The sequence below is a fragment of the Rhizobium cauense genome (assembly GCF_019511525.1).
In the GTDB taxonomy this organism is placed as follows: domain Bacteria; phylum Pseudomonadota; class Alphaproteobacteria; order Rhizobiales; family Rhizobiaceae; genus Rhizobium; species Rhizobium cauense.
Genome location: NZ_JAEUAT010000005.1, coordinates 339880 through 396925 on the forward strand (window position 1 = coordinate 339880; position 57046 = coordinate 396925).

52 protein-coding genes and 1 tRNA gene (1 of these 53 cut by a window edge) are annotated in these 57046 nt (G+C 60.7%); 32 read left to right on the forward strand and 21 right to left on the reverse strand.

What is annotated here, in order from left to right; genetic code table 11:
• Positions 1-76: 76 nt before the first annotated feature.
• From JNB88_RS12285 to JNB88_RS12375, 19 genes are all read left to right on the forward strand, one after another.
• Positions 77-1024, forward strand: coding sequence for a GNAT family N-acetyltransferase (locus JNB88_RS12285; RefSeq protein ID WP_220355690.1), 948 nt, complete (start codon positions 77-79; stop codon positions 1022-1024).
• 21 nt (positions 1025-1045) lie between these two features.
• The gene (locus JNB88_RS12290; protein ID WP_220355691.1) at positions 1046-2182 is read left to right on the forward strand and encodes an AAA family ATPase; all 1137 of its coding nucleotides are present in this window, start codon (positions 1046-1048) and stop codon (positions 2180-2182) included.
• A 60-nt stretch (positions 2183-2242) separates the two neighbouring features.
• Entirely contained in the window at positions 2243-4459 is a 2217-nt protein-coding gene (locus JNB88_RS12295) for a primosomal protein N' (protein WP_220355692.1), read from the forward strand.
• Positions 4460-4539: 80 nt separating this feature from the next.
• A complete protein-coding gene (locus tag JNB88_RS12300; RefSeq protein ID WP_220355693.1) occupies positions 4540-4929 on the forward strand; it encodes an AGROH133_08824 family phage infection protein in 390 nt (129 codons plus the stop codon).
• Positions 4930-5189: 260 nt separating this feature from the next.
• The gene (locus JNB88_RS12305; protein WP_220355694.1) at positions 5190-5750 is read left to right on the forward strand and encodes a F0F1 ATP synthase subunit delta; all 561 of its coding nucleotides are present in this window, start codon (positions 5190-5192) and stop codon (positions 5748-5750) included.
• The gene (gene atpA, locus JNB88_RS12310; RefSeq protein WP_220355695.1) at positions 5750-7279 is read left to right on the forward strand and encodes a F0F1 ATP synthase subunit alpha; all 1530 of its coding nucleotides are present in this window, start codon (positions 5750-5752) and stop codon (positions 7277-7279) included. Before JNB88_RS12305 ends, atpA begins: the two co-directional genes overlap by 1 nt.
• A gap of 24 nt (positions 7280-7303) precedes the next feature.
• Positions 7304-8188, forward strand: coding sequence for a F0F1 ATP synthase subunit gamma (locus JNB88_RS12315; protein ID WP_016556567.1), 885 nt, complete (start codon positions 7304-7306; stop codon positions 8186-8188).
• Positions 8189-8211: 23 nt separating this feature from the next.
• The gene (gene atpD, locus JNB88_RS12320; protein WP_183863688.1) at positions 8212-9660 is read left to right on the forward strand and encodes a F0F1 ATP synthase subunit beta; all 1449 of its coding nucleotides are present in this window, start codon (positions 8212-8214) and stop codon (positions 9658-9660) included.
• Positions 9660-9896, forward strand: coding sequence for a hypothetical protein (locus tag JNB88_RS12325; protein WP_016556565.1), 237 nt, complete (start codon positions 9660-9662; stop codon positions 9894-9896). The genes atpD and JNB88_RS12325 overlap by 1 nt, the downstream gene beginning before the upstream one ends.
• The gene (locus tag JNB88_RS12330; RefSeq protein ID WP_037132178.1) at positions 9896-10303 is read left to right on the forward strand and encodes a F0F1 ATP synthase subunit epsilon; all 408 of its coding nucleotides are present in this window, start codon (positions 9896-9898) and stop codon (positions 10301-10303) included. The genes JNB88_RS12325 and JNB88_RS12330 overlap by 1 nt, the downstream gene beginning before the upstream one ends.
• A gap of 144 nt (positions 10304-10447) precedes the next feature.
• The gene (gene soxR, locus JNB88_RS12335; RefSeq protein ID WP_420832182.1) at positions 10448-10903 is read left to right on the forward strand and encodes a redox-sensitive transcriptional activator SoxR; all 456 of its coding nucleotides are present in this window, start codon (positions 10448-10450) and stop codon (positions 10901-10903) included.
• A gap of 64 nt (positions 10904-10967) precedes the next feature.
• Complete coding sequence (locus JNB88_RS12340) at positions 10968-11738, forward strand: SDR family NAD(P)-dependent oxidoreductase (RefSeq protein WP_037132182.1); 771 nt, start codon at positions 10968-10970, stop codon at positions 11736-11738.
• Positions 11739-11844: 106 nt separating this feature from the next.
• Positions 11845-12186, forward strand: coding sequence for an ArsR/SmtB family transcription factor (locus tag JNB88_RS12345; RefSeq protein WP_037132184.1), 342 nt, complete (start codon positions 11845-11847; stop codon positions 12184-12186).
• Between the two features lie 70 nt (positions 12187-12256).
• A complete protein-coding gene (locus JNB88_RS12350; protein ID WP_037132186.1) occupies positions 12257-13150 on the forward strand; it encodes a LysR family transcriptional regulator in 894 nt (297 codons plus the stop codon).
• A 170-nt stretch (positions 13151-13320) separates the two neighbouring features.
• Positions 13321-13800, forward strand: coding sequence for a formate dehydrogenase subunit gamma (locus tag JNB88_RS12355; protein ID WP_220355696.1), 480 nt, complete (start codon positions 13321-13323; stop codon positions 13798-13800).
• Positions 13797-15353 carry a formate dehydrogenase beta subunit gene (locus JNB88_RS12360; RefSeq protein ID WP_220355697.1) on the forward strand — a complete coding sequence of 519 codons (1557 nt, stop codon included), beginning with the start codon at positions 13797-13799 and terminating at the stop codon, positions 15351-15353. Before JNB88_RS12355 ends, JNB88_RS12360 begins: the two co-directional genes overlap by 4 nt.
• Positions 15354-15357: 4 nt before the next feature.
• Positions 15358-18237: a formate dehydrogenase subunit alpha gene (gene fdhF, locus JNB88_RS12365; protein ID WP_220355698.1), complete on the forward strand. Its 2880-nt coding sequence runs from the start codon at positions 15358-15360 to the stop codon at positions 18235-18237.
• Positions 18237-19064 (forward strand): formate dehydrogenase accessory sulfurtransferase FdhD, encoded by an 828-nt coding sequence (gene fdhD, locus JNB88_RS12370; RefSeq protein WP_220355699.1) that lies wholly within the window; start codon positions 18237-18239, stop codon positions 19062-19064. The genes fdhF and fdhD overlap by 1 nt, the downstream gene beginning before the upstream one ends.
• Positions 19054-19299, forward strand: coding sequence for a formate dehydrogenase subunit delta (locus JNB88_RS12375; RefSeq protein WP_037132201.1), 246 nt, complete (start codon positions 19054-19056; stop codon positions 19297-19299). Before fdhD ends, JNB88_RS12375 begins: the two co-directional genes overlap by 11 nt.
• Positions 19300-19374: 75 nt before the next feature.
• On the opposite strand, the gene JNB88_RS12380 is transcribed toward JNB88_RS12375, so the two are convergent.
• The 4 genes from JNB88_RS12380 to rocF all read right to left on the reverse strand — a co-directional run bounded on the left by JNB88_RS12380 (position 19375) and on the right by rocF (position 24281).
• Positions 19375-21129, reverse strand: coding sequence for a methyl-accepting chemotaxis protein (locus JNB88_RS12380; RefSeq protein ID WP_220355700.1), 1755 nt, complete (start codon positions 21127-21129; stop codon positions 19375-19377).
• A 315-nt stretch (positions 21130-21444) separates the two neighbouring features.
• Positions 21445-21921: a chemotaxis protein CheW gene (locus JNB88_RS12385; RefSeq protein ID WP_220355701.1), complete on the reverse strand. Its 477-nt coding sequence runs from the start codon at positions 21919-21921 to the stop codon at positions 21445-21447.
• Between the two features lie 213 nt (positions 21922-22134).
• Complete coding sequence (gene rocD, locus JNB88_RS12390; protein ID WP_220355702.1) at positions 22135-23334, reverse strand: ornithine--oxo-acid transaminase; 1200 nt, start codon at positions 23332-23334, stop codon at positions 22135-22137.
• A gap of 11 nt (positions 23335-23345) precedes the next feature.
• Entirely contained in the window at positions 23346-24281 is a 936-nt protein-coding gene (gene rocF / locus JNB88_RS12395) for an arginase (protein ID WP_037132208.1), read from the reverse strand.
• Positions 24282-24410: 129 nt separating this feature from the next.
• On the opposite strand from rocF, the gene JNB88_RS12400 reads away from it, so the two are divergent.
• A complete protein-coding gene (locus JNB88_RS12400) occupies positions 24411-24839 on the forward strand; it encodes an Lrp/AsnC family transcriptional regulator (protein WP_220355703.1) in 429 nt (142 codons plus the stop codon).
• On the opposite strand, the gene JNB88_RS12405 is transcribed toward JNB88_RS12400, so the two are convergent.
• The 3 genes from JNB88_RS12405 to JNB88_RS12415 form a co-directional block, all read right to left on the reverse strand.
• Complete coding sequence (locus JNB88_RS12405; protein ID WP_220355796.1) at positions 24836-30946, reverse strand: translocation/assembly module TamB domain-containing protein; 6111 nt, start codon at positions 30944-30946, stop codon at positions 24836-24838. The genes JNB88_RS12400 and JNB88_RS12405 overlap by 4 nt on opposite strands.
• Before the next feature lie 69 nt (positions 30947-31015).
• The gene (locus tag JNB88_RS12410) at positions 31016-32947 is read right to left on the reverse strand and encodes an autotransporter assembly complex protein TamA (protein WP_220355704.1); all 1932 of its coding nucleotides are present in this window, start codon (positions 32945-32947) and stop codon (positions 31016-31018) included.
• A 172-nt stretch (positions 32948-33119) separates the two neighbouring features.
• Positions 33120-33386: a YMGG-like glycine zipper-containing protein gene (locus JNB88_RS12415; RefSeq protein WP_197066634.1), complete on the reverse strand. Its 267-nt coding sequence runs from the start codon at positions 33384-33386 to the stop codon at positions 33120-33122.
• 266 nt (positions 33387-33652) lie between these two features.
• On the opposite strand from JNB88_RS12415, the gene JNB88_RS12420 reads away from it, so the two are divergent.
• From JNB88_RS12420 to hemA, 4 genes are all read left to right on the forward strand, one after another.
• Positions 33653-34144 (forward strand): (2Fe-2S)-binding protein, encoded by a 492-nt coding sequence (locus tag JNB88_RS12420; protein WP_037132215.1) that lies wholly within the window; start codon positions 33653-33655, stop codon positions 34142-34144.
• A gap of 81 nt (positions 34145-34225) precedes the next feature.
• On the forward strand, positions 34226-36571 hold the full coding sequence (locus tag JNB88_RS12425) for a xanthine dehydrogenase family protein molybdopterin-binding subunit (protein WP_220355705.1): 2346 nt from the start codon (positions 34226-34228) through the stop codon (positions 36569-36571).
• 12 nt (positions 36572-36583) lie between these two features.
• A complete protein-coding gene (locus tag JNB88_RS12430) occupies positions 36584-37381 on the forward strand; it encodes an FAD binding domain-containing protein (protein WP_220355706.1) in 798 nt (265 codons plus the stop codon).
• 192 nt (positions 37382-37573) lie between these two features.
• The gene (gene hemA / locus JNB88_RS12435; RefSeq protein ID WP_220355707.1) at positions 37574-38788 is read left to right on the forward strand and encodes a 5-aminolevulinate synthase; all 1215 of its coding nucleotides are present in this window, start codon (positions 37574-37576) and stop codon (positions 38786-38788) included.
• A gap of 32 nt (positions 38789-38820) precedes the next feature.
• Here hemA and dxr read toward each other — a convergent pair whose 3' ends face one another.
• On the reverse strand, positions 38821-40014 hold the full coding sequence (gene dxr, locus JNB88_RS12440) for a 1-deoxy-D-xylulose-5-phosphate reductoisomerase (RefSeq protein ID WP_220355708.1): 1194 nt from the start codon (positions 40012-40014) through the stop codon (positions 38821-38823).
• Between the two features lie 186 nt (positions 40015-40200).
• On the opposite strand from dxr, the gene JNB88_RS12445 reads away from it, so the two are divergent.
• Positions 40201-40467 (forward strand): BON domain-containing protein, encoded by a 267-nt coding sequence (locus tag JNB88_RS12445; protein WP_037132224.1) that lies wholly within the window; start codon positions 40201-40203, stop codon positions 40465-40467.
• 7 nt (positions 40468-40474) lie between these two features.
• Here JNB88_RS12445 and JNB88_RS12450 read toward each other — a convergent pair whose 3' ends face one another.
• Positions 40475-40621 (reverse strand): hypothetical protein, encoded by a 147-nt coding sequence (locus tag JNB88_RS12450; protein WP_197066635.1) that lies wholly within the window; start codon positions 40619-40621, stop codon positions 40475-40477.
• Positions 40622-40795: 174 nt separating this feature from the next.
• Here JNB88_RS12450 and JNB88_RS12455 point away from each other — a divergent pair, with 174 nt between their 5' ends.
• A complete protein-coding gene (locus JNB88_RS12455) occupies positions 40796-41440 on the forward strand; it encodes a ThuA domain-containing protein (protein WP_220355709.1) in 645 nt (214 codons plus the stop codon).
• Between the two features lie 16 nt (positions 41441-41456).
• On the opposite strand, the gene JNB88_RS12460 is transcribed toward JNB88_RS12455, so the two are convergent.
• From JNB88_RS12460 to JNB88_RS12480, 5 genes are all read right to left on the reverse strand, one after another.
• Positions 41457-41879, reverse strand: coding sequence for a hypothetical protein (locus JNB88_RS12460; protein WP_220355710.1), 423 nt, complete (start codon positions 41877-41879; stop codon positions 41457-41459).
• A gap of 16 nt (positions 41880-41895) precedes the next feature.
• Positions 41896-42210 carry a hypothetical protein gene (locus tag JNB88_RS12465; protein ID WP_220355711.1) on the reverse strand — a complete coding sequence of 105 codons (315 nt, stop codon included), beginning with the start codon at positions 42208-42210 and terminating at the stop codon, positions 41896-41898.
• A gap of 159 nt (positions 42211-42369) precedes the next feature.
• Positions 42370-42942, reverse strand: a complete 573-nt coding sequence (locus JNB88_RS12470; protein ID WP_220355712.1) for a BUD32 family EKC/KEOPS complex subunit — start codon at positions 42940-42942, stop codon at positions 42370-42372.
• A gap of 525 nt (positions 42943-43467) precedes the next feature.
• Positions 43468-43544: transfer RNA gene (locus JNB88_RS12475), tRNA-Arg, on the reverse strand.
• Between the two features lie 72 nt (positions 43545-43616).
• Positions 43617-44780 carry a M20 aminoacylase family protein gene (locus tag JNB88_RS12480; RefSeq protein ID WP_220355713.1) on the reverse strand — a complete coding sequence of 388 codons (1164 nt, stop codon included), beginning with the start codon at positions 44778-44780 and terminating at the stop codon, positions 43617-43619.
• Positions 44781-44937: 157 nt separating this feature from the next.
• Between JNB88_RS12480 and JNB88_RS12485 the strand changes: the two genes are divergently transcribed.
• Both JNB88_RS12485 and JNB88_RS12490 read left to right on the forward strand, forming a co-directional pair.
• On the forward strand, positions 44938-46065 hold the full coding sequence (locus JNB88_RS12485) for a D-alanyl-D-alanine carboxypeptidase family protein (RefSeq protein WP_220355714.1): 1128 nt from the start codon (positions 44938-44940) through the stop codon (positions 46063-46065).
• 12 nt (positions 46066-46077) lie between these two features.
• The gene (locus tag JNB88_RS12490; protein WP_220355715.1) at positions 46078-47229 is read left to right on the forward strand and encodes a CobW family GTP-binding protein; all 1152 of its coding nucleotides are present in this window, start codon (positions 46078-46080) and stop codon (positions 47227-47229) included.
• A gap of 34 nt (positions 47230-47263) precedes the next feature.
• Here JNB88_RS12490 and JNB88_RS12495 read toward each other — a convergent pair whose 3' ends face one another.
• From JNB88_RS12495 to JNB88_RS12520, 6 genes are all read right to left on the reverse strand, one after another.
• Complete coding sequence (locus JNB88_RS12495; protein ID WP_220355716.1) at positions 47264-49144, reverse strand: ABC transporter ATP-binding protein; 1881 nt, start codon at positions 49142-49144, stop codon at positions 47264-47266.
• Positions 49145-49266: 122 nt separating this feature from the next.
• Positions 49267-49491, reverse strand: a complete 225-nt coding sequence (locus JNB88_RS12500; protein ID WP_220355717.1) for a sulfurtransferase TusA family protein — start codon at positions 49489-49491, stop codon at positions 49267-49269.
• Between the two features lie 4 nt (positions 49492-49495).
• Positions 49496-50722: a L,D-transpeptidase family protein gene (locus JNB88_RS12505; RefSeq protein WP_220355718.1), complete on the reverse strand. Its 1227-nt coding sequence runs from the start codon at positions 50720-50722 to the stop codon at positions 49496-49498.
• Positions 50723-50912: 190 nt separating this feature from the next.
• Positions 50913-51866: an acetyl-CoA carboxylase carboxyltransferase subunit alpha gene (locus JNB88_RS12510; RefSeq protein WP_037132250.1), complete on the reverse strand. Its 954-nt coding sequence runs from the start codon at positions 51864-51866 to the stop codon at positions 50913-50915.
• A 62-nt stretch (positions 51867-51928) separates the two neighbouring features.
• The gene (gene xerD, locus JNB88_RS12515) at positions 51929-52885 is read right to left on the reverse strand and encodes a site-specific tyrosine recombinase XerD (RefSeq protein ID WP_220355719.1); all 957 of its coding nucleotides are present in this window, start codon (positions 52883-52885) and stop codon (positions 51929-51931) included.
• A gap of 4 nt (positions 52886-52889) precedes the next feature.
• Positions 52890-53066 (reverse strand): hypothetical protein, encoded by a 177-nt coding sequence (locus tag JNB88_RS12520; RefSeq protein ID WP_220355720.1) that lies wholly within the window; start codon positions 53064-53066, stop codon positions 52890-52892.
• Positions 53067-53212: 146 nt separating this feature from the next.
• Between JNB88_RS12520 and JNB88_RS12525 the strand changes: the two genes are divergently transcribed.
• The 4 genes from JNB88_RS12525 to JNB88_RS12540 all read left to right on the forward strand — a co-directional run bounded on the left by JNB88_RS12525 (position 53213) and on the right by JNB88_RS12540 (position 56784).
• Complete coding sequence (locus JNB88_RS12525; RefSeq protein ID WP_037132255.1) at positions 53213-53803, forward strand: shikimate kinase; 591 nt, start codon at positions 53213-53215, stop codon at positions 53801-53803.
• Positions 53800-54930, forward strand: coding sequence for a 3-dehydroquinate synthase (gene aroB, locus JNB88_RS12530; protein ID WP_220355721.1), 1131 nt, complete (start codon positions 53800-53802; stop codon positions 54928-54930). Before JNB88_RS12525 ends, aroB begins: the two co-directional genes overlap by 4 nt.
• Positions 54927-56237 carry an HlyC/CorC family transporter gene (locus tag JNB88_RS12535; protein WP_037132260.1) on the forward strand — a complete coding sequence of 437 codons (1311 nt, stop codon included), beginning with the start codon at positions 54927-54929 and terminating at the stop codon, positions 56235-56237. The genes aroB and JNB88_RS12535 overlap by 4 nt, the downstream gene beginning before the upstream one ends.
• A gap of 67 nt (positions 56238-56304) precedes the next feature.
• Positions 56305-56784 carry a DUF2938 domain-containing protein gene (locus JNB88_RS12540; protein ID WP_220355722.1) on the forward strand — a complete coding sequence of 160 codons (480 nt, stop codon included), beginning with the start codon at positions 56305-56307 and terminating at the stop codon, positions 56782-56784.
• A 62-nt stretch (positions 56785-56846) separates the two neighbouring features.
• Here the strand turns inward: JNB88_RS12540 and JNB88_RS12545 are convergent, their stop codons facing one another.
• Positions 56847-57046 carry the 3' portion of a BolA family protein gene (locus tag JNB88_RS12545; RefSeq protein WP_037081939.1) on the reverse strand. Its footprint extends 82 nt past the window's final position, so only the last 200 of its 282 coding nucleotides appear in the window; its start codon lies beyond the right edge, outside the window — the gene reads right to left on this strand; it ends in the stop codon at positions 56847-56849.

Genomic DNA, 57046 nt, shown 5'->3' on the forward strand with positions numbered 1-57046 from the left:
AATACCGGCCAAGTGGTTGTCATGCTTCCATCATATTGATCGACATAACTGGTTTCCCAACGACGCAGGATCTTGCATGCCACGGCGCCACCCCACGACCGCCTTAGGACAATTCGCGGAAGCGATTGCCCTGAATTCTCATGGCAAGCCGGGACATATCGTGGATACCCTGATCGCGGAGCGCGGACAGAGGATCGTGAAGCACCCGCTCTGGCCGGTCATGCGTCCCTTCCTTTACACGCTCTTGCGCTACAACAGGGCGGTCAGCTTCGCCAACGATGTTGCGAGCATGCCGGGTTTCCAGTGCTTCGAGTACATGAGCAACCTGTTGAAACTCGACATCAATGTCAGGCATGGCGAACGCATCCCTGACACCGGCGGCTTCATCCTCGTCAGCAACCATCCGACAGGTATTGCCGATGGCGTTGCCGTGTTCGACCTCCTGAAGCACAAACGGCCCGATATCATGGTGTTTGCAAACCGTGATGCGGTGCGCGTCAATCCGCGTTTTGCCGAGGTCATTATTCCCGTCGAATGGCGCGAGGAATACAAGAGCAAGCTCAAGACCCGCGAAACGCTGCAGATCACCCATCACGCCGTCAGGGAAGGCAAGGCCACCGTGCTTTTCCCCTCCGGACGCATCGCCTACTGGGCGAATGGGCGCTTGAATGAGCGTCCGTGGAAAACGTCTGCGGTCGGGCTTGCTCGCAAATACAATCTGCCGATCCTGCCGGTTCACATGACGGCGCGCAATTCGGGCCTTTTCTATTGGTTTGCGAAGTGGTCGACCGAGCTTCGGGATATGACGGTCTTTCACGAGCTTCTGAACAAGCGCGGCGACCGCTTTGACTTCGTAGTTGGCAATCTGATTCCGGTGGAACATCTCGACGGCGATATCAACGAGGTGACCAAGGCACTGGAGGATCATACCGTGCATGCTCTTGATGCGGATGGCGACGCGCGATTCCTGCCGCTCGTCCCGCCCGTCGAGCCGCGAATGGCCAGCGCCCATTCAATTCGCTGAGCCGATAGGGTAAAGCGAGGCATGCTGCTCCGCTCGATGTTTGCCCAGAACTACCGGTCCTTGCGATCGATCCGCATGGATCTTTCGGGGATCAATCTCTTCATCGGCGAGAACGGGGTTGGGAAATCCAACCTCTACCGCGCACTGCAGCTCATCCAGGCGGCGACGCGCGGGCGTCTGGCGCATGAGATCGCGGGTGAAGGCGGGATGTTTTCGGCGCTCTGGTCTGGGCCGCGCCGGGACGTCAACGGGCCTTTCCGGATCCGGCTGGAAACCGAACTTCTCGACGAGGAAAGAGCAATCACCTTCCGCTATCGTGTGGAAGCCGGCTTGCGACCACCGAAGGCGGCTGCAGGGTTCCCCTTCGAACCACAGATAAAAGCCGAAGAGCTTTCGATTGAGACCGGGACGCGACCGGTTACGATGATGAAGCGCGCAGGCCCCGCCATATCGGTCCGCGGGCCGAACGGTCGGATGCAGGACTACCCGGAACAGGCGCTGACCTCTGAAACGGCAATCGCGTTGCTTGGCGATGCCGGGCATTATCCCGAGATCGGGACGTTTCGGCGTGCGATCGACGGCTGGCGTTTCTTCCATGGCTTCCGGACGGATCGTCTTTCGCCGCTGCGCGCGCCCTGTCTTGCCGTCACGGCGCCGCTGCTGGATGAGGATGGCAGCAACATTGCCGCCGTCTTCGCGACGCTGGTGCATACGCGGGAAGATACCGTCGATCTCGATCGGGCCGTCGCAGCCGCCCTCGGCGGTGCGAAGCTCGTTGTGCCGCTGCCAGAGGAAACGGCGGAGTTCGGCCTTTCCTTTCCGGAGTTCCCGAACCGCGTGTTTCAGCCGCGCGAGCTGTCGGACGGCCAGATCCGCTTTCTCGGGCTTGCGGCCGCGCTGATGTCCTATCGGCTGCCGCCGCTGATCGCGCTCAACGAACCAGAGGCGAGCCTCCATCCCGACATGCTGCCGCCATTGGCGGACATGATTGCGGAGGCGGCACGCAGCAGCCAGATCTGGATTGTTACGCATTCCGAAGCGCTGGCGGCTGCGGTGCGTGAGAAATGCGGTGCCCGCGCCCGCCATGTGGTACGGCAGGACGGCGCCACATGGATTGAGGGAATGCGGCTGACTGGTGTGATGGATGACGACGAGTAAGCCGGTGCCAGCAGTCTTGCAGGTTTTCTTTTCGCGCCGATCCGGGCATGGTCTCGCCCGATGAGCACAGATTCGTCCGATCTCTTTGGAGCGTTGTTCGAGACGCCGCCGGCAACCCGCACGGTTCCGGTGCTCGTTCCCATGCCCGCGCCGAAGCCCTACTCCTATGCGGTGCCCGACGGCATGGCGGTTGAGCCGGGTTCGGTCGTACAGGTGCCGCTCGGTCCACGGCAGGTGATCGGCGTCGTCTGGGATGGGGGAGAGGATGGCGTCGATCCGAAAAAGTTAAGGCCGATCAGCCACGTCTTCGATTGCCCGCCGCTGACCAAGGAGATGCGCGATTTCATCGACTGGGTGGCGAGCTATACGCTGTCGCCGCCCGGGCTTGTTGCGCGGATGGCGCTGCGTGCGCCGAATGCCTTCGAGCCTGAGCCGATGGTCGAGGGTTTGCGTTTCGTCGGCGGCGCGCCGGAGCGGATGACGCCGGCGCGTGCTCGTGTGCTCGATATCGCCGGCGACGGTCTTTCGTGGACGCGAAGTGGGCTTGCCCATGCGGCTGGCGTCTCGACAAGCGTGGTCGACGGCCTGGTCAGCCAAGGGATTTTCGAGACCGTGTTTCTGCCGCCGCCGCCGGTGGTTGCCAAGCCCGATCCGGATTTCGTGGCAGCACGGCTCGAAGGCCCGCAACGGGATGCGGCAGACGAGATACTGGCTGAGGTCCGAACGGGCGAGTTTTCAGTCTCGCTGATCGATGGCGTCACCGGTTCGGGCAAGACGGAGGTCTATTTCGAGGCAATCGCGGAAACCCTCAAGCGCGGCAAGCAGGTGTTGATCCTGTTGCCGGAGATCGCGTTGACGGCGAGCTTTCTAGAGCGCTTCCATGATCGATTCGGCGCCAAGCCGGCGGAATGGCATTCCGATCTCGCACCGCGCACCCGCGAGAAGGTCTGGCGCCAGGCAGTCACCGGCGAGGTTCGCGTCGTCGCCGGCGCGCGTTCGGCGCTCTTCCTGCCGTTCGAGGATCTCGGCCTCATCATCGTCGATGAAGAGCATGATCCGGCCTACAAGCAGGAAGACCGCGTCTATTACAACGCGCGCGACATGGCGGTCGTCCGCGCTCGCATTGCTGATTTCCCGGTGGTTCTCGTTTCTGCGACGCCGTCGGTCGAGAGCCAGGTCAATGGCCAGAGCGGGCGGTATACCACCATTCACATGCCGACCCGCTTCGGTGACGCGGCGCTGCCGGATCTGCATCTGATCGACATGCGCCGCCATGCGCCCGAGCGGGGTGGGTTCCTCTCGCCCGTGCTGATCCGGGCAATCGGCAAGACGGTCGAGAAGCAGCAGCAGGCGCTCCTTTTCCTCAACCGACGCGGCTATGCACCGCTGACCCTTTGCCGTGTTTGCGGACATCGCTTCCAGTGCCCGCAGTGTTCCAGTTGGCTGGTCGAGCACCGGTTCAAGAGACAGCTGCAGTGCCATCAGTGTGGTCATGCCGAGCGCACGCCAGAAGCCTGCCCGGAATGCGGTACGCTCGATCATCTCGTCGCCTGCGGACCGGGCGTCGAGCGTATCGCGGAGGAGGTGGAGCGTCATTTTCCCGATGCGCGAACGATCGTGCTCTCGTCCGACATGATGGGCGGCGTCAAGCGGTTGCGTCTCGAGCTCGAGGCTATCGCAAAGGGAGAAGCCGATATCGTCATCGGCACGCAGCTCGTTGCCAAGGGCCATAACTTTCCGCTGATGACGCTAGTAGGCATCATCGACTCCGATCTCGGCCTTGCCAATGGCGATCCGCGCGCCGCCGAACGCACCTTCCAGCTGCTGTCGCAGGTGACCGGCCGCGCCGGTCGTACCGGCCTGAAGAGCCATGGCCTGCTGCAGACCTACCAGCCGCAGCACCCGGTCATGCAAGCGATTGTCTCAGGCGATGCCAGCGCCTTCTACGAGCGCGAGATTGCCGAGCGCGAGCGTGCCATTCTGCCGCCGTTCGGACGTCTGGCATCGATTATCGTCTCGGCGGAAACGCGCCATGATGCGGAAAATCATGCCCGCGGCATTCGAAACGCCGCACCCAATGTCTCCGGCATCTCAGTGCTTGGACCCGCAGAAGCGCCGCTTGCGCTGGTGCGCGGTCGACACCGCTTCAGGCTGCTCGTGCATGGGCGGCGAAACTCCGACATGCAGGCGTTTCTCAGGGCCATGCTGGCGCAGGCGCCGAAGGAGCGCGGATCGGTACACGTGCAGCTCGACGTCGACCCGCAAAGCTTCCTGTAGATCGCGGTTGCCACGGGCTTTTGCCGGGCGTGCCAATCATGCCATAAGGACTGCGAAGCAGGGGATTCGGGGTCGGTCGAATGGACTTTTACTTTCCAACTGAGCTTGGCGAACAGCTGGCTTTCGCAGCGGCAGCCTTTACGGCACTCGCGGGCTTTATCATCATGTTTGCTCCGGGCTACGCGATGCGGCTCTTCGGCGTAATGCCGCGCGAAGGGCGACGCGACGGTTTTGCCGAGCAACGCTCTGTCGGCGGCTTCTATCTCGGCTTCGGTCTCTCGGCCATCATGCTGGCACAGGACTGGATCTACATGGCGCTCGGAGCCTCTTTCGCCATGGCTGCTTTTGCGCGCATCATCTCGCTCCTTTCAGATAAGGGGAGCACGGTTCTCAACTATTTACTTCTGGTTGTGCAGATCGTACTGGCGGCGCTCCCGCTCGCATATGTTCTCGGTTTCTTTTCTGCTTGAGTTGAGCGGATATTTCTCGCGCTGAGCTCTGGGTCGGCAGGCTTTGAGCATTTTTGCGTTAGAAATCGATGGGAAAGCCGTATTCGGGCATTACGCGTGTTGCGAGTCCGAACATCCTATGTTAGACGGACCCCGAATTTCGGAAGAAGCAAGAGGCTTCTCTTGCGATTTCTGGGGGAAATCATAACGAATTCAAGATCATAGGTCAGGCGCCCGCCGGGGACCGGATTCTTGGGTTGAAATCAGGGAAATTTGGGCCAGTGGCAGACACATCCCAGCTTACTTCTGGTGTTGCAGAGCGCTATGCCTCGTCGCTGTTTGAGTTGGCGCTTGAGGAAGGCGCCGTCGAAAGCGTAAGCAAGGACCTTGACCGGTTCCAGACCATGCTCGACGAGAGTGACGACCTGAAGCGTTTCGTTTCTAGCCCTGTTTTCTCGGCTGAAGACCAGCTCAAGGCAATCGTCGCCATCAGCGAGAAGGCCGGCATCAGCGGATTCTTCGCAAACTTTCTGAAGGTCGTGGCGCGTAACCGCCGCCTGTTTGCCCTCCCGGGCATGATCAAGGCCTTCCGCATCATCGCTGCCAATCAGCGCGGCGAAATTGCTGCCGAGGTCACCTCGGCCCATGCGCTCACTGCAGCGCAGGAAACCGAATTGAAGGCGGCGCTGAAGGGCGTCACCGGCAAAGACGTGGCGATTGCCGTCACGGTTGATCCGTCAATTCTTGGTGGTCTGATCGTGAAGGTCGGGTCCCGTCAGATTGATACGTCTCTTCGTACAAAACTCTCTACCCTTAAGCTTGCATTGAAAGAGGTCGGCTGATGGATATCCGCGCTGCGGAAATTTCCGCAATTCTCAAAGACCAGATCAAAAACTTCGGTAAAGAGGCAGAAGTCTCGGAAGTCGGTCAGGTTCTCTCCGTCGGTGACGGTATCGCTCGCGTTTACGGTCTGGACAATGTTCAGGCAGGCGAAATGGTCGAATTCCCCGGTGGCATCCGTGGTATGGCGCTGAACCTGGAATCGGACAACGTCGGTGTTGTTATTTTCGGTTCGGACCGCGACATCAAGGAAGGCGACACCGTCAAGCGGACCGGCGCCATCGTTGACGTTCCGGTTGGTCCGGAACTGCTCGGCCGCGTTGTCGACGCTCTCGGCAACCCGATCGACGGCAAGGGCCCGATCAACGCGACCCGCCGTGCGCGCGTCGACGTCAAGGCTCCTGGCATCATTCCGCGCAAGTCGGTTCATGAGCCGATGTCGACCGGCCTCAAGGCTATCGACGCGCTCATCCCGGTCGGTCGTGGCCAGCGCGAGCTCGTCATCGGCGACCGCCAGACCGGCAAGACCGCGATCATTCTCGACACGATCCTGAACCAGAAGGCTATCCACGACAACGGCCCGGACGGCGACAAGCTGTACTGCGTCTACGTCGCTATCGGCCAGAAGCGTTCGACCGTTGCCCAGTTCGTCAAGGTTCTCGAAGAACGCGGCGCAATGAAGTACTCGATCGTCGTTGCTGCAACGGCTTCCGATCCGGCTCCGATGCAGTACCTGGCGCCGTTCGCCGGCTGCACGATGGGCGAATTCTTCCGCGACAACGGTCAGCACGCGCTGATCGGCTACGACGACCTGTCCAAGCAGGCTGTCGCTTATCGCCAGATGTCGCTGCTGCTGCGCCGCCCGCCGGGCCGCGAAGCTTATCCGGGCGACGTTTTCTACCTTCACTCCCGTCTCCTCGAGCGCGCTGCAAAGCTCTCCGACGAGAAGGGCGCTGGCTCTCTGACGGCTCTGCCTGTCATCGAAACCCAGGGCAACGACGTTTCGGCGTTCATTCCGACCAACGTGATCTCGATCACCGACGGCCAGATCTTCCTCGAAACCGACCTGTTCTACCAGGGTATTCGTCCGGCCGTTAACGTCGGTCTGTCGGTTTCGCGCGTTGGTTCCGCCGCTCAGGTCAAGGCCATGAAGCAGGTTGCCGGCTCGATCAAGGGCGAACTCGCCCAGTATCGCGAAATGGCCGCCTTCGCTCAGTTCGGTTCGGACCTCGATGCTTCGACGCAGCGCCTGCTCAACCGCGGCGCACGCCTGACCGAACTCCTGAAGCAGCCGCAGTTCTCGCCGCTGAAGACGGAAGAGCAGGTTGCGGTGATCTTCGCAGGTGTCAACGGCTACCTCGACAAGATCCCGGTCAACCAGGTCGGCAAGTTCGAACAGGGCCTGCTGTCGTACCTTCGCTCGGAAGGCTCGGCTATCCTCGACACGATCCGCACGGACAAGGCAATCAGCGACGATACGAAGGGCAAGCTCACGGCTGCCGTCGATAGCTTCGCGAAGTCCTTCGCCTAATCGGACCTAAAGGACGGATAACGGATGCCTTCACTTAAGGATCTGAAAAACCGGATCGCCTCCGTCAAGGCGACGCAGAAGATTACCAAGGCGATGAAAATGGTCGCCGCGGCGAAGCTTCGGCGTGCCCAGGAGGCGGCCGAGGCCGCCCGTCCGTACTCGCAGCGCATGGGTGCCGTTCTGGCAAACATCGCCGGTGCGATGACGGAAGCCGACGGTGCGCCTGCGCTGATGACCGGCACCGGCAAGGACCAGGTTCACTTGCTGGTCGTCTGCACTGCCGAACGCGGCCTGTGCGGCGGCTTCAACTCGCAGATCTCGCGTTTTGCGCGCGATCACGCTCGCAAGCTCATTGCTGAAGGCAAGACCGTCAAGTTCTTCACCGTCGGCAAGAAGGGTTACGACGTTCTGCGCCGTGAATTCGCCTCGCTGATCGCCGAGCGCAAGGAATTGCGCGACGTGAAGAAGGTCTCCTTCGAGAATGCGGATCAGATCGGCAAGCGCATCATCGAGATGTTCGAAGCCGGCGAGTTCGACGTCTGCACGTTGTTCTATTCCGAATTCAAGTCGGTCATTTCACAGGTTCCGACGGCACAGCAGCTCATCCCGGCATCGGCCCCCACGGCAGTTGTCCAGGATGCGGAGCATGCCGGCGCAGTCTACGAATACGAGCCGGATCCGGCATCGATCCTCGAGGATCTGATTCCGCGCAACATCTCGGTCCAGATTTTCCGCGCGCTCCTTGAGAACGTCGCCGGTGAAATGGGTGCCAAGATGAGCGCCATGGACAATGCAACGCGCAACGCTGGTGAAATGATCAACAAGCTGACGCTTTCCTACAACCGTCAGCGCCAGGCTCAGATCACCAAGGAACTCATTGAAATCATTTCGGGCGCGGAAGCGCTCTGAGGTTAGGGAAAGAGGGTAAGAAGATGGCTAAGGCAGCTACCCCCAAGAAGGCCGCGGCAGGCTCCGCCGGCAAGGTTACGCAGGTTATCGGCGCCGTCGTGGACGTTGCTTTCGAAGGCGAACTGCCGGCGATCTTGAACGCGCTCGAAACCACGAACGGCGGCAACCGCCTCGTGCTCGAAGTGGCGCAGCATCTTGGTGAAAACGAGGTCCGTACGATCGCCATGGACTCGACCGAAGGTCTGGTTCGCGGTCAGTCGGTTTCCGACACCGGTGGCCCGATCACCGTTCCGGTTGGTCCGGAAACGCTCGGCCGCATCATGAACGTCATCGGCGAGCCGGTTGACGAAGCTGGTCCGCTGGTCACATCCGGCAAGCGCGCCATCCACCAGGACGCGCCTGCATACGTCGACCAGTCGACGGAAGCACAGATCCTCGTAACCGGCATCAAGGTCGTCGACCTTCTCGCTCCTTACGCAAAGGGCGGCAAGATCGGCCTGTTCGGCGGCGCCGGCGTTGGCAAGACCGTTCTCATCATGGAACTGATCAACAACGTCGCCAAGGCGCACGGTGGTTACTCGGTCTTCGCAGGCGTGGGTGAACGTACCCGCGAAGGCAACGACCTTTACCACGAAATGATCGAGTCGGGCGTCAACAAGCATGGCGGTGGCGAAGGCTCGAAGGCAGCCCTCGTTTACGGCCAGATGAACGAACCGCCGGGCGCCCGCGCTCGCGTCGCTCTGACCGGTCTGACGATCGCTGAAGACTTCCGCGACAAGGGCCAGGACGTTCTGTTCTTCGTCGACAACATCTTCCGCTTCACCCAGGCAGGTTCCGAAGTGTCGGCTCTGCTCGGCCGTATTCCTTCGGCCGTTGGTTACCAGCCGACGCTCGCCACGGACATGGGCCAGATGCAGGAACGCATCACGACCACGACGACCGGCTCGATCACCTCGGTTCAGGCCATTTACGTTCCGGCCGACGACTTGACCGACCCTGCTCCGGCAACCTCGTTCGCCCACTTGGACGCAACGACCGTTCTGTCGCGCTCGATCGCTGAAAAGGGTATCTACCCGGCCGTTGACCCGCTCGACTCCACGTCGCGCATGCTCGACCCGATCGTTGTCGGCGAAGAGCACTACGAAGTGGCTCGTAAGGTTCAGTCGACGCTGCAGCGCTACAAGGCCCTGCAGGACATCATCGCGATCCTGGGCATGGACGAACTGTCCGAAGAGGACAAGCTCGCCGTTGCTCGCGCCCGCAAGATCGAGCGCTTCCTGTCGCAGCCGTTCTTCGTTGCTGAAGTCTTTACCGGTTCGCCGGGCAAGCTCGTAGCGCTCGAAGACACGATCAAGGGCTTCAAGGGCCTGGTCAACGGCGAATACGACCACCTGCCGGAAGCTGCCTTCTACATGGTCGGCTCGATGGAAGAAGCTATCGAGAAGGCCAAGAAGCTGTCCGCAGCTGCCTGATGAGCGACGCTCTCAACGAGATCTTCTGCTGCGACGCCCTTCGGGAAGTCGCAGCAGAGCTTCCCGCCCCAGCTGCCCCGACGATCTACAGATCGGACGACGGCAAGATGATGATGGTGGTGGGATTGATCCAGACCGAAGAGGGTCTTGGGTATCTTGACCAGGCGATAGTGCACTGCCCGTTCTGCGGGACCAATTTGCAAGATACAGAAGCTGCCGAGAAGGTAAGTCACTGATGGCTGACAATTTCAATTTTGAACTCGTATCTCCTGAGCGTCTGCTCCTTTCGGAGATGGTGACCGAAGTTGTCATTCCGGCAACCGACGGCGAGATGACCGTTATGGCGAACCACGCCCCGACGATGACGACCATCAAGCCAGGCATCGTCAGCGTTCGTTCGGCTAATGGTTCGAAGCAGGATTACGTGGTTTTCGGCGGTTTCGCCGACATCCTGCCGACTGGCTGCACGCTGCTGGCCGAGTCTGCCGTGATCGTTCAGGATCTGTCCAAGGACGAACTGACGCTTCGCATCGAAGCTGCGCAGAGGGAGATTGCCGACACCGTGCATCACGAGCACAAGTCGCGCCTGGAACACTACATCATGGAACTGACGCACCTGCAGGGTGTGATCGACCAGGATTGATCCACACGAACTTCAGCGTTTTTCAAAGCGGCCTTTCGGGCCGCTTTTTTGTTGCTGCTGCTCGCTGCGGCGGTAGCGAACGCCACGACGACTTCACGCGCGCCGGGCACTCGATTATAACCCTCAAGTAATCTTGAGGTTGCTATGATGGAGAATCCATTCCGGAAACTGTTGACTGTGGGTGAAGTCGCCGGACGCAGCGGCCTCGCTGTCTCGGCCCTCCATTTCTACGAGGCGAAAGGCCTTATCTCCAGCATCCGCTCAAGCGGCAATCAGCGCCGCTTCGGCCGCGATGTGCTGCGCCGGCTGGGCATCATCAAGGTTGCACAGCGTGTCGGCATTCCCCTGGCAGAAATCCAGGCGGCGTTCGATACGCTGCCACACGGCCGCACGCCCACCGCCGCCGACTGGGAGCGCCTCTCGGCACTTTGGAAGGACGATCTCGATGCGCGCATCAATCGCCTGACAGCTCTGCGCGACAGGTTGACGGATTGCATTGGCTGTGGTTGCCTCTCGGTTGAAAGCTGCCCGCTGCGCAATCCCTATGATCGGCTGGCAAACGATGGGCCGGGTCCGCGTCTGCTGGAAACCGACGACTAGGCAACGTTCCCCTCGCTGCAAAACAACGCAAGAGCGCTGCTCTATCGCGCCGTGGAGGACCTGGATGTTTCACCCCAAGCTGTTCGAGAATCGTAACGTCGTGGTCACCGGCGGGGGCAGGGGTATCGGCCTTGAGGTGGCCCGACAGTTTCTGGATTGCGGGGCAAGGGTCCTTGTGCATCTTGGCCGCGGTGCCGAACGCGATCTCCCCGACTTCCTATTGACGGCGGAAGAGGATCGCCGGGCGTTTCTCGTTACTGCCGACTTTTCGACACCGGGTGGCACCAGTGGATTTGCCGAGAAGGTTCTCGCAACGTTCGACCGCGTACATGTGCTCGTCAACAATGCCGGCACCATGGTTGGCCGCTTTCCAGCGGATGCCCTGACCGATGCCCAGTATGAAACGATTGTGCGGCTGAACCAGACATCGGTTGTCGAGGTGACGCGGGCGCTGTTGCCGGCAATGCGCGCCGCGCAGGAGGCTGCGATCGTCAACACGGTCTCCATTTCAGCACTAACAGGCGGCAGTCCGGGTTCCGCCGTCTACTCTGCCTCGAAGGCCTTCGTCGCGACTTATTCGAAGGCACTGGCAAGAGAGCTTGCGCCGAATGGTATTCGCGTCAATTGCGTGTCGCCGGGGACGATAGAGACCGACTTCCATCAGCGCTACTCTTCGCCTGAAAAGTTGGAGCAAACCCGCAAGGGTATTCCATTGCAACGACTGGGCACGTCGGAGGATTGCGCACCTGCCTACCTCTTCCTCTCTGCGCCCTCGCTGTCTGGCTACATCACCGGGCAGGTGCTCGAGATTAACGGCGGTCAGCTCATTTGCTGAGCTGCCGGGACTTTTTTTGGCATTTTGACAGATCCAAACAGCCGGCTGCTGCGAATATGTTAGTGTTCTGACTAATACATATCGTTTATGCAACCAGAGATACAGAATGCACTTGCCCACACCGAGATCTGGCATGGCCGATCGGGATCTGCAGAAGCTTTCTGCAAGAGCGCGAGAAGCGAGCGACTTTCTCAAAGCACTTTCTCACCACACGCGACTAATCATTCTATGCCTGCTCACAGAGGGTGAGAAGACCGTAGGGGAGCTGGAGGAGAGCCTCGGCATTCAGCAAGCGATGGTATCCCAGCAGTTGGCGCGTCTCAGGTTGGACGGCCTCGTCTCCAGCCGTCGCGAAGGGCGTCTCATCTATTACAGCGTCGCTCATCCCGACACGACCTCCCTCTTGCATTTCCTGTTCGCGATGTTTCCGGGAACGCAGGACAACTGACAGCCGGCCTTGCGAACTGCCTCCGTGGACATGAAGATGACCGTACGCCGCTGTTCGGCGCGGAGGCTGAATGATCGACAAGCTTGAATTCTTCATCGCGCTCGCCAATGAGAAGCATTTCGGCCGCGCCGCAGAAGAATGCGGCATCTCGCAGCCGACATTGTCCGCTGCCATCCGCCAGCTCGAGGACCAGCTTGGTGTCATGCTCGTGCAACGGGGTTCCCGCTTCCAGGGGTTGACGCCCGAGGGGCAGCGCGTGCTCGAATGGGCGCGGCGCATCGTCGGCGATGCCCGTACAATGCGCGAGGAGATGCGGGCGGCCCGCAAGGGCCTGTCCGGGCATATCAAGATCGCCGTGATCCCGACGGCGCTCGCCATGCTGCCGCGCATTACAACACCGTTTCAAGAGCGGCATCCGGATGTGACCTTCTCCATCATCTCACGCAACTCGTTGCAGGTACTGAGTTTGCTGGAGAACCTCGAGATTGATGCCGGCATCACCTATCTGGAAAACGAGCCACTCGGACGCGTGACCAGCGTGCCGCTCTATGCCGAACACTACAATCTGATCACCGCCGCCGGCAGTCCGCTGTCCGATCGCGATAGCGTTACCTGGAAGGAAGTCGGCAATCTTCGGCTTTGTCTATTGACGGCAGACATGCAGAACCGCCGTATCATCAACCAGCACTTGGCCGAGGCGGGCGTCACGGCTCACCCAACCCTCGAGTCCAACTCGATGATCGTGCTCTTCTCGCATGTCCGGACTGGGCGCTGGGCTAGCATCATGCCGCGCAACGTTGCGAAATCCTTCGGCTTTCCTGCTGAGATCCGAATGATTCCTATCGTTGAGCCACAAGCGCACCATCTTGTTGGTCTGGTCGCGACCCATCGTGAGCCGTTCACGCCGTTGGTCTCCGCTCTCCTCCACGAAGCACGAATCCTCGCAGAGGACCCGGAATTTTAATAGGAATCTTCTATCGTCTGACGAAACAGCATTATTGATCGCTTCGTCCATCCCTGAGAAAGTTCTATAATGAACACACGCGAGCGGTTCTGTCGGCCATAGGGTTCTGAGGAAAGCCCGCCCTGCCCAGCGTCGCAACGTGCAATTTGCAGGCCGTGGGAGGGCTGCTGATGAATATTCATGTCGCCAAAGGCGATATCGCAACGCGCACGATCGCGATCATCGACCATCTCAAGCATCTCGAAGGGCCGCTTCTGCCGATCCTGCATGAGATCCAGGATGAGTTCGGCTATGTCCCGCAAGAGGCGCTGCCTGTCATCGCGAAGGAGCTGAACCTTTCACGCGCGGAAGTGCATGGGGTTGTGACCTTCTATCATGACTATCGTGATCATCCTGCCGGGCGGCATGTGCTGAAGCTCTGTCGCGCCGAGTCCTGCCAATCGATGGGCGGCGATGCGCTGGCGGATCGCGTCAAGGCGTTGCTTGGGATCGACTGGCACGGAACGACGCCCGACGGAGCAATCACCCTCGAACCTGTCTTCTGTCTTGGGCTCTGTTCGTGCTCGCCGTCCGCGATGATGGACGGCGAGGTGCATGGCCGGGTGGACGCCTCCGATCTTGAGGCCCTGATTTCGGAGGCGCGTCGATGACCGTCCGGATCTATGTTCCCTGCGATGCCGCGGCCCAGTCATTGGGTGCGGAGCGTGTCGCAAAAGCGATCGCCGAGCAGATCGCTGCACGCGGCCTCGATGCCAAGATCGTACGCAACGGTTCTCGTGGCATGCACTGGTTGGAGCCGCTGGTCGAGATCGAAGTTTCCGGCAAGCGCATCGGCTACGGGCCGGTGAAGGCAAAGGACGTCGTTTCGCTGTTTGATGCCGGGATTGTCACCGGCGAGAATCATCCCCTCCGTCTTGGCGAAGTGGAGGAGCTGCCGTTCCTCAAGCGCCAGACGCGCCTGACCTTTGCCCGCTGTGGGATCACCGATCCGCTGTCGCTTGATGACTATGAGGCTCACGGCGGGCTCGCCGGCTTGCGTCGCGCGGTTTCGATGCTGCCCGCCGATGTCGTCAAGGAGGTTACAGATTCCGGTTTGCGCGGCCGCGGTGGCGCGGGCTTCCCGACGGGGATCAAGTGGAAGACCGTGCTCGACACGCCAGGCGAGCGTAAATACATCGTTTGCAATGCCGACGAAGGCGACAGCGGCACTTTTGCCGACCGGATGATCATGGAGGGTGATCCCTTCGTGCTGATCGAAGGCATGGCGATCGCGGGCCTTGCGACCGGGGCAACGAAGGGCTTCATCTACACGCGATCGGAATATCCGCATGCGATCGCGGCGATGAGCCGCGCGATCGATATTGCCCGCAGCGCCGGCATCCTCGGCACGTCGGTTCTGGGCTCGGGCAAGACCTTCGATATGGAAGTCCGCACCGGCGCGGGCGCTTATGTCTGTGGCGAGGAGACGGCGCTTCTGAACAGCCTTGAAGGCAAGCGCGGGATTGTGCGTGCCAAGCCGCCGCTGCCGGCTCACAAGGGCCTCTTCGACTGTCCTACCGTCATCAACAACGTCATTTCACTCGCTTCCGTGCCTGTGATCATGGACAAGGGAGCAGCCTATTATCGCGACTTCGGCCTTGGCCGGTCGCGCGGCACCATTCCGATCCAGATCGCCGGCAATGTGAAGCACGGCGGTCTGTTCGAAACGGCATTTGGCATTTCGCTTGGCGACCTGGTTGATGATATCGCTGGAGGAACGGCATCCGGGCGGCCGGTGAAGGCGGTTCAGGTCGGTGGCCCACTCGGCGCATACTTCCCGCGCTCCTTGTTCGACACGCCATTCGACTACGAGGCGTTCGCGGCCAAGGATGGCTTGATCGGCCATGCCGGCATCGTCGTCTTCGATGATACTGCCGATATGCTGAAGCAGGCGCGGTTCGCGATGGAGTTCTGCGCCGTCGAGAGCTGTGGCAAGTGCACGCCCTGTCGCATCGGCTCGACGCGCGGCGTCGAGACCGCGGACAAGATCGCGCGTGGTATCGAGCCGGAGAAAAACCGCGAGCTGCTTGCCGATCTCTGCAACACCATGAAATTCGGGTCGCTCTGCGCACTCGGGGGCTTCACACCCTATCCCGTCATGAGTGCCATGACGCATTTCCCCGAAGATTTTGTCCCCACACCTCTTATCGAAGCGGCGGAGTAAGACCATGCCTCTCGTCCACGAAACCGATTACGGCACGCCGGCCTCGACCTCCGAAACCATGGTGACGCTCACCATTGACGGCAACCAGGTGACGGTGCCCGAGGGCACATCGATCATGCGCGCGTCGATGGATGTGGGCATCGAGATCCCGAAGCTCTGCGCCACCGACATGATGGATGCCTTCGGCTCCTGCCGGCTCTGTCTCGTTGAAATTCAGGGGAGGGCGGGTCTGCCCGCGTCGTGCACGACGCCGGTTGCACCTGATATGGTGGTCTCGACGCAGACGAACCGCCTGAAGGATGTCCGCAAGGGCGTGATGGAGCTCTACATCTCCGACCATCCGCTCGACTGTCTGACCTGTGCCGCCAACGGCGATTGCGAATTGCAGGACATGGCAGGCGCCGTCGGTCTGCGCGACGTGCGTTACGGCTATGATGGCGACAACCACGTCAAGGCTCGCAACAATGGCGATCTCAATCTCAAATGGGCGCCGAAGGACGAGTCCAATCCCTATTTCACCTTCGATCCCGCCAAGTGCATCGTCTGTTCGCGCTGCGTGCGCGCCTGCGAGGAAGTGCAGGGCACATTCGCGCTGACGATCGAAGGCCGCGGCTTCGATTCGCGGGTTTCAGCCGGCATGCACGAGGACTTCGTCTCGTCCGAATGTGTTTCCTGCGGCGCCTGCGTGCAGGCCTGCCCGACGGCGACGCTGACGGAAAAGTCAGTGATCGAAATCGGCCAGCCGGAGCATTCGGTCGTCACGACCTGCGCCTATTGCGGCGTCGGCTGCTCCTTCAAGGCGGAGATGCGCGGCGAAGAACTGGTGCGCATGGTGCCCTGGAAGGATGGGCAGGCGAACCGCGGCCACTCCTGCGTCAAGGGCCGCTTCGCTTACGGTTATTCCAGCCACAAGGACCGCATCCTCAATCCGATGGTCCGAGAGAAGATCACTGATCCCTGGCGCGAAGTGAGCTGGGACGAGGCCTTCGCGCATGTGGCGTCGGAGTTTCGCCGCATCCAGTATCAGTATGGCCGCGATTCCGTGGGTGGCATCACGTCATCTCGCTGCACCAACGAGGAAACCTATCTGGTGCAGAAGCTGGTGCGCGCCGGCTTCCGCAACAACAACGTCGATACCTGCGCCCGCGTCTGCCATTCTCCAACAGGCTACGGGCTCGGCCAGGCCTTCGGTACGTCGGCCGGCACGCAAAATTTCGACAGCGTCGAGAAGAGCGATGTCGTTGTCATTATCGGCGCCAATCCCACCGACGGGCACCCGGTCTTCGCCTCGCGCCTGAAGAAGCGGCTGCGCCAGGGCGCAAAGCTGATCGTCATCGATCCACGACGCACCGATATCGTGCGCTCGCCGCATGTCGAGGCGTCCTATCATCTGCCGCTGAAGCCCGGTACGAACGTCGCGATCCTGACGTCGCTGGCGCACGTCATCGTCACCGAAGGCCTGTTCAACGAGGCCTTCATCCGCGAGCGTTGCGACTGGTCGGAATTCGAGGACTGGGCGAGTTTCGTCGCCGAGCCGCATCACAGCCCGGAAGCGTCAGAGAAGTTCACCGGCGTTCCTGCTGATCTCGTGCGCGGTGCCGCGCGTCTCTATGCCAAGGGCGGCAATGGCGCGATCTATTATGGTCTCGGCGTAACCGAACATAGCCAGGGCTCGACCACCGTGATGGCGATCGCCAACCTTGCCATGGTGACCGGCAATATCGGTCGCCCCGGGGTCGGCGTGAATCCGCTGCGCGGTCAGAACAACGTGCAGGGCTCGTGCGACATGGGATCCTTCCCGCATGAACTGCCCGGCTATCGCCATATCTCCGACGATGCGACGCGTGACATCTTCGAGAAGCTCTGGGGCGTCAAGATCAGTAATGAGCCGGGTCTGCGCATCCCCAACATGCTGGATGCGGCGGTCGATGGAACGTTCAAGGCGCTCTACGTCCAGGGTGAGGATATCCTGCAGTCCGATCCGGATACCAAGCATGTCGCCGCCGGTCTCGCCGCCATGGAATGTGTCGTCGTCCATGATCTCTTCCTGAACGAGACGGCGAACTACGCGCACGTTTTCCTGCCTGGCTCCAGCTTCCTCGAAAAGGACGGCACCTTCACCAATGCCGAGCGCCGCATCAACCGGGTCCGCAAGGTCATGAGCCCGCGCAATGGCTATGCCGACTGGGAGGTGACGCAGAAGATGGCGCAGGCTATGGGGCTTGGCTGGAACTACACGCATCCTTCCGAGATTATGGACGAGATTGCCGCGACGACGCCGAGCTTTGCGCTCGTCTCCTATGACTATCTCGACAAGATGGGCTCGGTGCAGTGGCCTTGCAATGAAGCGCACCCCGAGGGGTCGCCGATCATGCATGTCGACGGTTTCGTCCGCGGCAAGGGCAAGTTCATCCGCACCGAATATGTCGCGACCGACGAGCGGACAGGACCGCGCTTCCCGTTGCTGCTGACGACGGGCCGCATCCTCAGCCAGTACAATGTCGGCGCACAGACGCGTCGCACGGAAAACGTCGTCTGGCATCCCGAGGACCGCCTGGAGATTCACGCGCACGACGCCGAACAGCGTGGCATCCGCGATGGCGACTGGGTGAAGCTGGTAAGCCGCTCGGGCGATACGACGCTGCGTGCCCTCATTACCGACCGTGTTGCCCCGGGCGTCGTCTATACGACCTTCCACCATCCAGACACACAAGCGAATGTCATCACCACCGACTTCTCCGACTGGGCGACGAACTGCCCGGAATACAAGGTGACGGCGGTGCAGGTTTCGCCCTCCAACGGCCCGACCGACTGGCAGCGCGGCTATGACGAGCAGGCACGCCAGAGCCGCCGGATCGTCAGCAAGCTGGAGCCCGCGGAGTAATGACCGAGCGACCAACCCGCATTGCCGTCAAGCGCACCGCCCGCAGCGGCGGTGTCGTGATGCCCGGCGAACGGATCGTGCCGGAGGAGGTGCCGATCGCCTTTTCCTATGGCGGCAGCACACATGCCGTGATGATGGGAACGCCTGCGGATCTCGAGGATTTTGCGATTGGTTTCAGCCTTACCGAAGGGATCATTTCCGAAGTCGGCCAGATCGCGGGAGTCGAGATTATCGAGGGCGACAAGGGTATCGACGTGCAGATCTCGCTGGTTGACGAGGTCGCGGCTGCGCTGACTGCTCGCCGTCGCAGCATGGCCGGACCGGTCGGCTGCGGGCTCTGCGGTATCGAGTCGATCGAGCAAGCCGTGCGCAAGGTGCCCGACGTGTCTGCCGTGTCGCTCAATGTGAGCTACCGCGACATCATTGAGGCGGTTTCGTTGTTAAACGGGGCACAGCCGCTGCATCGCGAGACACACGCGGTACATGGCGCCGGCTTCTACCTGCCGGGCAAGGGCCAATTGTCGGTGCGCGAGGATGTCGGCCGTCACAATGCGCTCGACAAGCTTTGCGGCGCGGTGATCGCTCGGCAGCAATCCGGAGCACAGGGCATCGTTGCCGTCACCAGCCGTCTCTCCGTCGAGATGGTGCAGAAGGCGGCGATCCTCGGCAGTTCCATCCTTGTCGCCATCTCTGCACCGACAGCTCTTGCCATCCGTACGGCCGATGAAGCCGGTATGACGCTCGTTGCCTTGGTGCGTGGCGAGGATTTCGAGATCTTCACACGTCCGCACCGTATCCAGCCAGAAAGTATCTCCGATGTCGCATGATACGCATTCCAAACTGGTTTATATGGCAAACCAGATCGCGACCTTCTTCAAGAGCCAGCCGGAGAGCGAAGCCGCGCAGGGTGTCGCTACACATATCAACAAGTTCTGGGAGCCGCGCATGCGGCGTCAGCTGTTCGAGATTCTCGAAAGCAAGGACAGCGGTTTGAATCCACTCGTCATTCAGGCGGCGTCGCTTATCCGGAAACCTGAGGCGGAAAATATCTCTCGGCATTAGCGGGAAACGCGAGAGACCGGGGCATCGGAATGCCGACGTCCCGGAAAAACTCAACAGCACTGCCGGACTCCGGCCCTAGAATTCTTCCCAACTCCCCGCAGCCGGCGCGGCGCTGCCATGTGCCCTGGCAACGCGGGTAACGAGGTGAAGTGCCGGAGAAGCAGCAGGCCTTTGTGCGCCGCGCTGGGCTTGAGCTTCAGCGAGCCGGAATTGGGCCAGCAACCCCCGAAGCGCTTCCGCCTCACCGGCGAGTTTGTGACTTGCGGCTGTGCTTTCCTCGACCATCGCCGCATTCTGCTGTGTAGCCTGGTCCATCGAATTGACGGCCTGGTTGATTTCCTTGATGCCGGTTGCCTGCTCTTTCGAACCTTCGACGATCGCGGCGACATTCGCATTGATGTCGCCCACTTGAGTCACGATGGTTTCCAGCGCCTTGCCTGTCTGGCCAACCAGGTCGACGCCGTTCCTGACGAGCTCGCTTGACTTCGTGATCAGCGACTTGATTTCCTTGGCGGCGCTTGCCGAGCGTTGGGCGAGTTCACGGACCTCCTGAGCAACAACAGCGAAACCCTTGCCCGCTTCACCGGCACGTGCGGCCTCGACGCCTGCGTTCAGCGCAAGCAGGTTCGTCTGGAAGGCGATGTCGTCGATAACGCCGATGATGTTGGTGATCTCGCGCGAGGATTGCTCGATCTGATCCATCGCTGAAACGGCGTTGCGGACGATGAGGCCGGATTGCTCGGCACCATGCTTCGTCTTGGCCACCAGTTTTCCCGCTTCGTCGGCACGATGGCTGGAGTCATTGACGGTGGTGGTGATCTCTTCGAGGGCGGCAGCCGTTTCCTCGACGGATGACGCCTGTTGCTCCGTACGCTTCGAGAATGAATCCGCCGAGGCCCCGATCTCGCGCGAACCTGCTGCAATCGTCTGGACGCTGTCGCCAATCAATTTCATGGTTTCGGCGAGCTTGGCGACAGTGGCGTTGAAGTCGTGGCGAAGCTGCTCCATGGATGGAACGAAGGGCGAGTTGACCGTTCTGGTGAGGTCGCCTTCCGACAGATGGCGTAATGCTTCGCCTAGCTGGCCGATCGCGCTCATGCGCTGGGTTACGTCGGTCGCGAATTTCACGACTTTATAGACCTTGCCGTCAGCGTCCCTGATCGGGTTGTAGGCGGCCTGAATCCAGATTTCCTTGCCGCCCTTGCCGTAGCGGACGAATTCATTGGAGATGAATTCGCCTTGGGCAAGGCGCCGCCAGAAGCCGGTGTACTCGTCCGTCCTGATATAGGACGGATCGCAGAACATGCTGTGGTGCTTGCCAATGATTTCGGAGAGCGAGTAGCCCACGGCATTGCAGAAGTTCTCGTTCGCGGTGAGAATTTCGCCGGTCGGCGTGAACTCGATGGCGGCTTGCGATCTCGAAATCGCGTCGAGCTTGCCGGCGTCCTCCACTGCCTTTCTCTTTACTGCGGTGATGTCAGCCGCGAATTTCACGACCTTGTAGGGCCTCCCGTGCTTGAATACCGGGTTGTAGGACGCCTGGATCCAGATCTCGCGGCCGCCCTTTGCGTGCCGCTTATAGGCGCCCGTATCGTACTCGCCGCGGCCGAGCCGCGCCCAGAACTCCCGGTATTCCGCCGTCGCCGTGTAGGCCGGATCACAGAACATGCTGTGATGCTTTCCGACGATCTCCATCAGGCCGTAGCCGAGCGCGCTGCAGAAATTCTCGTTCGCCCTCAGCACGTTGCCTTTCAGGTCGAACTCGATGATGGCCTGCGACTTCGAAATGGCATCTAGAACATGCCTTGAATCAGATGATAGACCGAACATTCCCCATCCCCCGTGATGCAGGCGCCATTGCGGCGTCAGCCTTTTGATCGAAGCCCGCGAACATCTGATCCGGTGTGACAGTTGGCATGCGCCTGCGAAACAACCGACAGTCGCGCTACCAATCCTAGATCGAAATTCGCTGGAGACCTCACAACCGATGATCAAGCTTCAACGGTTAATGCCTAGTTTATGAGAAATAGCGAATTTAATATTCGTTCTATAGTAGAATTCGTGATGCATTTCTTATAATGATTGTGTCAGTCAACAAAAAAGCCGCCTCTGCGGGCGGCTTCTGCATTCTTGTTGGGCGTCGTATCAGGCGGCGAGATCGTCTGTCTCGCTTTCCTTGAACATTTTGGCGAGGTTCAGGAAGCAGATCATCCCATTTTCGGAAGCGATGATGCCTTCGCAGAAAGCGCGGTCAAACGAGGCCGTAACTTCCGGAACCGGCTGGACCTGGCTGGACGAGATCGTGAGGATGTCGGAGACCCGATCAACCAGCATGCCGATGACCATGTTGTGGACCTCGGCGACGACGATGGCACTGCGCTCGTTGGCCACCGTGCTCTTCATGCCGAGCTTGAAGGCAAGGTCGATAATCGGAATAACGGAACCGCGCAGATTCATGACGCCGATGACATCGGAGGGCGCATGAGGAATCGGCGTGGAGGGTGCCCAGCCTCGAATTTCGCGGATTGTCGTCGTCTTAACGCAGAATTCCTGATCGTGCAGTCTGAAGGCAATGATCTCAAGCGTATCGCCGCTGAAATTCGTGGAGTTGATCGTAGCCATAAGTATTGTCCCAACCGTCAAAAGCCAGGGCAGAAGCAACCGCGCCACCATTGGCGAGGATGGACTTTGCCTTCAAACCGCGCGTGCTCTTCCCAATGGGAGTTTCGATACGGTTGTTCCAGACCTTAGTGGAAGAGTGTTGCCCAAATCTAAATTGAAGGCGCTGATTTTTGACCGGGCAATGTAGTGAGCATTGCCCAGTCCTGATGCTGCTCAGGCGAGCGTTTTTTCGATCTGCTCGACCGCCCAGTCGACCTGGCTCCTGGTGATGACCAGCGGCGGGGCGAGGCGGATCGTGTGTTCGTGGGTATCCTTGGCAAGCAGGCCGCGATCCTTCAGGGTGTAGCAGTACTGGCGGGCTCCGCCGGCTTCCGGCACGAGTTCGACCGCCATCATCAGTCCACGGCCGCGGACGTCCTTGACGATGTTGGAGCGAATGGAGCGCAGTCCTTCGAGGAAGTAGTCGCCCATCTTTTCGGCATTTTCGATCATGCCTTCTTCGGTCAGGACCCGGAGTGCGGCGCGCGCTACGGCGCAGGCAAGCGGGTTGCCGCCGAAGGTCGAGCCGTGCTGTCCAGGCTTCAGGACACCGAGGACCTCGGAATTCGAAAGCACGGCCGAGACCGGGTAGAAGCCGCCGGAGAGCGCCTTGCCGATCAGCGTCACGTCGGCCTCAATGCCCTCGTGCTCTTCGGCCAGCAGCTTGCCGGTGCGTCCGAGGCCGGTCTGGATTTCGTCGAGGATCAGCGTCACCTTGTTCTCGGTGCAGAGTTCGCGCACGCGCTTGAAGTAGCCGGGTTCCGGTATGATGACGCCCGCCTCGCCCTGGATCGGCTCGATCAGCGCCGCGACCGTGTTCTCATTGATGGCGGCGGCGAACGCGGCGGCGTCGCCGAACGGAACCGTGCGGAAGCCCGGTGTGTAGGGACCGAAGCCGGTCCGGGCGTCGGGATCGGTCGAGAAGCTGACGATGCTCAGCGTGCGACCGTGGAAATTGTCGGCGCAGACGATGATCTCGGCCTTGCCTTCAGGCACGCCCTTCACCTCGTAGCCCCACTTGCGCACTGCCTTGATTGCAGTCTCGACTGCTTCGGCGCCCGAGTTCATCGGCAGGATCTTGTGGGAGCCGGTCAGCGCCGCAAGCTCTTCGTAGAGATGCGCGAGCTGGTCGTTGCGGAAGGCACGGGAAGTCAGCGTAAGCTTGCCGGCCTGCTCGACCATCGCGGCGAGGATCTTCGGATGGCAATGTCCCTGGTTCACGGCCGAGTAGGCCGAGAGGCAGTCGAGATACCGCTTGCCGTCCGTATCCCAGACATAGACGCCTTCGCCGCGGGTCAAAACGACATCGAGCGGTTTGTAGTTGTGGGCGCCGAGGCGCTGTTCGGTGTCGATCAGGTTCTTGGAGTTGCTCATTGTCGTTCTCCTCAGGCGGCGCGGGTCGGACGGTCGAAGATGCGACGGCCGAATAGGCTTGCCGTCAACTCCACCAGGATCCGGGCGCTCTTGCCGCGGTCATCGAGGAAGGGGTTCAGTTCGACGAGGTCGAGCGAGGAGACAAGGCCGCTGTCGCAGAGCATTTCCATGATGAGATGCGCCTCACGGAAGGTTGCGCCGCCGGGCACCGTCGTGCCGACGCCGGGCGCGATCTCCGGGTCGAGGAAATCGACGTCGAGGCTTACATGCAGCAGGCCGTTTGCATCGGACACGACGCCCAGGATCTGGCGGATCGTTGCGGCAACGCCCTGTTCGTCAAGCCAGCGCATGTCGAAGACGTTGACGCCGTGCTCCTTGATCAGCTCCCGTTCCGGTGCATCGACCGAGCGGATGCCGACCTGGAAGACGTTGCGCGGGTCAACGAACGGGCGATCCTTCGGCAGGATTTCGGCAAGCTCGGCCTGACCACAAAAGTATGCGACCGGCATGCCGTGAATATTGCCGGAGGGCGAGGTCGCGGGCGTGTTGAAATCGGAATGGGCATCGAGCCAGAGGACGAAGAGCGGTCGGCCCTGCTTGGCCGCGTAGCGTGCCATGCCGGATACGGTACCCATCGACAGGCTGTGATCTCCGCCGAGGATGAGCGGGAAGCGACCAGCTGCGGCTGCTTCGTAAACGCCTGCCTCGAGCGCACGGGTGAATGCGCCGACGATGCGCAGATTGTGGGCTTTCGGATGGTTCGGCAGGTCGCGTGCGGGGACGACATGCACATCGCCAGCGTCCACTACGTCGTGGCCAAGATCGATCAGGGTCTGGTCGACACCTGCGATGCGAAGCGCGGCCGGTCCCATCGCCGCGCCTCGGCGTCCCGAACCTTCTTCCAGCGGCGCTCCAATAAGTGTGACCGATCTTGCTTGTGGCTGCATGCGTCCCTCTCCTGCTCGCGTTTCGAAGGTATATTGAGACATCGGCACGGCGACAAATAGATGAAAAAGTGCCGATAATGCGCTACGATTGATCAGTTTGATAAGTCTATTTTGACAAAGTGACGGCCCATGGACGATCTTGATCAGGAACTGCTCAGCGCCTTGCGGCACAATGCGCGCACTCCGGTTTCCTCCCTTGCCGCAATAACCGGCGCATCGCGTGCGACGGTCGCGGCGCGTATCGACCGGTTGGTTGCCAACGGCACCATTACAGCATTCACGGTCCGCACCGGCCATGAAACCCGCGCGGCGGGCGTGCGCGCGATTGTCATGATCGAGGTACTGGGCAAGCTTGCGGACAAGGTCGCCGATCAGCTTCGCGGTTTGCCGCAGGTGCGCGCGTTGCACAGCACCAACGGGAAATGGGATTTCATTGCCGAACTTGAGGACCGCGATCTCGTTTCCTTCGACGAAACGCTGCGCCGCATCCGACTGATCAATGGCATCAATACGACAGAAACCAATATCCTGCTGAAGACCAGCAAGACCGGCTTCTAGTATTCGTGTTCGTAGACGATGCCGGCTTCCCCTTCACCGTCTCCACCTGCTCCGGCGCGCAGTTTGACGCCACGGCCGACATCGAGGTTGATGATCGCCTTCGCTCCGCCCTTGCCTGTCGTCTGTTGCAGTTCGAAGTAGGTTCGGTCGTTGAGATAACGGCCGACGCTGACGCTCGTACGGCCCTGGGCATCGGTGCTGATGTCGAGATCGTCGACGCCAAGCTGGTTGCGAAGACCTTGGAACAGCGATCCGGACCGACCGCCGGCCAGCTGGGCGACGGCATCCGCTAATTGCGCGATCTGAACCGGCGACAGCCTCGACAACGACTGGCCGAATATCAGCTGTGCTAGAACTTCGTCCTGCGGCAAGGCCGGTGACGAAGAGAAGGTGATCGAAGGATCGGTCGCAAGCCCCGTCACATCGACCGTCAGCGTTGTCGAGCCGGATGTCGAACTGGCTTCCATGTCGAGTGCAGGGGTGAGATCGCCCGCAAACGTGATCCGGCTCCTGTTGGTAAAATCGAGGCGGCGATTGAGAATCGTCAGTCGACCGCGCCGCATGGTGAAGCCGCCTGAAACGATCGGCTCCGCCGCTGTTCCCCGGATCGTGACGCTGCCGCCGAGTTCGGCATCGATGCCGCGACCGCGCACGAAGATCTGGGAGGGAGCGTCCAACTGCAGATCAAGATTGAGGGTGTTCGATTTTGTGCGCGCGCCCTGCTGGCTCTCGTCGCGCAACTGGGCGAGAACGTTCCTCGGTGCGTTGATGTGCCGGATGTCGATTTCGCGCAGCGAGTTCGGCAGCTTCTCGGGCACGGTGATCGATGCCCGTTCCAGCCGCAATCTGCCATTCAGCGTCGGGCCGGCGAGCAGAGGGCCGCGCAGGCCGATCGTGCCATCGACGGTTGCCACGACGAGCGTGCCATCGACATAGACGGCTCTGTCGAGCCGCACGTCGATGTTGGCCGGGAAATTGGCGTCTGGCCGTATCCCGACGCTGCCGGACGCGGAGACGCTGCCACCACTGGCAAGTTGTCCGGTAAGGCGCGAGATCACCGCCTCGTTGCCGTTGAAGCGGATGTCGGCTGACAGGTTGTTGACGGCAAGGTTGCGGCGAACATCGATGAACCTTGCACCGCTCGTCGTCACCGTGCCGTTCACCGACGGGGCGGCCGCAGTGCCGCTGATCTGCAGATTGAGGTTGGCAGTGCCCTCGGCGACAAAGCCTTGTGCGGCAAGCTGCGTGCCCAGGACCGCGAAAGGCAGGTTTCCGGAGAAGCGCATGTCCATCGCACGATTGCCGGTGATGGTAATGCTGCCGCCACCCCTCAGCGAGAGCCCTGCATCGCCGGCGAGATTGGTGTCGATCGTCAAACGATTGTTGTTCAAGCGTCCGTTCGCGGCGATGGTAAGGGGCGACAGTCCGGCACTTCGGGTCTGGCTGGTTGCAGCACCCCGCCAGTCAAGATTGAAGTCCACTGTGGGCAGGGGGAGCCTGCCTGACGCCTTGACCGAGCCGGAAATATTACCTTCGGCGGCAAGCGCGGGAACGAACGCGTTTGCGAGACCGGCAGGCAAATTGGAGATGTCGGCATCAATGGCGAGCGAGCGGGCATTCGGCCCCGTCACGACGAAGTTGCCACCAGCTTTCATCGACACGCCGCTGCCGCCGAGGTTCGTGTTGAAGTCGAGCCTGCCATTCGCGAGCTTGCCGGCTGCGTTGGCGGATAGCGGCCGGATGCCGGATGCTCTTGTCTGTGTGGTTGCCGCGTCCCGCCAGTCCGCCTTGAAATCGATGATCGGATTGGCTGGCGTTCCAGACGTCTTTGCCGAGCCCGATATCGTCCCCTCCGCGCCGAGGTTCGGGACGAAGCCATTCGCAAGGCTCGCCGGAAGGTTCGCGATATCCGCGTCGACCGAAAGGCCCTGAACGCTCGCGCCTTGCAGGTTTGCCGTGCCCCTCGCTTTCAGTAGCGTGCTGCGGCTGCTGTTCAACGTCGCGTCGAAGGAAATCTTGTTGTCGGTGATGTTGCCGGCGGCGTTCAGTCGAAGGCCGGAAAGGTTGGCGGCTCTGGTCTGGCGCGTCCCGGCATTATTCCAGTCGAGCTTGAAGTCGACGGCCGGCACAGGAAGCGAGCCGGAGGCAGTTGCCGTCCCGGAGATCGTTCCTTCAGCACCTAGATCCGGCATGAAATTATTGATGAGTGCGGCAGGAAGATTGCTGAGCGTCGCATTCGCCTGCAGACCCTTCACGGCGGTGCCTTCAATTGTCACCTTGCCGTTCGCTTTCAGAGCGGAGCCGCCATCGCCGTCCAGGTTTGTCTCGAAGTCGAGCGTATTGTTGGCAAAGGTTCCCCTTGCGCCGAGCGCGAGGGCAGATAGACGCGCCGCTTTTGTCTGGGCGGTCGCAAGGTCCTTCCAGGTGACGTCGAATTTTGCCGCCGGCTGTTGAAGCGTTCCGGAGGCAGAGGCGGTCCCAGAGATCGTGCCGCTTGCGCCCAGATTGGGGACGAAGGCGTTCGCGAGGCTCGCCGGAACGTTGCGTATCGTTGCATCGGCCGTCAGGCTCTCGATTGTCGTGCCCGCCAGTGAGAGGTTGCCCGAGGCGTTCAGTGCCATGCCGCCGTTCGCGGTGAGGTCGCTTTTGACCGTCAGCTTTCCGTCTGCAAAGTCGCCGTTCGCCGTCATCCTGATGCCGGAAAGGCGGGCCGCTTTCGTGTGGCTGGTTGCAGCATCCTTCCAAGAAAGATCGAATGTTGCTGCGGGTGTCGGCAACTTGCCCGACGCTGATACGCTTCCTGATATCAATCCTTCCGCAGCCAGATTCGGGACGAAGCTATTGGCCAGGGCTGCCGGAATATTGGCTACCTGTCCTTCGAGCTTCAACGTCTGGGCATCGGCACCAGCCACCACAAAATTGCCGGTGGCTTGCAGCGAAAGACCGCCGCTACCGCGGGCGCCGGCATCGAAGTTCAGAATATTGTCCTTGAGGTTGCCGTTCGCCGTCACCCCCAGAGACGAGAGTTTGGCGCTTTTGGTCTGGCTTGTTGCGGCGTTCTTCCAGTTCAGCTTGAAATCGAGTGTCGGAGCCGGAAGCTTTCCCGCCGCAGTGACGTTACCCGAAATGGAACCCTCGGCAGCCAGGCCGGGAACAAACGCGTTCGCCAATCCGGCGGGGACGTTGACGATATCGCCGTCGATATTCAGCGTCTGCGCGTCCGGGCCACCGGTCACGACACTGCCGGAGGCCTTCAGCGATACCCCGCCCTTGCCGCTTGCGTTTGTTTCGAAGTCGAGCGTGTTGTTGGCGAACTTCCCGTTCGCATCAATCGCTAGGGGTGCGAGCCCTGCGCCCTTCGTCTGGCTGGTGGCCGCATCCTTCCAATCCAGCTCGAAATTGACGATCGGCGCTGCAGGTATGCCGGTGACGGTGACCTTGCCTGAGATTGTCCCTGCGGCATCGAGCTTCGGGACGAAGTTGTTGGCAAGGCTTGCAGGCAAGTTCCTGATATCAGCCTTGATATCAAGTGTTTCGCCGACCGAACCACTAACGTGAACCGAGCCGTCGCCGGTCTTGAGTTCCATCGCATTCAGCGCGACGGTGCCGCCGCTGATCGACACTTCCGACGGCGACGATAGTTCTACCAGGATGCCGCGTGGTTTCGCCGAGAAGCGGTCGAGACGAAGCAGCGTCGTACCGGCATTCACTTCGACATTGCCAGCCGCCACAAGCGGCTCCCTGTCATAGGTCGCGTCGAGATCGAAGTTCGTGCGGTTCTGTTGCTGCGTGAAGTTCAGCGCTAGGCCTTCCGCCTTGTTGGGACCTGAAGCGAGCTCATCCGCCTTGATCGTGCCTGTTGCGGCGAAAGCCTTGAGGTCGTTGACCACAATGTTGACGTTCGGGTTGATGACCACAAGCGTGCCACGCTTCAGGCCGCTGCCGGATGCAACAACTTTGAGGGCGATCTTGCCGTTGTCATTGGCAATATCGACCGATCCCTTCAGGTCGCCCTCTGCCTTCTGTCCTCCAAGCGCGGCGAGAAGGCTGAGATCGGGGAAGTCGAATGTCAGCGCGCCTGTTGGTTCGAAGCTCGGGGACAACTCAACGTTGCCGGTCAGCCGATTGCTGCCTACGTCGGCCGCGATCGATGGAAGCTGTATCTTGCCATCCACTGCCTGAACGGATGTGCTGACATTGATCGGCTGGTCGTCAATCGTGCCCTTGGCAGTGATATCGGCCCTCGGCGCCTCCGGGTTTGCCGTTCCGGAAAGATTGACTTCGAGCTCTTTGACCTGCCGGCCGGCCATCACGAGCGAGGGTCCCTTGATGTTTGCCGTTAGCGCCAGAGCAGAGACGTTCCCCTTCGCACTAAGCTGGTAGTCAAGTTGGCCCGTTGCACCTTGCAACAGCGCTTGGATATCAGGGATGCGACCGGAGAGATTGGCATCGAGCGTGTCCTCATCGAGTACGACCCCGCCCGTGGCCTCCAGTGCGTTCGACTTGATGGAAAGATTTGAGACGTTGAATTTCGAGGGAAGTGTCCCGGCTACCTGGCTTTCGATTACGATCGGCGAAGTGAAGCGGGCTGCGACTGCCGGCGGCAGTGCCGCCGGTTGAACGGTGAGCTTGACGTTGCCGGTCAACGAGCTGGCGCTCAATTTATAGGCGCCGTTGAGGCCTGCGTTGGCGGCTGCGCTTTCTATTGTCGCGCCGTTGAAACCAAGCGTATCCGATGAGATCTGCAGCGGCAGAGTAATCGTGACAGGACCCCGAACCGCTCGGTTCAGGTCGGGGTTGACGAACGAAGTGTCACCCGCTGCGAGCGTGATCTGAACGCTCCCGGAGCGGCCGGCGAGATTGAAGTTGTCGCTTTTTGCCGTCAGCTTCACGTTGCCCATCGTGGCCTGCGGCAGCGCGGCGGAATCGAGTGAGGCGCTCGCGTTGAGGCGGGATGCCTTAGCATCGCCGGTCAGCGAAAGATTGATGCCTGATATCAGGAAGCGCGCTTCGCCCTCGGCCAGTGGCCAGCGGAAATCGACGGGCCCCGACGTTCCCAAAAGGTTGGCGTTCAGGCTGTTCTTGCCCTTTGGATCCAGCGTGCCTGATGCAGCAATCACAACGGCGCCTGTCGCCAGATTCCCGGTCTGAATATCGATCTTGCCCTTGTTGTCGAAGGTCGCGGCAAGGTCGATGTTCGTCTGCCCCGCAAAAAGCGGGCGGAAGGCGGCCGGCAACAGCGAACTGAGGTCACCGCCGCCCTTGAGGTCGAGGTGGTGGAGATTATCAGGCGTCAGCGTGTGGTGTGCCTGGATCGCGGCGCGCTGCTGTCCATCGAGCGCTGCCTGTAGCTGGCCTCGCCAGTCGGAGATCGGTCCGTCGCCCGTCAGGCCGATTTCCACGGCCGGGTTGCCGGGCAGCGCAAGGAGGCCTGCGAGCAGGCCGCCCTTCGGCTCCGTGAGCTTCGCCTTCAGGCGCAACTGGTTGCGATCCGGCATGAAGGCCACATCGGCGACGAGCTTTGCGTCGGGAGCATCATGACGGCGGACGTTGATCGATGCGTTCCCACCTTCGTTGTCGGCGCGCACGCTGCCGTCAGCGGCAAGCGAGAAGGCTCGCCCGATCAGCGATTGGGCGAGGTTGATTTCCGGCAGGGAGATCCTGTCGATATCGATCGTCACAGGTAGCGAAAAGCCGCCTTCACCTTCGCCTTCCGCGGCCGGACGCGACGGGAGCGTGCGAACGGGTTGGCGCAGGATGTGGATCGCTGCAGTTTCGACACTTCTGGCGTGGAACCGGCCGGTCAGCAGGGCCAGGGGATTCCAGTTTATCGCAAGCCCGTCGACCTGCGCGAAGATGCCCTTCGTGTCCGAAAGCACGATCTGGCTGGCGCGCAAGCCACCGGTCAGCAGCCCTTCGGGATTCTCGACCCTGATGGTCATATCCCGGTTGGAGAGGCTCGAGGCGACGCGGTCGGTGACGATGCGTGCGCCAAAGGATGTGAAGCCAAAGACACCGATGGCGATGGCAAGCAGGACCAGAACGACACCAACGGAATAGCCGAGCAGCCGCACGATCCAGTTCAAGATTTTCGCCAGTGTCTGCATGGTCGCGGACATTACTCCGTTTCTATGGCGGCTCAAGGCGCACGAGGCGCGACGAGCTGCGCGTGCGTTTCAGAATGACTGCCCGATGCCGGCATAGATGCCGAAATCCGTGCCATCTTCGTACTTGTTGAGCGGTACGGCAAAATCAAGCCGCAGCGGACCAAACGGCGTCGCATAGCGAACGCCGATACCCGCACCGGCCCTGATATCGGAAAAGTCCGGTGCCACATCGGCAGAAACCGTGCCGACGTCGATGAAGGGCACGATGCCGATCGTATCGGTGACCTTCACGCGTGTTTCGAACGAGGCGGTGACATAGGATGCGCCGCCAGTTTCTTCATTCTCGGCGTTGCGGGGCGAAATTTCCTGAAAGCCGTAGCCGCGAACCGAGCCACCACCGCCGGCGAAAAAGCGACGTGTCGCCGGGATGTTCTGGAGATCGTCTGCTCCAAGCAGAAAACCTACGGAAAGCTTGCCGGCGAGAACGATGCGGTCCTCCGCACCCAGCCCCTGATAACCGGAGATCGAGCCCTCGAAACTGGAGAAGAATGTACCGTTGTATGCCTCGTAGCTGGGCGCTACCTTCAGCATCGCGCGATAGCCCTCGGTCGGATCGAACTTGTTGTCGCGCGCGTCGCGGTCGTATTGAAAGGGTAGCGAGAAGGTCAGGTAGCTGTTCGTGCCGAAAGCATCGTCGTCCCTTTCCCAGCTGACTTCGCCGGCGCCGGTGATCGTGTCCAGATCGGACAGCTCATACGAAAGGCCGAGCGATGCGGTGACGAGCTTCGCGTTGTAGGCGTCGGGGTTTTCGGTTTTGGCCAGAACACTGGCTCGCAGCGTCGCTTCGGGGACGAATGCGCCCGGCTTGGTGAAGGTGATACCGGCCGAATAATCGAGATCGCCGATATCTGTCGCCTCTCCGAGCCTGCCGACCGAGCCTTCGATGCGCAATGCTTCCGCTGCACCGAAGAGATTGCGATGACCCCAGTAGCCGTTGATGCCGAAGCCGTCCGTCGTCGAATATTGAGCGCCGACGCCTAGATAGCGCTGCTTGCCTTCCGACACCTCGATCGTCATTGGCAGCGTGCCATCGGGTGCCAGGGCATCTGCTTCATGGATGGTGACGCTGGAGAATACGCCCAGTGCACGCAGTCGTTCGCCTGCCTTCCTCAACGCTTCCGGGGAATATTGCTCACCCCTGTCCAGCCGCGAATAGCGCTGGATAAACTCTCCTCGAACCGCCCTCTCGCCCGTGACGCCGACATCGCCGATCGGCGCGACGGGACCGCCCTCGGCGGCAAGCACGATATCGACGGTGCTGGTCCTGTGATCGGCTATGACCTTGCGGGTCGTCAGCTTTGCCAGCGGCCGGCCCTCGCTTTTCAACTGGTCGACGATCTTCTCGCCCGCCTTGATGATCGTCAATGACCCGGCCGTTTCGCCCGGCGCCAAATCGTAGTCCGCCGGATTGCGGCGTGCTGCGTCGCCGCCGAACTGCACTTCGCGAACCTTGAAGACTGGGCCCGCTGCAACGCTTACCGTCACCGGGACTGGGCGCGAGCGGTTGAAGGTCGGGTTTGGCGGAAGGGTGTCGATGTCTCGGCCATCGATCCTGATCGTGACCACGCCGCCGTAGCGCGCCTTCTCATACAGAGCGGCCAGCAGTCGTTCGCGGTCGTCCCTGGCTTTCACGACAACGCCGAGGTCACCTGAGACGGGACGGTCTTTATCGCCCACCAGACGGGAACTGTTCTCCAGAGCTTCCTTGAGATCGGGATCAACCGCGTCGGTCGTCAGCGTTACGTCGTAGCGGACGGGATCGGGAACCTGGTCGGCGGTCGAGTCGTCGTCCTTGCCCCACCAGGTGATGCCGAAAAGCTTGAAGGCCAAAGCCTCCGGGACAAGAACCGGCGAAAACGCGAACGCAGCCGCGATCACCAACATGGTGCCTGCGCGCCGATACGCTATACCCGGTTTCGGTGCCGTCCCTCTAATTTGCATCCGCCGCTTTTGTTACATTCGAAATTAAGCTTCGCGCCCCCCGGCCGGCGGCAACCTTAGCGGCAAAATTCCTCGACGTGTACCGTTTTAAATCGCTTAGCTGCTGAAATAGTGGAAAAAATGAGAAATCCCGGGCTGCTAACCCGGGATTTCGAGGGGATTTTGCGTTGGCTCAATAGCCGCCGCGGCAATCGTCGATGTAGCGGCGACCATATTGATCGCGATAATAGCACTGCCCCGGCTGCTCGGCGACACGGCCGATGAGCGCGCCCGAAACGCCGCCAATCGCGGCGCCGACCGCTGCTCCACGCACATTGCCAGTGACGACGCCGCCGATAACGGCGCCCGATGCTGCACCGATGCCAGCGCCCTGCTGGGTCGGCGTGCAGCTTGCGATCGAAAGTCCGATCAAAGCGAATGCGGCAATCTTCTTAATCAAATTCTACTCCTAGGTTGGTCGCCCTCAACAGGCGGTGGCCGTCCCTGATTCTTGTTTTTGTCATGCTAGTCGTCAAACTGTGGCGCAAAAAAAGCAACGCTCTTTTTGAGGTTCGGTTTTTTGCGCAAATGGTGCGCAACTTCCCTTCAAATTTGGCACAACCAGACACGGCGAATTTAATCGACCTCCCTAAAGTAGTGGTTGATCCCAAAGCGAAAACGTCAAATGATACCGTCCGCGCCTGGAGGAGGCGCGAGGAGGAAATCATGGCGAAAGTGAAACTGACGGTGAACGGCCGGGCGGTCAGCGGTGACTGTGAAGAACGTACGCTTCTTGTCCATTTTATTCGCGAAAAACTCGGCCTGACGGGAACGCACGTCGGCTGTGATACCAACCAGTGCGGTGCCTGTGTCATTCATATGGATGGCAAATCGGTGAAGAGCTGTTCGATCCTTGCCGTCCAGGCGTCGGGTTCCACAATCACCACCATCGAGGGCCTTGCCAGCAACGGTGAATTGCATCCTGTTCAAGCGGCCTTCAAGGAGCACCACGGCCTGCAGTGCGGCTTCTGCACGCCAGGCATGGTGATGACGGCCGTCGACATGATCTCGCGCCACGGCGGCCAGCTTGATGAGCAGACGGTCCGCCATGAACTCGACGGCAATATCTGTCGGTGCACCGGCTATCACAACATCGTCAAAGCCGTCCTGTCTGCCAACGAGCAGATGCACGGCACCGCCAAGCAGGCGGCCGAATAGCTCTCAGGAATTGTCTGGCTGACTGCCGAATACGATTCACTTTGGCGGAATGCCAGGCCCGAAACCCATTGGGAGGACATCATGGGTGTTGAAGGAATTGGTGCACGCGTCGCGCGAAAGGAAGACAAGCGGTTCCTGACCGGCAAGGGCCGTTACACGGACGACATGGTCGTGCCGGGCATGAAATTCGCCTATTTCATCCGCAGTCCACATGCACACGCCAGGATCAAGGGGATCGATGCGGCCTCGGCAAAGGCCATGCCCGGTGTCATCGACGTGCTTGATGGCAAGCAGTTGCTTGCTGACGGGATCGGCAATCTTATTTGCGGCTGGATGATCCATTCGAAGGATGGTTCCCCAATGAAGATGGGAGCCTGGCGTCCGCTGGCAGTGGAGACTGTCCGCTACGTTGGCGATGCTGTTGCGATCGTGGTTGCCGACTCGCTGGCGGAAGCCAGGGACGCCGCAGAGGCCGTGGTAATCGACTACGAGGAATTGCCTGTTGTCGTCGAGGCTGTCGACGCGCTGAAGTCCGGTGCACCCCAGATCCATCCGGAAGCTGAGAATAATCTGATCTTCGACTGGGAACTCGGTGATGGCGCGGCAACCGACAAGGCTATTTCCGCAGCGGCACATGTCACCGAAATCGAGATCCACAACAACCGCCTGTCGCCCAATCCGATGGAGCCGCGTGCTGCGCTCGGGATCTACGACGCCGCAGAAGACCATTACACCTGCTATACCACGAGCCAGAACCCGCACGTCGCCCGTCTCGTGATGAGCGCCTTCTACAATGTCGCGCCGGAGAACAAGCTGCGGGTGATTGCTCCTGACGTTGGCGGCGGATTTGGATCGAAGATCTACATCTACCCGGAAGAGATCGTCTGTCTCTGGGCTTCCAAGAAGACAGGCGTGCCGGTGAAATGGAATTCGGACCGGACCGAGGCCTTCCTGACAGACGCCCATGGCCGCGACCATGTCTCCAAGGTGAAAATGGCCTTTGACAGCGACAACCGCATCATCGGCCTGAAGGTCGACACGATCTGCAACCTCGGCGCTTACATGTCGCTGTTCTCGTCGGCGGTACCGACTTATCTCTATGCGACGCTCCTGTCGGGCCAGTACGATATTCCGGCGATCCATGCCAATGTGCGGACGGTCTATACCAACACCGCGCCGGTTGACGCCTATCGTGGTGCCGGTCGTCCCGAGGCGACCTTCCTGCTTGAACGGACGATGGAAACGGCGGCGCGCGAGCTTGGCGTTTCGCCTGCCGAGTTGCGGCGGAAGAATTTCATCCGGGCTTTCCCACATCAGACGCCAGTCATCATGAACTATGACGCGGGTGACTACGAAGCATCGCTCAATGCGGCGATGCAGGCCGCCGACTGGAACGGCTTTTCGGCGCGCAAGGCCGAGGCTGCCGGCCGCGGCCTGAAGCGCGGTCTCGGCATGAGTTGCTACATCGAGGCGTGCGGTATTGCTCCCTCGCAGGCAGTCGGCTCGCTTGGTGCCGGTGTCGGCTTGTGGGAGTCGGCAGAGGTTCGCGTCAATGCGGTCGGCACGATAGAAGTGCTCACCGGGTCGCACAGCCACGGGCAGGGGCACGAAACGACCTTCGCACAGCTTGTGTCGGATCGTCTCGGCGTTCCGCTGGAGAGCGTGTCGATCGTGCATGGCGACACCGACAAGGTGCAGATGGGCATGGGCACCTACGGCTCGCGCTCGGGCGCCGTCGGCATGTCGGCCGTGGTCAAAGCGCTCGACAAGGTCGAGGCCAAGGCCAAGAAAATCGCCGCCCACCTGATGGAAGCCGACGAGGGCGATATCGTCATCGAGAACGGCGAGGTGAAGGTGGCGGGTACCGACAAGAGCCTGCCGTGGTTCCAGGTGGCGCTCGCCGCATATACCGCGCACAACCTGCCGGGCGGCATGGAGCCGGGGCTGAAGGAAACCGCCTTCTACGATCCGTCCAACTTCACGTTCCCGGCCGGCTGCTACATCTGCGAAGTCGAGGTCGATCCGGAAACCGGCAAGACGGAGATCATCCAGTTCGTCGCTGCAGACGATTTCGGCAACATCATCAATCCGATGATCGTCGAAGGGCAGGTGCATGGCGGTATTGCACAAGGCATCGGCCAGGCGCTGCTCGAGGCCGTGCACTACGACGAGAACGGCCAGCTGTTGACCGCCAGCTTCATGGACTATGCCATGCCGCGCGCCGACGACTTGCCGTCGTTCAAGGTCTCGCATCAGGTGACGCCATCCCCGAGCAATCCGCTCGGCATCAAGGGGTGCGGCGAGGCCGGTGCCATCGGATCTCCGCCGGCGCTCATCAATGCCATCACCGATGCGATCGGCAACAACATGCTGACGATGCCCGCCACGCCGCAGAAGGTGTGGATGGCAGCGCGTGCGGTTCATTGAGGAGGAACGACGATGTATCAGACCAACTATCACCGCGCGTCCTCGGTCGATGAAGCCGTCAGGATGATTTCGGGCACATCGGAAGGCAAATATGTTTCCGGTGGCATGACACTGATCCCGACAATGAAGCAACGTCTCGCCGCGCCGAGCGATCTCGTCGATCTCAGGCATATTCCCGCGATGCAGGGAATCAAGGTCGATGGTCGCAAGGTGACCATCGGGGCAGCGACTCCGCATGCCGAAGTTGCCGCATCGGCGGCTCTGCGTGCGGTTTGTCCCGCGATCTGCGACCTCGCCGGCATGATCGGCGATCCGCATGTCCGGCACATGGGCACGATCGGCGGCTCGATCGCCAACAACGACCCTGCTGCGGACTACCCGTCGGCAATGCTGGCGCTCAATGCCCGCATCATCACCAATAAGCGCGAGATCCCTGCCGACGATTTCTTCACGGGTCTGTTCGAGACGGCATTGGAGGACGGCGAACTGCTGACTGCTGTCAGTTTCGAAGCGCCCGACAAGGCCGGCTACTCGAAATTCCCAAATCCGGCGTCGCGCTATGCCATGACGGGCGTCTTCGTTGCCAAGGGTGCTGGTGGCGCAAGGGTTGCCGTCACAGGGGCTGGATCCGACGGCGTCTTTCGCCAGACGGCCATGGAGACCGCGCTCGACGCGAACTGGTCTGCCGGCTCCGTCGCTGGTGTCGATGTCAATCCGACAGGGTTGATGTCGGACCTGCATGCCAGTGCGGAATACCGCGCCAACCTCATCAAAGTGATGGCCAAACGCGCCGTTTCCGCCGCCACTTGACGGAACCCGCGCAAATGCGAGGCAGGTAAGCTGCCTCGCATTTTTCTGCCGTCTGCCTCAAAATGAGCTTTTTCGAATTAAAATAATTCAAGACTATGGGCCTTTTGACGCAGTTAATGGTAAAGCGAGGGCAAAGGGTTGACGTGCGCGCGTCCGTTGGCAAAAAACGCTCGCACGATACTGGAGCAGATGATGGATTTCGAAGCGTTCTTTAAAAACGAGTTGGACGGGCTTCACACCGAAGGCCGCTATCGCGTTTTTGCCGATCTTGAGCGTCACCGCGGCAGCTTTCCGCGCGCCACGCGACACACGGCGGACGGTCCGAAGGAAGTCACGGTCTGGTGCTCCAACGACTATCTCGGCATGGGCCAGAACCCCAAGGTGATCGAGGCGATGAAGAACGCCATAGATCACTGTGGCGCGGGTGCGGGAGGCACCCGGAATATCTCTGGCACCACCCACTATCACGTTCTGCTCGAGCGCGAACTGGCCGACCTGCACTGCAAGGAAGCGGCGCTGATCTTCACCTCGGGCTATGTTTCCAACTGGGCGGCCCTCGGCACCCTCGGCGCCAAGATCCCCGGTCTCGTCATCTTCTCCGACGCTCTGAACCATGCGTCCATGATCGAGGGCATTCGCTATGCCAAGTGCGAGAAGGTGATCTGGAAGCATAACGACATCCAGGATCTTGAAGCCAAGCTGGCGGCTGCCGATCCGAAGGCGCCGAAGCTGATCGCGTTCGAGTCCGTCTATTCGATGGATGGGGATATCGCGCCAATCAAGGAAATCTGCGATCTCGCCGACAAATACGGCGCGATGACCTATCTCGATGAAGTCCATGCCGTCGGCATGTACGGACCGCGCGGCGGCGGCATTGCCGAACGCGAAGGCTTGATGGATCGTCTGACTGTCATCGAAGGCACACTCGGAAAGGCCTTCGGCGTCATGGGCGGCTACATTGCCGCATCGACCGCACTTTGTGACTTCATTCGCTCTTTCGCGTCCGGCTTCATCTTCACGACGGCGCTGCCGCCGGCCCTTGCTGCCGGTGCGGTTGCCTCGATCCAGCATCTGAAGGTCAGCCCGTTCGAGCGTGCACGCCATCAGGATCGTGTCCGCAAGCTCAGGGCGCTGCTCGATCAGCAGGGCATCCCGCATATGCCCAACCCGAGCCATATCGTGCCGGTCATGGTTGGAGATGCGGCCAAGTGCAAGTGGATCTCCGATTTGCTGCTCGACAATTGCGGCGTCTACGTGCAGCCGATCAACTACCCGACGGTGCCGAAGAAGACCGAGCGGCTGCGTATCACTCCGACACCGCTGCACAGCGATGCCGACATCGAGCATCTCGTCGAGGCGCTGCATTCGCTCTGGTCGCGCTGCGCGCTGGCGCGGCACGTTGCCTGACGGCACAATTTTCGGGAAAAGCTAGGCCGCCGTCAGGCGGCCTTTTCGTTGAGGGATACCAGTTCTGCGGCAAGCCTGCGGGCTTCGGCATCGGCGGCAAAGACGTCGTCCATTGTCTTCGCTTCGCCAGTTGCGATCATCTTGTCCATAACCGCTTCGGCAATGTTGGCCATGGCAAGGAAACCGATGCGCTCCTCGACGAAGGCGTGAAACGCAATTTCCTCTGCCGCGTTCATGATGGCACCCTGCAGGCCACCGCGTTCCAGCGCGGTGCGTGCCAGCCTCAGTGCCGGAAAGCGTTCTTCGTCAGGTGCCTCGAAGTCCAAGCGTGAGAGCTTGGCAAAATCCAGCCGCTCGACGTTCAGTTTCGGGCGGCGCGGATAGTCGAGTGCATAGCCGATTGCCGTCCGCATGTCGGGGCAGCCGAGCTGGGCAATGATCGATCCGTCGGTGTAGCCAACCATGGAGTGGATGATCGACTGCGGATGCACGATCACTTCGATTTGCTCTGGGCGCACGCCGAAGAGGTGCTTCGCCTCGATCATCTCCAGCGCCTTGTTGAACATCGAGGCGCTGCCGACCGAGATCTTCAGTCCCATCGACCAGTTTGGGTGCGCTCGAGCCGTCGCTGCAGTCACATTCGCCATGTCGGCGCGCGACCAGGTGCGGAACGGACCGCCCGAAGCCGTCAAGATGATCCGTTCGACGGCGTGCCGCTGATCCTCGTCCAGAGACTGGAAGATTGCGCTGTGTTCGCTATCGACGGGGATCAGTCGTCCGCCCCCCTTTGCGACAGCATCGACGAAGAGGTCGCCAGCCGAAACCAGGCATTCCTTGTTGGCAAGCGCGATCGTGGCGCCCTTGCGGGCTGCGGCAAGTGTCGGCGCAAGCCCGGCGGTGCCAACGATGGCTGCCATCACCCAATCGGCTTCGAGGTCGGCCGCTTCCGCCAAGCCCGAGACACCGGCGGCCACTGCAATACCGCTGCCGGAAAGCTCTTCCTTCAGTGAGTGATACTTGTGGTCGCTGGCGGTGACCGCAAGCTTGGCCCCGGCGGACTTTGCCTGCGCCGCCAAGAGCTGAACATTCTCGTTGCCGGTTACGACGGAGATCTCATAGCAATCCCGTCCGCCGAGCTGTGCGACAACATCGAGCGTATTCTGTCCGATCGAGCCGGTTGAGCCAAAAATACTAAGGCGCCTGGGAGCGCTTTTTCCTGCCATCATCGGGTGATCTTCGCCAAGACTCTTGCTTTTGGCACTGGCTGTACAGGGGATTGAAATGAGCGGCAAGTGTGCGGCGCAGCAGAAATTGATTGGCCCTCAGTCGCCGCGGCGCTCGTGGCTCACGGCGCCTGCACGAAACCAATCGGCCACTTGCCGCGTTTTGTGATTGCGACAGGAGGAAGGTAAATGGTTTTCAAGCAACCGACGTTCTATGGCGAGCCCTATGAGCCCGAGACCGGTGCCGACAAGGATGCTGCTCTTGAGGAGGCTGTGGCCAATGCCCTGGCTGTGGCCGGTGGTATTGATGCCGCGGATGTGAAAGTCACGCTCGAAGGTGGCACGGTGGTTCTGACAGGCACGGTCGCAACGGCCTCGGAACTCGAGCGGGCGACGAGCGTCGCGCAAGCGATCGCTGGATCGAAGCCTGTGCGCAATGCGATCGTGATAGAGTAGCTAGACGTCAACCGGCGAAGCGTTCCATCTCGAAGGCCGCCACCCTATCCGTCTTTGGCGTGGTGATGGGCCCGGTCGATTTGTAAGCGGTCGCGAGCAGCAGGCCGCTGACAACGAGATATGCGAATGCAAGCACCGTCAATTTCATGCGCATGGCGAGCACTCCTGTTTCGGCCCAAACGCCCGGTGCGGCGGAAAGTTCCGCCCTCCAGTCAAATGACAGAAAATGTGATCGGCAAAGGCTTGCACTGGTTTGTGCTGGCGTTCCTGTCGTAAAGGAGAGTCGGTTCGTGAGAACGGCCAAGTGCGTTTGGCAAGGGAGGTGCATATGCGCAAGGCGATCATCGTGTGGGGCGGATGGAGCGGCCATGAGCCGGAAGAGTGCGCTCACATCGTCGGAGAGCTCCTTCAGGAGGATGGCTTTGCCGTCGACGTGACCGGCGATCTCGGCATCTTCGGCTCGTCAGTGATCGCAAAGGCCGATCTGCTCGTGCCTGTCATCACCGGAGAAACGATCGAGAAGGCGCATGCTGCCGCACTGGTGGACGCCGTGCGTGGGGGCCTCGGTCTCGGCGGACATCATGGCGCGCTCGCCACCTCGTTCAAGGAAAGTGCATCCTTCCGCTACGTCTCCGGAGTGACCTGGGTCGCTCATCCCGGCAACATCATCGATTTCCGGGTCAACGTTACGCGCCAGCACGATCCAGTGATGGAAGGCATCCCCGATTTCGATTATCGGTCCGAACAATATTACCTTCACTACGATCCCTCAGTCGAAGTCCTGGCAACAACGAGCTTTTCCGGCGAGTATGACGCGGCCTCGCGCAACGTCACGATGCCGGTCGCGTTCAAGCGTCAGTTCGGCCTGGGACGGGTGTTCTATTCTGCGCTCGGCCATGTCGCCAGCGAGTTCGAGCACCCCTATATGCGCCTCATTCTTCGTCGCGGGCTTTCCTGGGCCGCGCGCTCGTAGCGGCCGGATTTCCGGCTCATTGCCAGACGACTTCGCCGGCGAAGTCGGGATCGGTCTTGACCTTCGCGGCTGCTGCACAGGCTTCCGAAGGGTCGTCGGACATCGCTGCCAGCTCACCGCCGACGAGAATGCCGTAGATCACCAGGATGTGCTTGTCGTGATAGTCCTTCTGGGCGTCGCTCATTTTGGCTGCGTCGGCTGGCGCAAGGGTCTCGAAGGCCTTTGCCATCTTCGCGTCGTCAAGCGTAAACCCCAGGCAAACATCGGCAATCGCCGTCTGGTAGGCGACAAGTTGAAGTTTGGTCTGCTGTTCCTGTGTCAACGCGCGCTCGAGCAGGTCGATCGCGTGCAGGCGAACGAAGCCGCTGGTCGGGTTCTCAGCCAGGGAGGGTGAAGCGGCTCCCAGGCATGCGGCAAGTGCTGCTACGACTCTTCTCATCTCGTTCCCTCGCAAATCAGAATAGCCGGTTGGTCCAGGTCGGCAGGAAGTCGCCGTCGGGATTGAAGCAGGCGCCTTGCCGCGGATAGCAAATGACGTCGCGGGCGGGGCTGAACGGCGCGCTGCGGGGTGGATAGGGCGGTGGGGGAGGAATGTACTGGTTCTGATGCACGTGATCATGTGATGCGGCCGACGCCGCTATGCCGCCGAGCAACAGTCCTCCGACGAGGGCGGCAGTATCATCGGAATGCCAGCTGCGCGCCGAGCCAGATGTCGGCAGTGCGGTGGCGGCCACAACGCAAAGAAGTAATATCCTCGAATTTCGAAGCATACCAATTCCCCCTGATAGCATAAGGCTGCGCAAACTACGACGCCAATGCAATCGAAGCAAGAATTGATGAATGGATGAATGCTATTCGGGAATAATTGATGTCTGCCCTGGGCGGTGATCTCACTTGCGTAAGTGCAATGCACACGCGGAGCCTCAAGACTACATGTTCAAGACGTCCATTATGGACGGCTGCATCATCAGGCATGTCATGGCGACGACAAATCGGGTGATGTCTTGACCCGCGCGGACGCGATTGACGATCCGGGCGATGGGGAGAAGCAGGCGCAGGAACCGGATGAGTTTCCGCAACTCCTCGGCAGCTTCCGACGGAGCCTTGGCCGCCCAGGCGCCGTAAGCGTCATTCATAGACTTCACACGGGAGTTCGCGGTCGAGGCAATCTGGAACAAAAGCAACCAGATGTCGCGTGCCTGGGCGACTGCCAGCGGCATCACGGCCTCCGGTTCCTCTTCGAAGTCGAGATATAGCATCTCTTCGCCATTCAGCACGAAGTCCCGTGGGTGTGGCCGTCCATGACAAAGACCCGCCGCATGCAAGCGTCCGAGTTCGCCGGCGCAATTAATGAGGAGCGCATCGTGGGCGAGTGGGTCCGTTGCCGCCAATTCAGCCAGCCGGGCAGCGACGGTCTCGCCCGCGTCGCTGAGAATGATCGCAGTAGGAGATCGATAGATTATCGAGGGCGTCAGAAAGCCCCTCTCGCGAAAGGTCTCCATCCGCCGAACTTCGCGACTGATCATGTCTTTGTGGTTGAGCTTGGGGGATGGCCTGAGAAAAGTAAAAGGGATCACCGCCGCAAAGACTGTTTGAACGCTCCGCCAAACGGATGAACGTTCGGTTCCGTATCGCTTGATCCACACGCTTCCGTGTGACAAGGCCAGCCTTTGCAGGCGCCTCGAGCTGTCGGCGAAACCGGCAAGCAAGATCCTCACGTCCTGCTGCGTAAATTCATCAATATCTTGAGCAGGTTGTAGGGCGGTCGTCAATTCAGTCTCGATCCAAGAACGCCATCGCGCTTCCAATGCGCTGATGAAGTATTGGTTGAGTCTATGCTCTTTTTCAGCTGTCGCAAGAATATTCAGGTTGGTGTCAGGAAACTCGTGCAGGCTAGTGCGTTTGTGCAACGGTTCTCATATGACGTGCCGCGGCGAGCTCATTCCGATGCGCGGAATGCCAGGTTTCTTCGGCCAACATTTTTCTGACTTGGAGGGTGAGCAGCGCGAAAATCGCCATTCAAATGGTGGTGATCCCGACGCGATTCGAACGCGTGACCCTCAGATTAGGAATCTGATGCTCTATCCTGCTGAGCTACGGGACCACTTGAGCGTCATGCATACAAAAGGCTTGGCCGGAAGCCAAGCTCTTTTGCACGCGATGCATGAAGTCAGTTTCAGGCGCCGAGGCGCTGTTCGGCGAGCCGCACCCAATAGGAAATGCCGTGGGCGATGGTTTCGTCGTTGAAGTCGTAGGCCGGGTTGTGCAGGCCTGCCGTGTCGCCATTGCCGATAAAGATGAATGCGCCGGGACGGGCGTTGAGCATGTAGGAAAAATCCTCGCCACCCATCATCGGGTCGATCTCGGCGTTCACGTTGCCCGCGCCGGCAATCTCGCCGGCGATGCGGACGGCATGGTCGGTCTCTGTCGCATGATTGAAGGTGACAGGGTAGTTCCGGTTGAACTCGATATCGACTTCGGCGCCATGGGCAGCGACCAGACCGTTGACGACCTGCTTCAATCGGGTTTCGGCAAGATTGCGCACCTCTTCGTCGAGCGTGCGGACAGTGCCGGCGATCGTCGCATCGTTCGGGATGACGTTGTGGGCGAAGCCGGCGTTGAACTTGGTAACGGAGACGACCACGGAGCGCAGTGGATCGACATTGCGCGAGGCAATCAGTTGCAGGTTGCTGACGATCTGTGCGCCGATGGCGATCGGGTCGATCGTGCGGTGCGGCTGTGCCGCGTGGCCGCCACGCCCCTTGATGGTGATGGTGAATTCGTCGGTGGCGGCCATGATCGCGCCGCTGCGGGTCGCGAAGTGGCCGACCGGAAGACCCGGCAGATTGTGCATGCCATAGACTTCCTCGATGCCGAAGCGCTCCATCATACCGTCCTTGACCATCAGGTTGCCACCGCCGCCGCCTTCTTCGGCCGGCTGGAAGATGACCGCGATGTTGCCGTTGAAGTTGCGCGTCTCGGCCAGATACTTGGCCGCGCCGAGCAGCATGGCGGTGTGGCCGTCGTGACCGCAGGCATGCATCTTGCCAGGTGTCGTGGAAGCCCAGGGCTTGCCGCTGATTTCGGTAAGCGGCAACGCGTCCATGTCGGCGCGCAGGCCGATGGTGCGCCCGCCTTCGCCCTGGCCTTTTATCAGGCCGACGACGCCGGTTCTGCCGATGCCGGTGACGATCTCGTCGACACCGAATTCCTTGAGTTTCTCAGCCACGAAGGCTGCGGTGTTCTCGACCGCGAAGAGGAGTTCGGGGCGCGCGTGGATATGCCGGCGCCACTCTGTTACCTCGTCCTGAAGTTCGGCGGCTCTGTTCAAAATCGGCATGTCAGCTTCCTGTCGTGAAATCAAAACGGGGACGGAACCGCATCACGAGGACACGATGCCGCAGAAATAACTTAATCAAGGCCCTTTGCCATGTCATGGCCATATACGTTAAATAGGGGAAACTTTCGAGACTTCCGGACATCTTTAAGGACGAACCGTGTCGACGCGCCAGAATCGCTTGCTTGCCGCCTTGCGGCCGCTTTCAATCGCAGCTTCCGCAGCCGCCATCGCCCTCTCGGCCTCCGCTCAGGCCTATGCAAACCCGCATATCCTGGTCGATGTCCAGAGCGGGCGCGTGCTCGAGCATGAAGAGGCGTTCCGCAAATGGTACCCGGCATCGCTCACCAAACTGATGACCGTCTACACGGTCTTCGATGCGGTTCGCGCCGGTCAGATCAGTCTCGATACCCCTATTGTCATGAGCAAGCGGGCCGCCGCCCAGCCGCCGGCGAAGATGTATTTCAAGCCGGGACAGAAGCTGACACTCGACAGCGCACTGAAGATCCTGATGGTGAAATCGGCAAATGACGTTGCGGTTGCCGTCGCGGAGGCTGTTGGCGGCACGCAGGAAGCCTTCGTGCTGAAGATGAATGCCGAGGCGGCAAAGCTCGGCATGAACGATTCGCATTTCGTCAATCCGAACGGCCTGCCCGGCAAGGGGCAGTACACGACAGCGCGCGATCTCGCGGTTCTCTCCGTCGCGCTGCGCCGTGACTTCCCGCAGTATGCCGGATACTTCTCGCTTGAGGGCATCACGACAGGTACGAAGAATGTGCCGAGCATCAATGTCCTGATCGGCCGCTTCGCAGGCGCCGACGGCATGAAGACCGGCTTTATCTGCGCCTCGGGCTTCAACCAGATCGCCTCGGCGACGCGCAACGGCCGCACGCTGATCTCAGTCGTGCTGGGCACCGACAGCCTTGCCGCCCGTGCGGATGCGTCGGCGGACCTGCTGCAGAAGGGTTTCACCTCCCAGTTTGCCGCTCCCGATACGCTCGCCTCGCTGCAGCCTTATGGACCGGGCCAGGATCAGGTCACTGACATTTCCGCGGATATCTGCAGCGCCAAGGGTGCCAAGGTCCGCAGCGAGACGCGTGACGAAGTCGGCCGCATGAAGGTCCAGTCACCCTATATCCAGGAAATGGGCCACGAGCCGAACTTCGTGTTCGCGGGGCTCATTCCGGGGCAGAACGAACCGCAGCCGGACAAGCTGGCGACTGCCGAGACTGCAGGCACGATTGCCAATGTCCCGATCCCGCTGCCGCGTCCGGCCACCTCCTTCTAAGGTCAGTTTGAGATGAGCGCTGCTTCCGATCGGATACCGGTCACAATCCTGACCGGCTTTCTTGGTGCCGGCAAATCCACCCTGCTGAACCGTATCCTCAAGGATCCGGCGATGAAGGATGCCGCTGTCATCATCAATGAGTTCGGCGATGTCGGCATCGACCATCTGCTGGTGGAAAGTTCCGGCGATGCGATCATCGAGCTGTCGGACGGCTGCCTTTGCTGCACGGTCCGCGGCGAGCTGGTCGATACGCTGGCAAACCTTATGGATGCGGTCCAGACCGGCCGCGTCAAGCCGGTGAAGCGCGTCGTCATCGAGACCACGGGTCTTGCCGATCCGGCCCCAGTCATGCAGGCGATCATGGGCAACCCGATCATTGCCACCAATTTCGATCTCGACGGGATCGTGACGGTGGTCGATGCGGTCAACGGTTCGCAGACCCTCGACAATCACGAGGAGGCGGTGAAGCAGGCAGCGGTTGCCGACCGGCTGATCCTGTCCAAGCGGAGCCTGGCCTCGCAGGAGACCGTGCGAGCTCTGCAGGCGCGACTTGAAGCTCTCAATCCACGCGCCGCGCTGATGGATGCAGACAGCGCCGAGGCCGGGCTGGCTGGCGTTCTTGTCAACGGCCTCTACGATCCGGCGACCAAGATCGCCGACGTCGGTCGCTGGCTGCACGATGAGGACGAGCACGACGCTCACCATCACCATGATCACCACCACCATGGGCATGACCACCATCATCACGCACACGATCATCAGGACCCGCATGACGTGAACCGTCATGACGCATCGATCCGCTCCTTCTCGATCGTCGAGGACAAGCCGATCGATCCGATGGCGCTTGATATGTTCGTTGATCTCCTGCGCTCGGCGCACGGGGAAAAGCTGCTGCGAATGAAGGCGATCGTCGCGGTATCTGATCGCCCGGATCGTCCGCTGGTGCTTCACGGCGTCCAGAGCATCTTCCACCCGCCTTCCCGCCTGCCTGCCTGGCCGAACCCTGAAGACCGCCGCACGCGCATGGTGCTGATTACCCGGGACCTTCCGGAGGCCTTCGTCAAGGATCTGTTTGACGCGTTCCTCGGCAAGCCACGCATCGATACGCCAGATCGCACGGCGCTGAACGACAATCCACTTGCCGTGCCGGGCATGCGATTCTAGTCGACGCGGCCGTCTTGCAACAAGACGGCGCCAATCACTTCGTGAGCAGGTCTGGCAGAGGTTCGTCGATTTCTTCCGGCATGAAGCCGCCGGTCTGGCGTTTCCAGAGGCGGGCAAACAGGCCATCCTGCTCGATCAACTCTTCTGGCCGGCCTTCTTCCACGATGCGCCCATGATTGAGCACGACGATGCGATCCATGCTTGCGATGGTGGATAGTCGGTGTGCAATGGCAATCACCGTTTTTCCCTCCATTACCAGGCTGAGCCTCTGCTGGATCGCCGCTTCGGATTCGCTGTCGAGGGCGGAGGTCGCCTCGTCGAGCACCAGGATCGGAGCGTTCTTCAAAAGGACGCGGGCGATGGCGACGCGCTGGCGCTGACCACCGGAAAGCTTGATGCCGCGGTCGCCGACAAAGGCCTCATAGCCCTTGCGACCGTCGCTGTCAGCAAGATCGGCTATGAAGGTATCGGCACTCGCCATCCTTGCGACCTTTTCGATCTCATCCCGCGACGCCTCCGGCCGCCCATAGCGGATATTGTCACCGACCGAGCGGTGGAGCAGCGCCACGTCCTGCGCGATGACGCCGATCGCACGGCGAAGGCTCGCTTGCGTAACGGCGCGAATATCCTGCCCGTCAATCAGGATGGCGCCATCTCCGATGTCGTAGAAGCGCAGCAACAGGTTTGCGAGTGTGGTCTTTCCGGCGCCGGAAAGACCGACGAGGCCGACCTTTTCGCCGGGTTGGATGGTCAGCGACAGATCGTCGATGACCGGTTTGACTCCTTTGTAAGCGAAGCGGACGTTCTCGAACCTGATCTCCCCACTGTCGACCGCAAGGTCGGCGGCGCCTTGCCGATCGATGATGGTGGGCGGTGTGGTCATGACCGGCATCGCATCCTTGATCGTGCCGATCGCCTGGAAGATCTGCTGGCCCATCTGCAGGAAAGTGAAGATCTGCGTCGACAGCCGATGGAGAACGTAGACTGCCGCGACGAACTCGCCGACTGTGAGAAATCCGTTGACGAGACCGGAAAATCCGATCGTCATCATGACGATCCACAGCACCGAATTGAGAATGACGACGGTCACCTCCGCGCTGCGGTAAATGCGCTGTTCGTTATGCTGTGTCTGCACGGCCTTCTGGATGATCCGGCGGATGGCGCCGGCCTCGCTGTCCTCGGCCGCGAACTGCTTGATCATCTGCATGTTGGTGTAGAGATCGGTGATGGCCCCGGCCACAAGGCTGCGCTGCTTGGCGGTGCGGCGAGAGCGCTCTGCAAAGGTCGGTACGACCCTGGCGGCAAAGGCGACGTTGAGCGCGATCCAGACGATCACCGGCAGGGCAAGCTGCCAGGAGAGCGCACCAAGGAGCACGACGGATCCCACCATCTGAAAGATGAAGCGCGGGATGGACTGGAAGGCGGCGATGATCTGCTGCTGCACGGCTGAGGCCACCTGCTGCAGGCGCGAGGACACCTGACCGGCGAAAAGGTCATGGAAAAAAGCGAGATCCTGTCGCTCTACCGCCTTATGACCCTGCCATTGGATGGCTGCCGGCATGCCGACGCCGAGTGTGTGCGAATTGAGCGTGTTCAGCACGAACGAAACGATCGGGACCATTGGGAAAATCAGGAAGCCGAGGAAGGCGAGCAGCGGCCAATCGCTGTGCAGGAAGGCGGAGGCCCCCTGATACATCACCCCATCGACGACGACAGAGAGCCCCCAGATGATGGCGAGGTTGATGGCCTCGAACATGATCGAGCAAAGCGCCAGTGCTATCAGCACGCCGCGGAACATCGAGATGAAGTGCAGGAGCACCGTCACCGGGCCTTTCGAGGGGAGAGGCCGGTAGGGAATGTCGAGCGGCCGGATCAGCCTCTCGAACGGACGATAGATGGCATCTGAAATCGACATGGGCCTCTCGGATCAAAAGGCGGGAGGAGCGCGAGGAGACTCAGCTAAATTGGCCATATCGGATCATCTTCCGGCTGCAATCTCAACCGGAAAGTGTAGGAAAATAGCGTAAGGGGCGAGAACTATCCCTTGCGGATAAGGAAGCGGTGGCCGGTATCGGTCTTTTCGGTCTCCACGAGCTCGTGGCCGTCCTCGTTGCAGAAATGCGGGATATCGATACCGGCAAGCGGATCCGTCGTTTCGACCTGGATCAAGGCGCCGCTGACTAGGGAGGACATCCTGCGCCGTGTCTTCAGCACCGGAAGCGGGCATTTGAGCCCGCGCAGATCGTAGAGAATGGCGCTCACGCCATCAGTCCTTGCCCCAGAACTTCCAGAACGGCTTCTTCGAGGCGACTTCCACTGCCTCCGGCTGCTCCACCGGCGCGAATGCCAGCGGGCTCGGCGTGGGCACTGGAACCTGGGTTGGTACGGCTGCTGCCACTGCAGTTGCCTCGGGTGCGGCAGGCTTGGTCGGGGAAGCGCCGGGGGCCGCGTTTGCGGTGACCGCGGAGGCAGTCTTGTTCGCCATCATCTCTTCGAGTTCGGCGACCTTGACCATCTTGCCAGCCTCAAGCGAGGTGCCGGTGGGTGCGTAGGCCAGTTCACGTCCCTTGCGGAGCTTGGCGACCACGGCCTTGCGCTCGGCTTCGCTTGGATCGTACCAGACCATGCCGTCGTACTTCTTCATGGCCTTGGCGTAATCGGCGTCGTAGGTCTTGCCGTAGGAAGCAAGGGCGGCTGTCAGCGGCGCCGGCGTTGACATTGCCGGGCACGCGCCGGCCGGATTGAAGATGCCGTTGCCGACAGCCTGCTGATTGAAGACATACTTCTTTTCGCAGACGTTTACTTCAGGAGGACGCTTCGTGACCTCGAAGTTGTCGTAGCCGACTTTCAGCATGTTCCAGAACTCGATGTTCGAGTTCAGGCGATGCCGCACCATGTTCTCGGCGGTCATGCGGAAGGGGAAGGCCTGAAGCTGTACCGTCGACTGGCCACCTGAAAAAGCATCGCGAGCGAAGGCGTAGATTTCCAGCACCTGCTCGTCGGTCATCGAGTAGCAGCCTGACGAAGAACAGGCGCCATGGATCATCAGGTTCGTGCCATTACGGCCATTCACGGCGTCATAACGGTTCGGAAAGCCGGTATTGATCGCGAGATAATACTTCGAGTTTGGATTGAGGTTGGCGCGCGTCAGGTTGTAGAAGCCTTCCGGCGCCTGCCGGTCGCCCTCTTTGACCTTCGGACCGAGGCGGCCGGACCATGCGCAGATCTTGTAGTCGGCGATCTTGTCGAAGCGATTGTCGGTTTTCGCCTTCCAGATCTCAAGCGCGCCTTCTTCCTTGAAGATGCGGATCATGATCGGCGAATTGCGCTGCATGCCCTTGGCCGACATCTCGGACAGGATCTTCGGCGGCAGCGGCTGCTCTACCTTGTTCCTGACTTTGGAGAGATCGACCTGGGCTGTTTCCAATGCGTCGTTGCAGCCGGCCAGGGCCAGCGCCATCAGGGAAACATATGCAAAGTGACGAATGCGCATTCAAAATAGCCCATCAACAGTATGCAATCCGGCTTTGACCAGCGCGGAGCGAATCATAGGCTGACTATGGTTCACAAACTCTTAGCAGCCTATGAAGCGCGCTCGCGTCCCCCGCAAGTAGGAATGTTACTGATAACATTATTGTGGCCAAGGTTTGGCCTTATTCAAAGCAGGGCCGCGTGCTTGTGCACTACAAATTGCGGCCCATGTTGAGAAACTTCTGCCTTCGGTCGTTGCGAAGCTGCTCGCCGGTGCGGTTGGAGAGTTCTCCGAGAGCATTGGCAATGACGTCGCCGGTTGCGGCAATAACACTGTCCGGGTCACGGTGCGCTCCGCCGAGCGGCTCGCTGATGATGCCGTCGATGATGCCAAGCGCCTTCAGATCGTCGGAAGTGATCTTCATGTTGGTGGCCGCTTCCTTGGCGCGGGCGGAGTCGCGCCAGAGGATCGAGGCTGCACCCTCAGGCGAGATGACGCTGTAGATTGCGTGCTCCAACATGTAAACGCGGTTGCCCGTGGCGATCGCGATTGCGCCGCCCGAGCCGCCTTCGCCGATGACGACGGAAACGATCGGCACCTTCACTGAAAGACACATCTCGGTCGAGCGGGCGATGGCTTCTGCCTGGCCGCGCTCTTCGGCGCCGACGCCCGGATAAGCGCCTGCCGTGTCGACGAGGGTGATGACGGGAAGGCCGAAGCGGTCGGCCATCTCGAGAACGCGGATCGCCTTGCGATAGCCTTCCGGACGGGCGCTGCCGAAATTGTGCTTCAGGCGGCTCTTGGTGTCGTTGCCTTTTTCCTGGCCGAGAACGGCGACGGGCTGGCCGCGGAAGCGGGCCAGGCCTGCCTGAATCGCAGCGTCTTCAGAAAACTTGCGGTCGCCGGCGAGCGGCGTGAATTCCTGAAACAGCGTCTTGGCGTAATCGACGAAATGCGGTCGCTGCGGATGGCGCGCAACCTGCGTCTTCTGCCAGGCGTTGAGCTTCGAATAGATGTCGACCATCGCTTCGCGAACGCGAACTTCGAGCCTGCCGATTTCATCTGATGTGTCGATGCTCTCGTCTTCCGAGGCGAGCTTCTTCAGTTCGATGATCTTGCCTTCGAGGTCGGAGATCGGCTTTTCGAAGTCGAGATAGTTGTGCATGAGGTGCGTTTCCGTTCCTTTTGCCGGGGCTGCCTTTTTCAGCTCGCCCTTTGTTGCCGGTCCTATTCCTGCTTTTTGGCCTGTTTGGCAAGGGGGTGGTGCGTTTGGACCAGTTGTTGAAGCCGTTCCTCCAACACATGCGTATAAATTTGCGTGGTTGAAATGTCCGAGTGGCCGAGCAGTTCCTGTACGACGCGAAGATCCGCGCCATTGGCGAGCAGATGACTTGCGAATGCGTGCCGCATGACGTGCGGCGAAATCATAGATGGGGTGAGACCTGCCCGGATCGCAAGATTTTTCAAGTCACGCGCGAAAACCTGACGCGGCAGATAGCCTTCCCTGGAGGCTGCGGGGAACAGCCAGGGGCTTTCCTGAGATGCTTTGGTGGCGGCCGCGTTCTCAGTGGCAAGCATCCGGCCGTAGAGCTTCATTGCAACAATCGCAGACTGCGACAACGGCACAAGCCGTTCCTTGTTCCCCTTGCCGCGGATCATCAGGAAGCGCCCATCCTGGTCGAGCACTCGGGCAGGCAGCGAAACGAGTTCGCTGACGCGCATGCCGGTTGCATAGAGCAGTTCGAGCAGTGCCAGCATCCGAAGTCGCTGCAATTGTCCGGGTGCCGGATCCTGGGCTTCGGATTCCGCCTGTTCCAGCAGCCGCCCGACCTCGTCTACCCCCATCGTCTTGGGCAGTGCCCGGCCTTTCTTCGGCGCGTCGAGAATGCCGGTCGGATCGTCGGTGCGTAGCCCCTCGGCGTAGAGGAACTTGTAGAACTGGCGCATCGCCGCCAGCCGCCGCGCCTGGGAAGAAGGTTTGAACCCCTGGGCGGCGAGGGAAGAGAGATAGGCCGAGAGATCTGCCGATGCCGCCTCCAGCAGGCGCACGCCCTTGCCGTTCAGGAAGCCGTGCAGGTCGTCAAGGTCGCGTTCGTAGGAGGAAAGCGTGTTGGCCGCCGCACCCCGCTCGGCGCTCATCATTTCCAGAAAGGCTTCGACGTGAACCCAGCCGAGATCCTTCATCGGCTCACTTCTTGGACGGGTTGATGGCGCCGGTGGCGGGAGGGTTGACCCGCTCGGACGGGATACGGATCGTCACGTCTCGCTCCTGCGGTTCGACGAAAACGACCAATGCCCACATCGTTCCGTATATCGCGCCGGCGATGATCGCCAATACGGCAAGAAAACGGAACAGACTCGGCATTCAACAACTCCATGGCTCCGCTTCTTTATGAAGAAGCCTGTTTGCAAGTGCAAGAAGGCGGTTTTGATCTACGTTTCCCTAGTCCGCGACTTGACGCTACACCTGCATTTGTCGATACCGTTCGCAAACAAAGTGTGAATGGACCAATGAGCGACCCAGTTCTGACCGTTGCCGAAAGCTTGAAAGACAGGGCTCGTGCCGCGCTCGGTTCTCGCAATCTGATCCTCGTGGGTTTGATGGGGGCAGGAAAGTCTTCGGTCGGCCGGATCGTTGCCCATCAGCTCGGTATTCCCTTCGTCGACAGTGACGCCGAGATCGAAAAGGTCTCCCGCATGTCCATCAGCGAGCTTTTCGCCGCCTATGGCGAGGAAGAGTTCCGTGCCCTTGAAAGCCGTGTCATGAAGCGCCTTCTAAAGAACGGTCCGCGGGTGGTTTCCACCGGCGGCGGCGCCTTCATCAACGATCGCACGCGCAAGCACATCAAGAGGGGCGGCCTTTCGATCTGGCTGAAGGCGGACCTCGACGTTCTCTGGGAGCGGGTCAGCAAGCGCGACACGCGGCCGCTGCTCAAGACCGAGAACCCCAGGCAGACCCTCGAAAACCTGATGAACGCCCGCTATCCAATCTATGAACTCGCCGACCTCACTGTTCTTTCGCGTGACGTGCGCAAGGAATTGATGGCCGAAGAGGTCCTGAAAGCCGTGGTTGACGGCCGAACCGAAAGTGCAGCTGGATGAATGCGATTGCCACCGCCCCCGAACGCAAGGTTCACGTACCGCTCGGTGAGCGCGCCTACGATATCCTGATCGGACCCGGCCTGATCGCCCGCGCCGGCGCTGAGATCGCAGCGCGCCTGAAGGGCCGCAAGGCGGCCGTCATCACCGACGAGCACGTCGCGCCGCTCTATCTGGAAGCGCTGGTCCAGAGCCTCGAGGCCGCAGGCATCGCGTCCGCAACGCTCGTGCTGCCGGCGGGTGAGAAGACCAAGAGCTTCGAGCATCTGATGACCGCGTGCGACAAGGTGCTCGAGGCGCGGATCGAGCGAAACGACTATGTCATCGCGCTCGGCGGCGGCGTCATTGGCGATCTTTCCGGCTTTGCTGCCGGCATCATCAGGCGGGGCGTGCGTTTCGTACAGGTGCCGACCTCGCTGTTGTCGCAGGTCGACTCCTCGGTCGGAGGCAAGACCGGCATCAACAGCCGCCACGGCAAGAACCTGATCGGCGTGTTCCATCAGCCGGACCTGGTGCTGGCCGACACCGACGTTCTGAATTCGCTGAGCGCGCGCGAATTTCGCGCCGGCTATGCCGAAGTCGCGAAATACGGCCTGATCGACAAGCCTGACTTCTTCGCGTGGCTGGAAGCCAACTGGCAGGCTGTTTTTGCCGGTGGTGCGGCGCGCATCGAAGCGATCGCTACGAGCTGCCAGGCAAAGTCCGACGTCGTCGTTGCCGACGAGCGCGAGACCGGACAGCGCGCACTCCTCAACCTCGGCCACACCTTCGGCCACGCGCTGGAGGCAGCCACTGCCTATGACAGCGCGCGCCTCGTCCATGGAGAAGGCGTCTCGATCGGCATGGTTCTGGCGCACGAGTTCTCGGCGCGCATGAATCTTGCAAGCCCGGATGCCGCCCGCCGTGTCGAAAGCCACCTGAAGGCAGTCGGCCTGCCGACCCGCATGTCAGAAATTCCGGGTGCGCTGCCGCCGGCCGAAGTGCTGATGGATGCGATTGCCCAGGACAAGAAGGTGAAGGGCGGCAAGCTGACCTTCATCCTGACGCGCGGCATAGGCCAGTCCTTTGTCGCCGACGATGTTCCCGCTTCGGAAGTGTTGAGCTTCCTCAAGGAGAAACACCCGCAATGACCTTCGACGGCACGCTGGCATTTCTTTCCGTGTACTGGCCGGAAATCGTCTCCATCGTGGCCCTCGTTCTCATGTCTGCGTTCTTCTCCGGTTCGGAGACGGCGCTGACGGCGGTTTCCCGCAGCCGCATTCACACGCTCGAAGCCAATGGCGAGGAACGCGCAGGCATCGTGCGCCAGCTCATCGAGCGTCGCGATAGGCTGATCGGTGCGCTGCTGATCGGCAACAATCTTGCCAACATCCTGTCCTCGTCGCTGGCAACCAGCCTGTTCCTCGGCCTGTTCGGCAACTCCGGCGTGGCGCTTGCGACGCTCGCCATGACTGTGATCCTCGTCATCTTCGCCGAAGTGCTGCCGAAGAGCTGGGCGATTTCGATGCCGGAGCGTTTCGCGCTGAATACCGCCGGGGCAGTCAAGTTGTTCGTTGCCGTGGTCGGCCCGGTGGCGTCCTTTGTCAGCGCGATCGTACGCTGGATCCTGTCACTGTTCGGGATCAACCTTTCTCGTGATACTTCGATGTTTTCGGCGCACGAGGAGCTGCGCGGCGCCGTCGATCTGCTGCATCGTGAGGGATCGGTGGTGAAAGCCGATCGCGACCGCCTGGGCGGTGTCCTCGATCTCGGTCAGCTCGAACTCTCCGACATCATGGTCCATCGAATGGCCATGAGGGCGATCAACGCGGACGATCCGCCCGAGGTGGTCGTGCGGACGATCCTCGAAAGCCCGTTCACCCGCATGCCGCTGTGGCGCGGCTCGACGGACAATATCATCGGGGTCGTGCACTCCAAGGATCTGCTGCGTGCTCTTGCCGAGCGCGATGCCGAGCCTGAGCATCTCGATATCGTCAAGATCGCCCAGAAGCCGTGGTTCGTGCCAGACAGCACCAGTCTTGAAGCGCAGCTGAACGCCTTCCTGCGCCGCAAGCAGCATTTCGCCGTCGTCGTCGACGAATACGGCGAAGTGCAGGGCATCGTCACGCTGGAGGACATCCTCGAGGAGATCGTCGGCGATATTTCCGACGAGCATGACATCGACATCCAGGGCGTACGCCAGGAGGCGGACGGTTCGATCGTGGTCGACGGAAACGTGCCGATCCGCGACCTCAACCGCGCGCTCGACTGGAATCTGCCGGACGAGGAGGCGACGACCATCGCGGGCCTCGTCATCCACGAGTCGATGACGATCCCGGAAGAGCGTCAGGCCTTCACCTTCTATGAAAAGCGCTTCATCGTCATGAAGCGCGAAAAGAACCGCATTACCAAACTTCGGATCCGACCGGCTGAGGAAAACGAGGCGGGTCCGGCCTGAGGCGAGCATCCTACCCATGGTCACGGTGGAGAGGAGTCTGCCGCGACATCACCATTATGGATTTGATATGTTTGATATTTTCTGGCGCGCTGTTGCTATCGGGGTCGGGGCGACCGTCCTCATGGACATCTGGGCAATCGTCTATGCAAAGGCTACCGGCACGCCGCTGCCGAACTGGGCACCGGTCGGTCGCTGGTTTTGGCACCTGAAGGACGGCAAGGTCTTCCACGACGATATCGGCACGGCCGCGCCCTACGAGCATGAACTCGCCCTCGGCTGGATCGGCCATTATGCGGTCGGCATTCTCTACGGCATTCTGCTGGTGCTTCTGACCGGTCCGGGCTGGCTGGCGGAGCCGACGTTCCTGCCGGCGTGGATCTGGGCGATTGTTACTGTCGGTGCCGGCTGGTTTCTGCTGCAGCCTGGCCTTGGCATCGGCTGGGCAGCATCAAAGACGCCGAACCCGAACACGGTTCGCTTCCTCAATCTGGTGGCGCACACTGTGTTCGGCTTCGGGCTCTTCGCGACGGCGCTTCTGATCCGCTAAAAACGATGTGGCCGGCCGCATTGGAAAGCGCGGCCCGCCTACCCATATAGAGGCGGCGCCCGCTACCAGCGCACCGGTTCGCCTGGCGCTGCCGGTTCGACGGCGAGCGCGTGCAATCCTGCATCCAGCTCTGGCTTCAAAAGCTCCGTGATCGCTCGATGCCGCGCCAGTCGCGGCATGCCGGCAAACTTGGCGGACACGATACGCACCCGCATGTGGGTCTCGCCGGTCCCCGTTATGTCAGGCTGATGGCCCGCATGAA

Bases quoted from the DNA above. Each gene is read 5' to 3' on its own strand.
- JNB88_RS12285 (WP_220355690.1), top strand. From the start codon at position 77: ATGCCACGGCGCCACCCCACGACCGCCTTAGGACAATTCGCGGAAGCG.
- JNB88_RS12290 (WP_220355691.1), top strand. From the start codon at position 1,046: ATGCTGCTCCGCTCGATGTTTGCCCAGAACTACCGGTCCTTGCGATCG.
- JNB88_RS12295 (WP_220355692.1), top strand. From the start codon at position 2,243: ATGAGCACAGATTCGTCCGATCTCTTTGGAGCGTTGTTCGAGACGCCG.
- JNB88_RS12300 (WP_220355693.1), top strand. From the start codon at position 4,540: ATGGACTTTTACTTTCCAACTGAGCTTGGCGAACAGCTGGCTTTCGCA.
- atpA (WP_220355695.1), top strand. From the start codon at position 5,750: ATGGATATCCGCGCTGCGGAAATTTCCGCAATTCTCAAAGACCAGATC.
- JNB88_RS12315 (WP_016556567.1), top strand. From the start codon at position 7,304: ATGCCTTCACTTAAGGATCTGAAAAACCGGATCGCCTCCGTCAAGGCG.
- atpD (WP_183863688.1), top strand. From the start codon at position 8,212: ATGGCTAAGGCAGCTACCCCCAAGAAGGCCGCGGCAGGCTCCGCCGGC.
- JNB88_RS12325 (WP_016556565.1), top strand. From the start codon at position 9,660: ATGAGCGACGCTCTCAACGAGATCTTCTGCTGCGACGCCCTTCGGGAA.
- JNB88_RS12330 (WP_037132178.1), top strand. From the start codon at position 9,896: ATGGCTGACAATTTCAATTTTGAACTCGTATCTCCTGAGCGTCTGCTC.
- soxR (WP_420832182.1), top strand. From the start codon at position 10,448: ATGATGGAGAATCCATTCCGGAAACTGTTGACTGTGGGTGAAGTCGCC.
- JNB88_RS12340 (WP_037132182.1), top strand. From the start codon at position 10,968: ATGTTTCACCCCAAGCTGTTCGAGAATCGTAACGTCGTGGTCACCGGC.
- JNB88_RS12345 (WP_037132184.1), top strand. From the start codon at position 11,845: ATGCACTTGCCCACACCGAGATCTGGCATGGCCGATCGGGATCTGCAG.
- JNB88_RS12350 (WP_037132186.1), top strand. From the start codon at position 12,257: ATGATCGACAAGCTTGAATTCTTCATCGCGCTCGCCAATGAGAAGCAT.
- JNB88_RS12355 (WP_220355696.1), top strand. From the start codon at position 13,321: ATGAATATTCATGTCGCCAAAGGCGATATCGCAACGCGCACGATCGCG.
- JNB88_RS12360 (WP_220355697.1), top strand. From the start codon at position 13,797: ATGACCGTCCGGATCTATGTTCCCTGCGATGCCGCGGCCCAGTCATTG.
- fdhF (WP_220355698.1), top strand. From the start codon at position 15,358: ATGCCTCTCGTCCACGAAACCGATTACGGCACGCCGGCCTCGACCTCC.
- fdhD (WP_220355699.1), top strand. From the start codon at position 18,237: ATGACCGAGCGACCAACCCGCATTGCCGTCAAGCGCACCGCCCGCAGC.
- JNB88_RS12375 (WP_037132201.1), top strand. From the start codon at position 19,054: ATGTCGCATGATACGCATTCCAAACTGGTTTATATGGCAAACCAGATC.
- JNB88_RS12380 (WP_220355700.1), bottom strand. From the start codon at position 21,129: ATGTTCGGTCTATCATCTGATTCAAGGCATGTTCTAGATGCCATTTCG.
- JNB88_RS12385 (WP_220355701.1), bottom strand. From the start codon at position 21,921: ATGGCTACGATCAACTCCACGAATTTCAGCGGCGATACGCTTGAGATC.
- rocD (WP_220355702.1), bottom strand. From the start codon at position 23,334: ATGAGCAACTCCAAGAACCTGATCGACACCGAACAGCGCCTCGGCGCC.
- rocF (WP_037132208.1), bottom strand. From the start codon at position 24,281: ATGCAGCCACAAGCAAGATCGGTCACACTTATTGGAGCGCCGCTGGAA.
- JNB88_RS12400 (WP_220355703.1), top strand. From the start codon at position 24,411: ATGGACGATCTTGATCAGGAACTGCTCAGCGCCTTGCGGCACAATGCG.
- JNB88_RS12405 (WP_220355796.1), bottom strand. From the start codon at position 30,946: ATGCAGACACTGGCGAAAATCTTGAACTGGATCGTGCGGCTGCTCGGC.
- JNB88_RS12410 (WP_220355704.1), bottom strand. From the start codon at position 32,947: ATGCAAATTAGAGGGACGGCACCGAAACCGGGTATAGCGTATCGGCGC.
- JNB88_RS12420 (WP_037132215.1), top strand. From the start codon at position 33,653: ATGGCGAAAGTGAAACTGACGGTGAACGGCCGGGCGGTCAGCGGTGAC.
- JNB88_RS12425 (WP_220355705.1), top strand. From the start codon at position 34,226: ATGGGTGTTGAAGGAATTGGTGCACGCGTCGCGCGAAAGGAAGACAAG.
- JNB88_RS12430 (WP_220355706.1), top strand. From the start codon at position 36,584: ATGTATCAGACCAACTATCACCGCGCGTCCTCGGTCGATGAAGCCGTC.
- hemA (WP_220355707.1), top strand. From the start codon at position 37,574: ATGGATTTCGAAGCGTTCTTTAAAAACGAGTTGGACGGGCTTCACACC.
- dxr (WP_220355708.1), bottom strand. From the start codon at position 40,014: ATGATGGCAGGAAAAAGCGCTCCCAGGCGCCTTAGTATTTTTGGCTCA.
- JNB88_RS12445 (WP_037132224.1), top strand. From the start codon at position 40,201: ATGGTTTTCAAGCAACCGACGTTCTATGGCGAGCCCTATGAGCCCGAG.
- JNB88_RS12450 (WP_197066635.1), bottom strand. From the start codon at position 40,621: ATGCGCATGAAATTGACGGTGCTTGCATTCGCATATCTCGTTGTCAGC.
- JNB88_RS12455 (WP_220355709.1), top strand. From the start codon at position 40,796: ATGCGCAAGGCGATCATCGTGTGGGGCGGATGGAGCGGCCATGAGCCG.
- JNB88_RS12460 (WP_220355710.1), bottom strand. From the start codon at position 41,879: ATGAGAAGAGTCGTAGCAGCACTTGCCGCATGCCTGGGAGCCGCTTCA.
- JNB88_RS12465 (WP_220355711.1), bottom strand. From the start codon at position 42,210: ATGCTTCGAAATTCGAGGATATTACTTCTTTGCGTTGTGGCCGCCACC.
- JNB88_RS12470 (WP_220355712.1), bottom strand. From the start codon at position 42,942: ATGGAGACCTTTCGCGAGAGGGGCTTTCTGACGCCCTCGATAATCTAT.
- JNB88_RS12480 (WP_220355713.1), bottom strand. From the start codon at position 44,780: ATGCCGATTTTGAACAGAGCCGCCGAACTTCAGGACGAGGTAACAGAG.
- JNB88_RS12490 (WP_220355715.1), top strand. From the start codon at position 46,078: ATGAGCGCTGCTTCCGATCGGATACCGGTCACAATCCTGACCGGCTTT.
- JNB88_RS12495 (WP_220355716.1), bottom strand. From the start codon at position 49,144: ATGTCGATTTCAGATGCCATCTATCGTCCGTTCGAGAGGCTGATCCGG.
- JNB88_RS12505 (WP_220355718.1), bottom strand. From the start codon at position 50,722: ATGCGCATTCGTCACTTTGCATATGTTTCCCTGATGGCGCTGGCCCTG.
- JNB88_RS12510 (WP_037132250.1), bottom strand. From the start codon at position 51,866: ATGCACAACTATCTCGACTTCGAAAAGCCGATCTCCGACCTCGAAGGC.
- xerD (WP_220355719.1), bottom strand. From the start codon at position 52,885: ATGAAGGATCTCGGCTGGGTTCACGTCGAAGCCTTTCTGGAAATGATG.
- JNB88_RS12520 (WP_220355720.1), bottom strand. From the start codon at position 53,066: ATGCCGAGTCTGTTCCGTTTTCTTGCCGTATTGGCGATCATCGCCGGC.
- JNB88_RS12525 (WP_037132255.1), top strand. From the start codon at position 53,213: ATGAGCGACCCAGTTCTGACCGTTGCCGAAAGCTTGAAAGACAGGGCT.
- aroB (WP_220355721.1), top strand. From the start codon at position 53,800: ATGAATGCGATTGCCACCGCCCCCGAACGCAAGGTTCACGTACCGCTC.
- JNB88_RS12535 (WP_037132260.1), top strand. From the start codon at position 54,927: ATGACCTTCGACGGCACGCTGGCATTTCTTTCCGTGTACTGGCCGGAA.
- JNB88_RS12540 (WP_220355722.1), top strand. From the start codon at position 56,305: ATGTTTGATATTTTCTGGCGCGCTGTTGCTATCGGGGTCGGGGCGACC.